This is a genomic window from Microbulbifer variabilis (assembly GCF_056232115.1).
In genome coordinates, this window is sequence record NZ_CP174325.1 from 601,544 (window position 1) to 659,214 (window position 57,671).

A 57,671-nucleotide genomic window follows, 5' to 3' on the forward strand; every position below is an offset into this window, starting at 1 on the left:
ACAACTAAGCCACTTTTTAGCAAGCATTAAAAAAGAATGCCCGCCAAAGGCGGGCATTCCAGGGTCTTAGCGACGCAGGCCGAGCTTGGCGATCAGCTGTGCGTAACGGTTCAGATCCTTGCGCTTCAGGTAATCCAGCAGCTTGCGACGCTGGTTTACCATGCGGATCAGACCACGGCGAGAGTGGTGATCCTGCTTGTGCGCAGAGAAGTGACCCTGCAGTTTGTTGATATTGGCGGTCAGCAGGGCTACCTGGACTTCCGGGGAACCGGTATCGCCTTCGGATTGGCCGTGCTCTTTCAGGATGGCTGCTTTTTCAACTGCAGTCAGTGCCATAACGAATTACCTCGTCGTAATATGCTTTAAAAGATCCGGCTGGCCCGTGCATATTTACAGACCAGCTAATCGCTATTGTGGGCGCAACCGCCCGGCACTTTCACTCACACCGCTTAATTAGTTATCACCAATATAGCGGCTTGTGCTCAGGTGCCACTTACCAGACGCCGAGGCGCTACGCACCCGTCGTCAGTAATTTCTCCCACACCCAGAAAATCACCATTTTCCAGGAAGAGGCGCACCATATCACCTTCCGCACCGATACGATAGACCTGTAAATCCATTACTGGCTGCCCTTGTCGCACATAGTAACCAGAGTCATCTGGCAGTATGAGTTTGGCCAATGAGGAGGCAGGGGAGTCCACTGGTAACAGATGGTGGTCCAGCTCTTCCGCCCGACCCTCACCACGCTCTTCGGTGAGTTCATCCAGGGTCACTGAATCCGCTTCGTCGTAGGGGCCGGCGGCGCTGCGATGCAACTCTTCCACATAGGCACCGACACCCAGGGCCTGGCCCAGGTCTTCGGCAATACTGCGAATGTAAGTGCCCTTGGAGCAGTGCACCTCAACTTCCGCACGGGGCTGGGCGCCCGCTGTAAAGCTCAGCAGTTCAAATTCAAAAATCTCCACTTCCCGCGCCTCGCGCTCCACTTCCAAACCCTGGCGAGCCAACTTATACAGCGGCTGCCCCTTGTGCTTGAGGGCCGAGTACATGGACGGCACCTGCTTGATGCGACCGCGGAAAGCCTCCATCGCTTTCAGCACGGCTTCTTCGGTCAAACCGGAAGCATCTTTGGTTTCCAGTACATCGCCATCAGCATCGCCACTGGCAGTGGTCATGCCGAAAACAAAAGTACTGCGATAACGCTTGTCCGCATCGAGCAGGTACTGGGAGAACTTGGTCGCCTCGCCGAAACAGATCGGCAATACACCGGTTGCCAGGGGGTCCAGCGCTCCAGTATGACCGGCGCGATTGGCGAAAAAGAGTCGTTTGGCTTTTTGCAGGGCGTCGTTGGCGGTAATCCCGGCGGGCTTGTTCAATAACAGCACGCCGTGAACCGGCCGGCCCCATTTTGGTCTGCGGCCCATGGATCAATCTTCGTTAGAGTCGCTATCGTCGTCTTGGTGCTTGCGATCTTCTTTAACCGCCTTGTCGATCAGGGCAGACAGCGCCTGGCCACGCACCGAGGTTTCGTCGTAGCGGAAGTGCAAACGGGGAATAGTGCGAATCTGGATCGCGCGCGCGAGCTGCGTACGCAGAAAGCCTGCGGCTTTGTTCAGCACTTCCACGGAAGTATTAATTTTGCTGCGGTCGTCCTCACCCACAAAGGTGACAAATACTTTAGCAACGGTCAGATCGCGGCTGACTTCAACATCGTTGACGTTGACCATACCCAGGCGGGGGTCACGTATCTCGTGCTGAATCAACTGGGCCAGCTCGCGGCGCATGGCATCGGCAACGCGATCTGCGCGGTGGAATTCTCTTGCCATTGTTTACCTATTGAGAATGGCGGTTTAAAGACAGGAAAACCCGCACGGCCAAGCCGCGCGGGTTTCTCTTTCATCCGGTCCGGAACGCTTTACAGTTCGCGGGCTACCTTGACGATATCGTAAACTTCGATCTGGTCGCCAGGTTTCACATCGTTGTAGTCCTTCACCCCGATACCACACTCCATACCGTTGCGCACTTCTTGCACATCGTCCTTGAAACGACGCAGGGATTCCAACTCACCCTGATAGATTACAACGTTGTCACGCAGTACGCGGATCGGCTTGTTACGGTAGACGGTACCCTCGGTCACCATACAACCGGCAATCGCACCAAACTTCGGCGAGCGGAATACGTCGCGCACCTCGGCAATACCAACAATCTCTTCGCGAACTTCCGGGTCCAGCATGCCGGACAGGGCCTGCTTCACTTCATCGAGCAGGTTGTAGATTACGCTGTAGTAGCGAACCTCAACCCCTTCGGTTTCGGCAGTCTTGCGTGCGGCTGCATCGGCACGGGTATTGAAGCCCAATACAATAGCGCCGGAGGTCAGGGCCAGGTTGATATCATTTTCGGCAATACCACCTACACCGCTGGATACAACGTTTACGGAAACTTCTTCGTTGCCGATATCCGCCAGGGCACCCAGGATGGCTTCCAGGGAGCCGCGCACGTCAGCCTTGATAACAACCGGCAGAACCTTGCGCTCGCCAGCTTCCATATCTGCAAACATGTTTTCCAGCTTCGCAGCCTGCTGACGTTGCATACGCTCACTGCGCTCTTTTTCAGCGCGCTGCTCGGCAACTTCACGGGCCTTACGCTCATCCGCGACAACCATGAATTCATCACCGGCATTTGGAGTGGAGTCCAGACCCAGTAGCTCTACCGGGGTAGACGGGCCAGCTTCCTTAACCTGCTTGCCGTGTTCGTTAGTCATGGCGCGCACGCGGCCATAGCTCTGGCCGGCCAGAATAATATCGCCGCGCTTCAGCTCACCATTCTGTACTAACAGGGTGGCAACCACACCGCGACCTTTTTCCAGGCGGGATTCAATTACAACACCGGTGGCCGGCACATTTACCTTGGCCTTCAGCTCGAGCATTTCCGCCTGTAGGGAAACTGCCTCCAGCAAGTCATCAATACCCTGGCCAGTATGCGCGGATACGTTGATGAACTGGGTATCGCCGCCCCAGTCTTCCGGGATTACGTCTTTCGCAGCCAGCTCATTTTTCACACGATCGGGGTCGGCGGCTTCTTTATCGCACTTGTTCACGGCGACAACCAGCGGTACACCAGCAGCACGAGCGTGGTTTACAGCCTCTTCAGTCTGCGGCATTACACCATCATCGGCAGCGACCACCAGGATTACCACATCGGTAGCCTGGGCTCCACGAGCACGCATTGCAGTAAAGGCGGCATGTCCCGGGGTATCCAGGAAGGCGACCTCGCCCTGGCTGGTTTTCACTCGATAGGCACCAATATGCTGGGTAATACCGCCAGCCTCACCGGAAGCCACTTTGGTTTTGCGGATATAGTCGAGCAGAGAAGTTTTGCCGTGGTCAACGTGGCCCATAACAGTCACTACCGGCGCGCGGGTAACCTCTGTGCCCTCCTGAGCCTGGGCTTGCGCTACCAAGCTATCTTCCAGCTCAGTCTCGGAGCGGTATACCACCTTGTGCCCCATCTCTTCAGCGATCAACTGAGCAGTTTCACGGTCCAGGCTCTGGTTGATAGTGACCATCTCACCCATTTTCATCAGGCGCTTGATCAATTCACCGGCCTTCACATTCATCTGCTTGGCGAGTTCGCCAACAGTAATCGTTTCGCCCAACTGAACTTCGTACACCTGCTTCTCCGTAGGCCGTTTAAAGCCGTGAGTTGGCTTCATTTTCACGCTCGCACGGGACAGGGAGCGCGTACTGCGCTTACTGGCTTCGTCTTCTTCAAATACTTCCAAGGCCTGCTCGTACAGCGCTGTTTTGCTGGACTTCTTCGGCCCGGACTTGGAGCGACGCCCGCGGCGTTTACGCGGCTCATCCTCGGATCGATCGGCCTCAGCCGGAGCAGCAGCCTCGAGCTTGCGACGTAAAGAAGGCTTAACTTCTTCAGTTTTCTCAGCTGCTTTCGCGGGCTTCACCTTGGCGGCCTGTGCAGCTTTTTCCTTCTTCTCTTGGGCCGCACGTCGGTCGGCCTCTACCTTGGCTTTTTTCTCTTCGAGTTCGCGCTTCTCCTGCTCCGCCTGCTGCTTGCGACGTTCCATCGCGGCAATACGCATAGCCTCGATATCGTCTACATAGCTTGAACGGATTGGAGCTGCGGGCTCCGCTTTCTGCGCGGGCTTGCTCTCAGCTTTCTGGGTCACATCTGCCTCTTTTGCAGCCTTCTCTTCGGCTGCGGCCTTCGCTTCTGCCTCTGCGGCAGCCTTGGCTTCCGCTTCGGCTTTCAAGCGAGCTTCTTCTTCCTCAGCGGCGCGACGAGCGGCCTCTGCTGCTTCTGCTGCGGCCTTGGCTTCCGCCTCGGCAGCTGCTCTGGCTTCCGCCTCGGCTTGCAGTCGAGCCTCTTCGGCCTCTGCAGCTGAAACGCTTTCCACGGTTTCCGCGGTGTTTGCTCCCGCTTCAAGTTCAGCCTGCGGGCGCTTTACATAAGTACGCTTCTTGCGAACTTCCACGTTCACAGTCTTGCGGCCTGTGCCAGAGCCGGTTTTCAGTGTGGTCGTGGTCTTGCGCTTTAAGGTGATCTTGCGCGGGCTCGCGCCCTGCTCCCCGTGACTACTTTTCAGGAAACTGAGCAGGACCTGCTTCTCCTCATCTGACACCACCGCAGTCGCAGAGGTGTGAGGCAAACCCGCTTCTTTCATCTGCTTGAGCAGACGGTCTTCGGTGGCACCAACCGATTTGGCGAGTTCGCTAACTGTTACTTCGGCCATTCTCTCTCCTAAAAGTCACTTGGTCGGAGGGGGTTATTTATACGTATGTCTTGTGTCGTTATGTTTAAGCCTGTTCGCCGCTGTCATCAGCGAACCAGGGCTCACGCGCCTTCATAATCAGCGCTGCGGCACGTTCTTGGTCGAGACCTTCGATATCGAGTAGGTCATCAACCGCCTGCTCTGCCAGATCCTCCATGGTAGCGATACCACGACTGGCAAGCTGGAAGGCCAGGTGACGCTCCATACCTTCCATGTTGAGCAGATCTTCCTGCGGCTCCGAGGCATCCAGCTTCTCTTCAGAGGCCAGTGCCTGTGTCAGCAGGGAGTCTTTGGCCCGGGCACGCAGCTCTTCGGCGATATCTTCGTCGAAGCCCTCGATCGCGAGCATTTCCTCAATGGGGACATAGGCCACCTCCTCGAGAGAGGTGAAGCCTTCGTCAACCAATACAGCAGCCACATCTTCATCGATATCCAGGCGGTCAATAAACACCTGCATAATGGAGCTGGACTCTGCTTCCTGTTTATTTTGCCACTCGTCTGTGCTCATGACATTGATCTGCCACTGGGTAAGCTCAGAAGCGAGACGAACATTCTGTCCACTGCGACCAATAGCCATAGCGAGGTTTTCCTCGGCCACAGCCACATCCATGGACCCGGTATCTTCATCCACAACAATGGATTCAATTTCCGCAGGCGCCATAGCGTTGATTACGAACTGAGCGGGGTTCTCGTCCCACAGTACGATATCGACACGCTCACCAGACAGCTCGTTGGAAACCGCCTGCACACGCGCACCACGCATGCCCACACAAGCTCCAACTGGATCGATACGGCCATCATTGGTGTTCACGGCGATCTTGGCGCGCAGGCCGGGATCGCGGGCGGCACCTTTAATTTCAATAACCTGTTCAGAGATTTCCGGTACCTCGATACGGAACAGCTCAATAATCATTTCCGGGCAGGAACGGCTCAACATCAATTGAGGGCCGCGGGCTTCCGGTTGGATCTCCAGCAGGATTGCGCGCACACGATCACCTAGGCGGAAAATCTCGCGTCCAACCAGCTGATCACGAGGCAGGCGCGCTTCAGCGTTATTACCCAAGTCCACAGCAATAAAATCGCGGGTCACTTTTTTAACTGTACCGCTGACCATTTCGCCAACCCGATCGCGGTATTCGTCTACGACCTTGGCACGCTCGGCTTCACGCACCTTCTGCACGATTACCTGCTTGGCAGTCTGCGCGGCGATGCGGCCGAATTCAACATTCTCTACTTGCTCGCGGTAGATATCACCTGCTTTCAGCTCAGTATCTTTCTCGTGAGCTTCTTCCAGGGTGAACTGGGTGCCCAGTTCCGCCAGAGTTTCATCATCAACCACTTCCCAACTGCGGAAAGTTTCATAGTCGCCACTACGGCGATCAATGATAACCTCAATGGTTGAATCCTCGTCGTAGCGTTTCTTCGTGGCCGTTGCCAATGCCGCTTCGATGGCCTGGAAAATAATCTCCTGGTCAACGCCCTTCTCGTTGGATACCGCCTCGGCTACCAGCAAGATCTCTTTGTTCATGCAACTGTGCCTCAAAATCGCCTGAGCTCAGGCTCCTACAGGTTATTTGGTAAATTGGGGAATAATGCTTGCCTTCTCGATGCTGTCGATTGGCAACAGGTATTCATTTTCGCTGTCCACGCGCAAAACTACTTCATCGCCCTCTACGCCGGCCAGCAGGCCTCGCCATTTACGCTGCCCATCCAGCGGCATGCGCAGGCGAACTTCAATCTGGGCACCGGTAAAGCGCTCGTACTGCTCCAGTTTATAAAGAGGACGATCGAGCCCCGGGGAAGAGACCTCTAGTGTGTACTTACCACTGATTGGGTCTTCCACATCCAGTACTGCACTGGACTGACGACTCACTTTCTCGCAATCCTCAACCGAAATACCGTTTTCAGAATCGATATAGATGCGCAGCAGCGCGTTACGACCGTGAGTTTGATATTCAATACCCCACAGTTCGCATCCCAGCGATGCCACCACCGGCGCCAGAAGCTCTTCCAGCAATTCGCGTTTGCTCGCCATTTACGTCACCACATACAAAAAATGGGCCTGCGGCCCACTTCGAAAAATATCCGCAACTTTTCTTGCAGATACGAAAAAGCCCCTGACGGGGCTTTGACCGCACATTTACGCAGCCAGTATGCGTAAATGCAAAATTTGGTAGCGGGGGCAGGATTTGAACCTACGACCTTCGGGTTATGAGCCCGACGAGCTACCAGGCTGCTCCACCCCGCAACAACGAAAGCGCATCAAAGCCTTTACCTTTAGATAAAGGCGAGATTGGTAGCGGGGGCAGGATTTGAACCTACGACCTTCGGGTTATGAGCCCGACGAGCTACCAGGCTGCTCCACCCCGCAACAACAAATGCGCAATCAAAAGTATTTGCTTAAAAGCAAATTTGGTAGCGGGGGCAGGATTTGAACCTACGACCTTCGGGTTATGAGCCCGACGAGCTACCAGGCTGCTCCACCCCGCAACAACTCCAAGAAACAAAGCCTGGTTGACCTTCGTTTCCCTGCGGCGGGACTAACCCAACCACTCAAGAGGCTGCGCATTCTATGTATACAGCCCTGGTGAGTCAAGCTGTAATTGGCATTTGTTTTCGCCTAACGCGTAAAACCCCCTACCTTTTTCTGGCCCAAGCGCCTCCCGAAGATACTTTTATGCTCCGGGTATGCTCCGGGCTTTACTGGCCGCATAGAGATCACTGTAAAACTCCCCTGCGTAGAATCACCTAAAGGGCCACTTAGGGCCATTCGTTGCATATGACAGACAACCCTAAAGGAGGGCATAGTACGAACGACTATTGCGGCTTTGGGAACAAGTGCGAGTTGAACATCGAGCACTACTTCTTTATCCCTGCAATCTCCACTGTCGTCATTCCCACACCCAAAGCGAAAAGCGACAGCTTCACAACAACTAGGTAAACACTCGGGCCAGCAGGTCGGTATCCAGGTACGCAGTGATCTCTACGATTTTCGCATCGCGCATCACCATCGCCCAACAGTAAACCTGCTTGTATTCTACGCCATTTAATGCATGGCCGGTGCTTTCAAAGCGCAAAAATACCTTCTCTCCCTCTGCTGCAAGGTCGACAAAAGTTGTCTTGAGACCATCCTCCAGGTGATCTAATAGCGGGCCGAAAGCATCATCAATTAAAGCCTGCTTGGAGTGAAAGATCCCCGAAGCGCATGTAGTGCCTATCACTGTCCACAACACGTCCTCAGCGATCAGGTCAAAAAGGGGGCCACTGTCACCCGCCTCCCACGGGCGGAACGCTTCGCGAACCAAGTGCTTGTTGGCTTCAGCGATGTTCATGCGCACAGCCCACTCTTTACCAAACGCTAGCCGGAATATAGCTCACTTCGGAAGCTGCAAATCAGACAAAGCCCGGGAAATGGAAATATCTGCCGTGAGCATACGGCTGGGCCGACCATATAGGAGTAATTGCCACTGACATTATTGTCTGGCGCACCTCCATGCCTTACCCCATGCCAGTCGCTCTGTAATTGGTTGCCTTATCAGGCTTTTTGGCGATGAAAATACCGTTTTTTAACTAGCCGAAAGAGTACTAATCGCAAATGATACTTTTTGCTCCCCACAACCACCTGCAAATACATTCGTCTCAACCAACAGGTTGTCGATATCACTTTCGATTACAGTCAACGCGGTGGTGTTCAGATAACCAAGTGCCTCCCAAAGTACCTCCACCGCAAGCTCTGCAGATTAAACCGCATAGAAATAGGCTACCTGCCTGGCCGAGAATCGGCTTCCATGCCCTATTCCTTTCTCGCTCGCAACCTACTCCCGTAGGCACGTATTTCACTATTTCGCACAGGCCTTCGGTCAGTGACGGGTAAGCTGGTGCACTATGGCTCGCCGCACCGGCGGAAAATGTTCGCTAACACGCAATACCGCCTTGCGCAGTAGTTTGGCCGGCAAGTGATCATTGGTGAACAGATCAACCACCCGATTTGTACCCGAGTAAATAGGCTGAGATTCAAGGCGATGTTGAATCTGGTAACGAGACAGCGCTCGAGCTAACTTCGCAGGCTGATACAAACGAGCCACAGTTTCTAATTGGCGACTCAGCGAGTCCGTGCCAGCAAGTCCCAGGTTAAAACCATGTGCTGTCACCGGATGCATCCCCACAGCTGCATCCCCGACCAAAGCAAAGCGCTCCGCATAGAATTGATGCGCATAAACCCCCACCAGCGGATACTTGTGGCGCTTACCACAAGGCTCCACTGAGCCAAGTATTGCAGTGCTCTCACGCTGCACATGAGCAGCAAACTCAGCATCACTTAGCTGCATAATTTCTTCGGCCCGGCTGGCCGAAATTGTCACAACTGCAGAGGAAGTCTTGGGCTCAGATAATGGCAGAAGCGCTAGCGTGGAACCGTAGCGAAAACATTCCCGTGCAATCCCCTGATGAACGCGCTCCGTCCGTACCCGGCCTACAACTGCCACACGGCCAAAATCCCGCATGTCAGCCCCAATCCCAGCCATGCGCCGTACCTCAGAGAAACGACTATCAGCCGCTATTAATAACGCAACAGCCAGATCGTCAGCCCCCTCAATATTCAAGACTCGGCAGTTATCTTCCAAGTGCATACCGGTAACGGCACTGTTGCAACGCAACTGAATATTCGCTTCCTCGCCAGCAACCTCATACAGCGTGCGGCGTATTGCTGAATTGGGTACAATAAACCCTAAGGGACCTCGCCCACGGCTATCAAAATTCAGGCTGGAAGTCGAGTTGCCATCTACCACCGTTGCTGCTTGTAAGACACCGACTTCATCATCCCGCAGGCGTTGCCAGACCCCGAGGCTCTCTAAAATTCTGACCGACTTATGGGTTAGGGCTATTTCTCGTCCATCATCATCAGGATTCCCCAAGGTCTCCTCGCCCTGGCGCTCCAAAAGCGTTACCCTAATGTCGCGCCGGGCCAACATCACAGCCAGGGCGAGTCCTGCGGGACCAGCCCCTACGATAGCAATATCTGTTTGCAACATTCCAACCCCCTAGAGCAAGCCCTTTTCCACAACAATTTTGATATCCGGCAACACTGAAAAGAAGTACCGATTTTACTTCTGGCGAAATGCCCAGCACCGGCCAAAGTGACGCAGACTGTAAAGTGGAAATACCGTTGAAATACTGATACAGATCAGGATCAAGGGGCTATTTAGGGGGTGATTGAAAAATCATTAGTGGTATCGGGCATCCCGCCCATCTTTATCATAGCTGTTTCTTCAGCTGAGCATTTCAATTATTGAAGGGAACTCTAGAATGGAACTAGAAATTAATATAGTCGACGCCTTCACCGAAACTCAATTTGGCGGCAATGCTGCAGCAGTCATAATTACAAAAAGCTGGCTTAGCGAAATGCAAATGCAAGCTATTGCGGCAGAAAATAACCTTTCTGAAACCGCATTCCTGCTCAAACAATCTGAAAGTGAATACCAGATTCGCTGGTTCTCCCCAATAACCGAAGTGGATTTCTGTGGTCATGCAACCCTGGCCTCCGCCTTTGTGGTCTTCTCAAAACACCCCCAACTGGATACCCTAAATTTTTCTGCGCAAGCAGTAGGGAAAATGCAAATTACCCAAAATAGGGAGGGCGAAATCTTTATGGACTTCCCCAACAGAAATCCGGAACGTGTAGAGCATACCCCAGAAGATTTGATCGATGGATTATCCAGCCCTCCCAAACAAGTTCTGCGTAACCAGCAAGCCTACTTTGCCATCTATGACAGCGAAGATACTATTTATCAACTGGAACAAGATGCAGAAAAATTAAAAAAGCTTGCACCTTATGATGTAGTAGTTACGGCTCGATCGAAGGAATTTGATTTTATTTCAAGATACTTCTGGCCATCCAATGGCGGGGCTGAAGATCCGGTAACTGGCTCTATTCACGCGGGGCTTGCTCCCTACTGGGCCGCTAAGCTGGATAAATCGCGACTCACAGCCTTCCAAGCCTCAAAAAGAGGGGGGGTGCTCAACTGCCAAATCAAGGGGGACAGGGTTATTGTCTCCGGCAAGGCGATTCAGTACCTAAAGGGAGTTATTCAAATTTAATATATTTATTTCACTTCTAATTATTTTGAAAATATAGGTATACCCTCAATAGGACTAAAAGATAATAAACCCAATCTATCTACTTATAGAAATAACGGTTCACAATCAACTGTTAAGGAGCAGCTATGAATAAATCAGGATCCTGCCTCTGCGGAGATATCCATTTCGAAGTCGACGGTGACTTTGAAAATTTTTTTCTTTGCCACTGCAACCACTGTCGTAAGGACACGGGCTCTGCCCACGCAGCCAGCCTGTTTTCAACATCGGCTAAATTAAACTGGATCTCTGGGAAACAACAGGTAAAAGTATTCAAGCTGCCAGCCACACGCCATGTAAAAAGTTTCTGTAATAATTGTGGCTCGGCACTACCTTTTGAAGATAAAGAAGGTGGTTACCTGGCAGTGCCTGCTGGCAGCCTGGACTGTGAGGTTTCCATGGAACCCACCGCACATATTTTTATGGCCAGTAAAGCGGACTGGGACCAGAATCTGGACAAGGCGCTCAAGTTCGACGCCTTCCCCCAAATGGATAATATTGAGAATAATTAGTGACAGCTGTCTGACAGGAGCGGCGCTCGCTAGTCGCTAGCCAGCGTCGCTATACTGAATATCCAGGTGCTTACCCCGGATGCCCATCTACACGAGGCTGAAAAAGAACCGGGGTGTAATACAGTAAGAAGAGAGAATAGCCTACAATCCAAGCAATAATCGCTGCAAGAAAACCGCTGGGAGCTGGGGCCCAGAAGATACGAGCCAACGCGGACAATGCCAGTGCAGCAAATGCCAAGGGCATCAAGCGCGGTGCTTTCAACATACGCCCTGTGTGACCAAGGCTGACTCGACTGGTCATAGCCAGAATCAAACCGCCAATACCACCTACAGCAAATGCATGTAATGCGGGACTCTGCCAACCGGGCGCTAAACCGCTCCAGGAAAGCGCTGCAAGAAAGCACCCCAATACCACCAGCCAGTAACTCAAATGTAGTGACCAAACCATAGGCTCACTCCAAATCTTAGTCGGGTGCCAGCGCAGTACGCGCACCAGTTGTAACACACCAAGCACCAGTGCTAACAAGGCCCAAACCATACGGGGTAGATCAATCACTACACTCAACAGAAGCAGCACAGCAGCTATGTGGGTACCCCACTCGATAACCGGTAGCTTATCGCGCTGACTTAGCTGAAAGCGCCTTGCAGTAAAGAAGGGAATCACCCGGCCACCAATCACCAGAATAATTGCTGTAACCAGTAACAGAGCCACGAGAGCTACCCTGCTCTGCGCGCTGGGCAGCAACCAATGACAGGCTGAAAGCCCGGCAAAAGCCAACATAGCAGGCAATACAAACAGATTGCGCCATTGCCGGGTGCGTAATACCCGTGCACCGAGTAAAAAGGCTGCCAATAGGAAAAATGTCACTTCAGCACAAACCGGCATCCACAGTGGTACTGCCGCTATGAGATAGCCCAAGCGAGCCAATAGCCACAGCCCCGCCAGGCCCATTAACTGCCCCCCTTTAGGTGAGGGAATTCCGGTCCATGTCTGCATGGCTGTGCCGAGGAAGCCAACTATCACCGCCGCAGCAAATCCAAATAACATCTCATGGGAATGCCAGGCTACGCCGGCACGTAAAGCTGGAAGCTGCCAGCCAGAAAGCTGCATTTGCCAGATTAGCAGGGCAATCATGCTCCAGAGTGCCCCACCCCAGAAAAATGGGCGGAACGGCATCCGCCAGAAGGGCGCTATGGATTCCGCGCTAACGCGGTCAACGATGGGTATCACAATCTGTTCTCCTTACCTAAAGGGAGGCTATTTCTCCCGAGACAATTAACCCAGCGATCGCAAGGGCTATCCAACCTAAAGGGCTCTCTCGGAGTGATTCACCTTGCTGTTGGCCAGGAACCAAATTCCTGATTTCGCTTTTTCCCATAAAAGCTATGGGGAATAAGCCACCGCAAGACAAATTAACACCTGAGATTCCATTCCGAGGATTAAATGAGAGGATTATTTTTACCTAATTAACAGGATTAGTTAATAGGAAAATGCCGGGGATTTTCAGCCTATAACCACACAAAAAAATAGGTTTTTCATCAAACCGAATAGTCACAAAAAAAATGAAGTGAGTAAAACCACATAAAATACAGCATTAAATAAAACTTAGCGCCTCAAATAAGTTGAAGTTGCACTTTAACCTATTTGGGGTTCTCCCGAAGCTAAAAAAAAGCAAGCCTCTTTCATTATTAGCGTTCAGCCAGAGAAAAACCTCAGTGAAGAAAGAGTCATCGAAGATATGCGGGACAAAGCCTGGTATCTGTCCAGCCTTGTGCCCACATAGACAGATCAGCCTGAGGCGACAGGCCCTCTTTTTGCAGGCTTGCCTTTTACGAACAAAATGCAGACAAGAAGTGCAGCCAAGGCAAGGTATGCATTGACACTGAAAGCCCGGTCAATACCTTCTGCAAGACTTGGAGCCAGGGCCACAATTGTTGTGTTCATTGCCAACCCGATAGCACCACCAATAATTTGGAACATAAATATGAGCGCTGCAGCAAGGCTGGAACGGCTAGACCCTACAGCGGTGACTGCCGCCGTGGTAATTGTGGGGAAAAATAAGCCTAACCCCATTCCGAGGAAAATCATACCGGGCACCAGATGCAAATATCGACTTTGCTCGAGTAAGCCGGACAATAGAAACATTCCCAAGCCCAGAAAAATAGCGGCTGCAGACAGAATTACTTTGGCTCCCATAATCTCAAATAATCTGCCAGCGATATAGGAAACAATTCCGTAAGTCACCATCACCGGTAACAGGCCAACCCCGGACCAGACTGCGGAGAAACCAAGCTCTTTAATTAAAAACTGGGGAATATACAACAACATAGAAACAAAAATTACGGAAAGCAGTAGAGTAGTCATTCCCACTGTAAAAAATCGCCAGTTAGTCGCTACATCCGCTGGTATTAGCGGATCGCTCCTGGTGTTTGATTCAATCCAGGCAAAAGTTGTAAAGAGCAAAACTGAGACCACAAATAGGCCAATTATCAACGGGTTTCTAATACCAGCATCAGTAACAAAATCTAGTGCCAATAACAAAGTCAATAAACATAGCGATAGGGAAACTATACCCCCATAATCCACCCTGCCTTCAATACCCTCTGGCCGATCATCTTCTATTACCCGCCAACTGACAAGCATTGCAATCAGTGCAATCGGGAAGTTGATAAAGAAGATCCAACGCCAACTGAGAAAGTCAGTAAAGAACCCGCCAAGTAGAGGCCCAACTGAATTAGCAAACCCACATACGGTCATAATCAGGCCACCTGCCTGCCCCGCCCGATCCTCCGGCATCAATTGATAAGTCATACCCAGGATTGCCGGCCACATCAAAGCACCTCCCACCCCCATTAAGGCTCGACTTCCCAGCAACATCCAGTCATCGACTGCCAGCCCACCCAAAACAGAGAAAAATATAAAAATGCTGGTACCGATAAAGAAGAGCCTGCGACGGCCAAACATATCCGCTAATCGTCCACCAGTGACAATTAGCACTCCAAAAACTAATGCATAGCCGTTTATCACCCACTGGACAGTAGAAATATCGGAATTGAAATGCTTCTCTATAGCGGGAATTGCCACAGAGAAGGCAGTAAAGTCATTGGCGATCAGGAAAATAGCAAAAGTTAGCGCCGTAAGGCCAATAATTTGTTGTCGGGATAACGGTGTTTTAGGGACAGACATCAGTTATTCATCTTACAGCGCACTTTTTGCATTGGATATTAACCCTTTTAGTCTGGACCAAAAAGAAAAGCACTGCTTAACATCACCTAAGCTTCTTCCCCCCTCTGTTTCAGCAAGTGTTTCTGTCATCTAATAGGTCAACTAAAATCCTACTATTAACAATGCACCCTAAAAATTAAACATATTAAAAACAATCTTTTTTCACCTACGATTATTGGAAGGGAACGCCAGTTCTCTTTAGTTAAGGAAGTAGTGGGCATGCTTAAACGTAAATTTGTATAAGAGGTATTTAATTCTTTACGTACTGATCCAAAATCATTCTTGGAATACATTACCAATAATGTGCACTGGATTATTAGTGGCGCCCACGATATGGCCAGGAAGTACACATCCAAGAGACAACAGAGCATTTAAAGAGATTGGCGAGGTACTTCAGGAGGAAAGGCGACGATGAAGGTAAAACGGACACTAATTGATGGACGTTACGCTGCAACTGAAATGAAGAACACCTGCACCACTTTAAATGGCAGGCGCTACAATAATACCTACTGCTGAATTGTAAAAGTTAAAAATAATCTTATTACCGAAGGTACTGTTTATGTTGACTCGGCACTATTATAGAAAATTTGAGTGAAAATTTATAACTGGCAGCATTTTTACTGCTGAACTTACTTCCCAGCGTATCCCAAATGAAGCCGATGACCCTTCCAAAAAACCCGGCAATAAAACTATTACCGGGCTCGCTGATTGAGTAAAGCCGCTATTTAAACTGCCTCTTATTGTTAGTTCTGGTAGTCAATCGTCATATCAAAGTTGCCTTCCACACACTTTGCATAGTCGCCTTCATTGAGCGCAGAATAGGCTGTTTGATAGTTCACTAATTGACAGGAGAAGCTCTCATTACTGGGGTTATCCGCTGACCATCCCCAATTTTTATCCCAGTAGATATTCAGGGATGCCGCACCACCAGTCTGGAACTGGCCCATATTGGCACATCCTAGCTCTTCATCCGCCGGAATATCCACTCCCAAGTACTCGGTAAAGCTCCGGTAATAATCCATACGGTATTGCGAGCGGTAGTCTTCACTGCCTTTACTACATTCGATAGCGCCATTAACGATATTAGTCGTAACTCCAAAACCTGGAGTTAGATTATTGGCCAGATCAATACTGTTTGGCTCCCAGGTGCCATCAACAACATGCAACATGCTCGGTTTGGGTGGCTGCGGGTATACAAAGAAGAATATGGCACTCGCCAAGTTCAGCCAGGTATCTGCTACCAGCTCTGGGTTCTCCAGCAAAGTGTAAATGTCGCCATACATTGCCTGAGAGAACGGGCCATAATTATAATTCCAGCTCAGCTGTTTGGCGCCTCGGCCAAAGTAACTCTTGTACCCACCATCGGCATTGATTGCACAGGGCCATACCTCTGCAGCCCAGCTACTACCAGAATCACAGGCACCGTACCCTCCGGAAGTTTCCTCTGTCCAACCAATTTCTCGAATCCAGTACAAGCCCTGACGCCATTCCGGTTCATCCCAGGCAGCCGCATGAGCACCGGTTTCCTGGCCAAAATGAGCAAACATAACCGACAGTACCTTGCGGCAAATGGCATCTGAATCGCGGCCATCGGTATATTCTCCGCAAAACGCTGGAAACTTAGCCACCGCTCGCAGAAAGTTGGTATAGGTATACTCATCGGCCCGAACAGGGAATAGGTAATCCCAGGTATCCTCGGAAATAATACTCTCTACGCGCAGCACATTTTCCGGATTGGTATTACGACCTGGTTGAACCGCTTCTACAATCGCGTTATTACGGGTTTCAACTGTATCTTTCACTTCTTGCAGGAGTGAATTATTGGCAAGGGTATTTTCTGCCGCTTCCAATTCATTCTGGCCCATCACATGGCCCGCTGCAGGTGCACAACCCGCCTGGCTGATGGTAACCTCATCAACATCACTAGCAGCAGAGGTGTCGGTTGCGGTCAACTGGAAAGTATAGGTTGTATCACTGTAAACCTCAGATAGCACAGCCTGGGTAGAACTACCTACATAGCTGGACAGTTTTACAGGGGGGCCACTGGTCTGGCTCCAGATATAGCTCATACTGCCGCCGCCAGTGGATTGAGAACCATCCAGAGTGATGGTTCCGCTACAACCAATGCTATTTTCAGAAGTAGAGATAATTGCTGTTACTGAACCATCGGAACCGTCATTCTCTTCGGGCCCACCAGTGTCATCCCCAGCCGCTAAATTCTGTATCGTTAGCTGCGCTTCTTCAGTGCTTTCTCCATCGCTGACAATCAGGCTAAAGACATAACTGATATCATAAGCCGCGGCCGGTAAAGTCACTGAAGTTACAGCGCCGGTGGCGGTAGAAATACTTGCCTCTGGCGAACTGGGGGAAAGCTGGGCCCAGCTATAGCTCAGTGTGTCGTCTCCTCCAGAAGCAGTTGCACTAAGCTGGACTGTGCCACCACCAGTGATCTGGGACTGGGAGGATGAAACACTCAGGGAAATAGGAGTGGAGTCAGTGCCCTCACTATTATCGCCACCGGTATCACCACCATTGCCGTTGCTGCCAGTACAGCCATCAGTTTCTTTTAAAATCCAAGGGGAGTCCCAGGTGTTTTGCGCGGTCAGAGCATCAGAGGGAAGCTGATCTCCATTTGCCCACCATTGGGCAACAAAAATATCAGCGGCATAGCAAACCTCACTTCCCTTTCGGTAATTCTGTCCGGGCTGATAAGTCGCTATTGAGCTGGAGCCATCACCGGGATCCGGGTTGCCATCATCTGTACCACCGTTATCCGAGGCATCGTCACTATTGGAATCATCACTTTCACCACCGGTATCATTATCATCGCTGTTACTGCCCGAGCTATTACAGGCTCCCGCCCCCTCCAGAATCCAGGGAGAATCCCAAGTATTTTGCGCTGTCAGGGCATCGGAGGGTTTCTGATCAGGTGTAGCCCACCACTGCGCTTTAAACAGGTCTCCGGCATAACAAACCTGGCTACCACCGCGATAATGCTCACCGGCAACATAGTCATCGGCTGGCTGAGAGGCCGCCGCACCCTGAGCGCCAATCATCAGTGCCGAAGCTATAGCTGTGCGAATAAAAAGAGGGGTCATAGAGTCTCCGGTTATCTTTTTTAGGGCTTTATTACAAACACCGCAGTACTCGATAGGGACACCCAGCAGAGATCATATGTTATTGCAGTAAAAAATCTTATAAGAGTTTTCGTGAATAATGTGTAACGGCAAATGGATTTGGATAGCTAAAAGTGTGAAACCGCCTTGTTCTTTCCTAGAGAGGCTAAATACAGTGGAGCCACACCTAAATTACCAGTATTAGATTTTTATACATCACTGAGAGTGAGGACACCCTACCCCATTTTACTCTTACCCGTTCTACTCTTATTAGTTCAGAAAATTGAACTCTTAATATTTTCACAAAAACTTAAAATTTTTCTGCGCTCTGCCGATAACACCCCACACAAGCACAGCTGATTCGATAAAGAAGGCAGGAATTGGTTCCCGATTCGCAATACAGCTTTACCTGAAGCAACCACCAGCAAAAAATAATGTTCTACTATAGACACATTAAATAAAACATAAACCCAGAGAGGGAAGATCCAGCAGAGTCACATCAATCATCAAAAGACATTAAAATGAAATTACATTTTTATTTGTTTTTTCTTCTAAAGAAAGAGAGCAGCAAAATCTAACCTGGAAAAGTCAAAAATAAAAACTTACACATTTCTTCCTTATTTATAAATCGTGATCAAAAAACCATAAGACATAACCCAAGCACGATATACTTTTTTCTATACAAGAAAATGCACCACTTTACAGATGAAAACCCGCTCTTCATATCCAAACACTATCGGCCCACATTAACACCTGTCTAAGTCAAGCTTTCTATCTAATAAACCCATACTTACATAAGAGAAGGAGAGCCTAGCACGGCCCTCATCAAGTGAGCTTGTCCAATAAATAACTGCCCCCAACTATAATTCTGCAAATTGTTGTAGCCTGCCTTGCCGCTTTTCCTCAGAGAAATCACAACTGGTTAAACGAAACATCAGGGAATAATCAGATAAGCAACGAGTATCATGAATATCGCCTGGGAGGAATGCACTACAATCACCTGGATGCATAGTATAAGAACCCCGACTTACAAGCTGCTCTTCGCCTTTTACAGTTCTCACCAGTCCATAAGTAGACATTTCAACCTCTCCATGCTGAAGTGCATAAAAAACCCAGCCATTGCCATGATTATGTGGATTACGATATAAACCTTGAGTCTCCACATGTGCCAATAATATAAAGCCAAGTTCTGAGTCCCTATATAGCTCAGTCGTTGCCTCTCGATTTTGGTGTAACTTTGCAAGCCATCCCTCGGAATTTGAGGAGCTTGCCAACTTAGCCAGCACTGCTCGACAGTGAACCACGGTATCCGAGTTCAAACCCATCCAGTATTTACGTAATTCTGCAATATGGCGCTCCAAAGAATTACTTACCATAACTTATCTCCAGTCAAATTTAGGTTTAGCTGGTGAGATCTATCGGAAAATAGATTCCGGTAACGTAAATCTGCAATCGATATTTTGTATATTGCGTACTCTCACCAAACAGGGATAAGTTACAACTTCAAGCTCACTTTAGGTCAATAGGTAAATCACTTATAATTCAGCCAAAAGCCTTAACCCCAAAAAAAACCAACAGGTACCCTATTAGCTGTTGAGAGGGCAAATATAAAGTAATGACTAATCCACAAATTCATAATTTACGACTGACCAGGATAGATACCGTCTGAGCAATAAAGGCTATGACAAGAAACAGTAAAGCCAGCAGGTACACTTGATTAAGGCCGGAAACTACCAGCCCTGAATCAAAAGAACTCAAATATGACAAGTGTGAGGTTTTTGCAAAAACCACACTCATCAACGACGCCCCTGTAAGTAGCCCTAGATTTCTCGATAGATTTAGGAGGCCTGAAATACTGCCTTTTACTTTTCTACTAGCACCGTTCATTGTAAAAGTATTGTTAGAAGACAAGTAGATCCCGTACCCTATGGCCATTGCTATTGAGCAGACTAAATAGCCAGCTACACCATAGACCTGTTGCAAATTAGCCATCCCCAGAGAACCCAGTACCAGGAAGAACAAACCAATAATCACTATGCTTCGCGATCTGAATCGGTCAACCAAACGTCCAGCAATATTTGAACAAACGGCAACGACGAAAGACCCCGTAGACATCACCAGGCCTGTCTGAGAGAAACTCAATCCTAATGCCAAAGTCAGATAAAATGGCCCAACAACCAGAGAACTCATTACCGAAGCAGCTACCAAAAGATTAGTAGCTAGGTTCGTATACAAAACATAACCGCCCAGCGCGGGCCCAGGATCGCTGCCTCTGCTCAGGTATAAACCCAGTACACCGATGGCAGACAATAAAAAAGTCAATATATTGATAATTCCATAATTATCATTCAGGGGCTTTATCGACAGGGTATAAAAAAGAATTGCTGAAAAGATACAGAATGCGGCAAGAATATTACGTGGATGACGAGCTTGTTCGAGAGCTATGTACCTGGCATCCTCGGGAAGATATTTCTGAGCCAGCCAGTATACGATTACACCCAGGGGCACTTTGACCAGAAAGATTGCTTGCCAGCTGGAAACTTCCAGTAGTAGTCCACCCAATACGGGCCCCGAGCCAGTGCCCACCGCCGAGATACTTCCCAGGAGACCCACTACCGTGCCCACCCGAGCTCTGGAATAGACGTCACTGGCAATTGCCATAGAAACAGCGGTAAACATTGCCGCTCCGATACCTTGCAATGCTCGGAAGAGAACCAATACCCAGATATTTGGCGATAGAGCACAGAGTAAAGTCGATACACTAAAAAGCAGCATGCCGTGAACAAAAATTTTCTTGCGCCCCACTTTGTCGCTGGCGCGTCCGGCAATTGCCAGAGCCGCAGTTAGAAAAATCATAAAAGCGACAATGATCCACTGCGTCCGCGCGTAGGTGGTTCCAAGGTCTGCAACTAACTCCGGAAGCGCAATATTAACACTGCTAACCGCCAATGCATTGAGCAGGGTTGCCAGGCATAAAGCGGTCAGGATTCCCCGACTGGAGAGGTTGCTGGTGGCACCTTTGCTGAATGGTTTCAGAAGTCTTTTAACTGCAAGCATAAAATCCCAAGTGTGGTTAGCCAGACACCGATAAAAAATTAGTGTGCTCAGAAAATACGGAGAATCATGAAAAAAATACTATTTGCTCACCTCGTTAACGGATATACCACTTTTTGCTCCGATATAACTGTGGATAAGCTAAGTGTATATAGCGAGTAACTGGTATACATTCCATCCTTCCCTGCACACTCCTTAGCCCCTGACTCCCTGAGTTATTTGTCTTTCTTTTTGATTTAAGACTTGCCAGGGACCACAGTGAAAACTAGGATACAACTTCAAGTCAGCTTGAGGTCAATAGAGATGGATGATCATCGGGAAATAGATATTCGGGAAGTCTCCAAACGTACGGGACTACCCTCCTCAACACTGCGATATTATGAGGAGAAAGGCCTAATTAAGTCTATCAGCAGGCGTGGTATCACCAGGGTGTTTCCCGGCAGCGTAGTGGAACAACTGTCATTGATATCCTTAGCGCGCTATGCCGGGTTTTCTCTCAATGAAATCGCCTCTTTGTTCACCTATGGCAGCAAACCCAATATCGACCGTGAACAATTACTTGATAAAGCTGATGAATTGGACAAAAACATTCGCCGGCTCAAGGCTATGCGCGATGGTTTGCGACATGTGGCTAATTGTCCAGAGGAGAACCAGCTGGAATGCCCCAATTTCCAGGGGCTGATCAAGAAGGCGATGAAACTGCAGCACAAGGAAGACCGTAAAGTAAAATCCACCAAACCTAGTAGACGAAATTAGCTACAGAGAATATCTAAAGGTATAGTGCTTGTACTCAAGAAACACTGAATTCCGTCATCATGCCTGAATCTTCATGTTCCAATACATGGCAGTGGACCATATAAGGCATATCTGGCATCGCTTCCCGTGGAAAACGTACATATATCTCTGCACTGCCGCCACCTGAGATAGGTACCGTATCCTTCCATCCACACATATATGCTGGCGGTAACGCCCCATTAAATTTAACGACTCGGAACTGACAGCCGTGAATATGTACTGGGTGCAGCATCAAATCACTGCCTTCTGAAATACGCCAGTGAAGATCTCTATTGATTGGCACCTTGAATCCTGGCTCGGTAAATGCAAAGGAGACCCCATTTACTGCATTGGCGGTGAGCTGTGCCTTTAACGGCATTGCCGGAGCCTGGGTAACTAATTGCAATACCTTGTCTACTACTGCTGGATCTGTCCGCCCTGTGGCGATCATCTGTGGCAAACCTGTAGCGTTAATCAGTTTATTGGCCTGAGCCTGCCGGTTCATTTGCATCACCAGACGCTGAGAGATAGGCGGCAATGTTTGTGGTATTTGAGGCAACGGTACCAACTGTTCTGGTAAGGTGCCCCTTCCCTCTGCTCCTGCAGGTATCACTCTCAGAAATGCCACAGGGCCATCAAACGGGGGTAAACGCATTACCGGCTGCGGCACAGGCAGGGTGATCAAATCAAAAGGCTTACCATCGCGCGCATCGATCATCAGCTCATAACGTTCGCCCGCCGCAATAGGCAGAATATCCACCTGTACCGGTTCGTGTAAGAAGCCTCCATCACTGGCAATCACATACATTGGGCGTTTATCACTAGTACTCAAGCGATAATTGCGCCCATTTGATCCATCCAGAATACGAAAGCGCAGCCAACCCCGGTGAGTTTTCACCTCTGGATTAACGGCCCCGTTAGTCAATAGGCAATCACCACAATAACCTGCAGCTACGGTTATCTCATTGAAGCGATGAAAGAAACTACCATCTTTGTTAAAGCGGCGATCCTGAATAATCACTGGAATATCATCAACGCCCCATTCTTTTGGCAGAGGCAAAGTATCACTATTTTCATCATCAATAATAATCAGGCCGGCCAATCCCTTAAGCACCAGCTCGGCTGTAGTAGGGTAGAGGTGAGGATGAAACCAGAGCGTAGCTGCCGGCTGGATAATCGGCAGCCTTGCATGCCAGGTCTGCCCAGGCACGATCGGCATATAGGGGCCGCCATCCTCATAGCCTGGGACAATCAGGCCATGCCAGTGGGCTGTCACATTCTGCGTCAACTGATTATTGACACTCACTGTAACTGTCTGCCCTTTGCGTAAGCGTATGGCTGGGCCGAGGAAAGGCCCGTTAAATCCATAGGTAGGTGTGGTTAAACCCTGAATAAAACTCTGTTGATCCGGTTTTACCACTAGATGTATATTCCCCGCTGAATCAGCTCTCAACTCCTTTGGGATAGGCAGTGCCAAACGTTTGCCCCCATTAGGAAGAGAAGACTCCTGAGCCCTTACTTCTGTACCAGTGAATAGCGATGCCGCCATAGCACCAGTACCAAGACAAAACTCCCGACGCGTTAGACGAGACATCCTCCCTCCTTTGGAACCAAGCACATAGATAGCTCTATCCACAAATAGTAGAAAAGCAGGTGCTGTTGGGTATTGAATTGCAGGATAAACTGCCAAGCGTCATTTCAGATTAGAACAAGTAAAAGTATGCCAATTTAAGCGCCCCAGTAAGAACGTATACAAATACAGACAAGAGCAAATCAGTCTTAGAACTCCCATGATTCTGATTGTGGAACAATGACACCTGTCAGACAGCCGGCATACTTAGTCTTGGCTTAGCGAAGCCGCTCGTTTACCCTACCCCCCTTTTGTGCAGTTCCTGGCAAAAGCAGTAGCTGTGTAGTCCTCTAAGCCGGATAAATGTCTTCCCAATATGCCGTTTTTAGTTCTCTCCATCCTGATACAAGTCGCTTTTGTTATTCACGTACTGAAGACCGGGCGCAATACCACCTGGATATGGATCCTGGTCATGCTGCCTTTGGCGGGACTTATTGCCTATCTGATTTTAGAAATATTGCCAGAAATGAATAATTCCCGAAACGGACAAAAAGCTCGTAGAAAAGTCCAGAAACTGATGAATCCAAATCAAGATATCAATCAGGCAGCACAAAATCTAGCCAAATCCAGTAGCATAAAAAACTATATAAAAATGGCGGAGGAGTGCCTTGAGAAGGGGTTGAACCAGGAAGCCAAGGACTTATATCAAAAGAGCTTGCAAGGCCCCTTTAAGGATGACCCTCAGATTTTGTTCGGATTAGCTCGATGTCTATTTTTGCTCAAAGAATTTAACAACTGTAAGGAAACCCTGGATTTTTTGATAGACAAGAGTCCAGAGTTTAAAGATCAGGATGCCCATCTACTCTATGCTCGCACCCTGGATGCCTTACAGATGATTGCCGAGGCTGAACATGAATACGAGACACTGTACAGCTATTATAGTGGGCCCGCCGCAGGTCTTTACTATGCAATCTTTTTAAAAAGGCTTCAACAAGGAGATAAAGCTATGAATATACTGCAAAGAATCCTAAAAAATGCAGATGAAACAAACAGTTTTTACCGCAGCATCCATAAGGATATTCTTAAGCAGGCTAAAGCAGAACTGTCAGGATAAGGCATAAAGCAGGAAATATTCTTACTCCTAAATACTTTGTTCTAAAGAAAGTAATTCTTTTCTAATACTGGAGCTTGGTAAGTGATCCGGGCTGTTGATGTAAACTATCTGGAGCAGCTACCCCGTAAAGAACAGACACGAAAATAAAAAAACAACCAAGCACAAACGAGGACTACTTTGCATTTTAGCTCTAATCAAGGAAAACCAACTACAATCGCAATTTATTGTGATTGATAACTATGTCACACTGGGTTCAGAGCTGCAGCCCGACCTAAGGACCTATCTATACCAAGTGCTAACATATAAAGTCCCAATTATCGGATCCGCCAAAAAACGATATAAAGGGACTCCAGGCAAAGCTGACACTCTACGAGGTAATAGCATCAAGCCATTATATATAAGTAGTTTTGGTGTTGGCCTTACAACCTAAAAACCTCATATCCTACAAGGTATGGCCAATACAGAATACCCTCACTTTTGAAACTGGTAGATAGAGAATGCAAGCACTATCCGGTTAGCTGGTCCAAGGAAAGGATGCCCTAAAAAGTAGTGGCCAGCAGCCGAACATCGACTGCTGGCCATTGCACTCGTACAGCACAAACCCCATCCCCGGCAAACACTCTAGCAGATAACATCATTCCCCAGAGTTTGTTCAACCCTGCACAGGCAGGGAAACATCCACACTCCGACTAACGATTTCTCCATCGTCGGTTCATCCCCGTGGGCACAGGGAAAGTTCAAACTTTGAAGATTTAGTAATCAGCTAATTATTTACGTCGCCAGAAATAGGCGCGATAACTTACCACTAGAATTATGAAAGTGCATTACCCCTAAATAGGTAATTCAACACAAGGAGGGAAATTATTAAAGCCTTAGTCGAGTTTTATCAACTGCCTCCAGACCATTGAGAAGCTCACGCCTTAGGCTAAGCTATTGCTCCCACAGTAAACTGACCCCGCATAGCGGGGAACATATTGGCCTTCATCTGTATTTTAAAAATACTATCGGCTAAACCCCACCCATGTGGGGAACACACCTGGAGAAAATCAATCGGGATTGATTTTATCGGTAAAGCCCTGCCTGAGCTGGGAAATTGACAATACTTGTTTCATACTCGAGAAAGTGTCTAATATATACGCCCTCATCAAAAAAACTCAGCCTGCAAATACTCCACTCTTCTAAAAGTCAAATGCGGCGTATCAGCATCAAACCACAACCAAATGCCTTGGCCGGACCAATACCCGTACAAATCTTCTGTAAGAATAACTCTGGATCAGTCACCAGCAGTTCTCCACGATAATCTACTGAGCAGAAACCAGCACCGCGTCCTTTTTTCGGCAGAAGGTTCCAGCGATAGCCATTACTGTGAAGTTTTGGAGGGTAAATATCAAAACCCATGCGCGAGCCCCTATCAATCAGCCAGTGACGAGAAGCTACCACGGATACCTCCTGGAGCCGGGATTCTATTTGCCCACCTGCATAGAAACCTGGTTTTGCATCCAGTAGGCGCTGTTTCAACTCTCCCTTTCTTCCGCTTTGCAAAAGTGAATGAGTTTTACATTGATCACGTAACCAATGATATTGGGCATCCATCAAAATATCATGACGCTTACCTCGGCCAGCCACAGCCGACTTTCGTGAAATAGTAGGGTTGGCTCGCAGGCGAAACGCCAGCCGATCCCCGGCCTGTAACCGAGGTATAAAAGCTTTACTCTCTACACTAAACAGCGACCCATCTCTAATCGGCTTCTTCCGAGAAAGCAGGTAAAATACTGGCAGACTTCGCTCACTCAGGAGCTGCTCACAGGCTGATTCCTCACGAAACAGAAAACGCTCGCTACCATTGAATAACTCCCATAACATCTGATGGATACCGTAGCTGTTATTTTTCAACAGGGTCGCCAATTGCGCTTGTATGGCTAAACTGGAGGACACTTGAATTCTGGATAAGTACATAGCCACTTCCTTATGAACGCCAGTGATATTCCATACGCGGCTGGAACTGCCAGCGCTTGCGAGATAGAGGTTCGTCCAGGCGACTCAATTGCTGCACAGCTCCCAAGGAAAACTGTTCATCTTCCTGTGAAAAATCCTCTATATCACCCTCCCAGTAGTATTGGCTAGGCAAATCATCAGGTCGCCAGCGCTCCTGCCTTGCCCATGTAAGTTGATACTGCAAGACGTCAGTCAATGGGTACAGATCAAGTGCATGCCGAAAATTCTCAGCCTCTATTAAATGAGCAGCAGTGGGTACCGACAAAGGAAAAGCCTTACGCCCCAGATACAGATGAAACTTGGGGCGAGCCAGTGCCCCAGCCAGATCTTTCAGCGACCAATGCGCGCTCTCTGTTGCTTTAAGAGCGACCAATACTTGAGCATCGGCTAAGTATTCGCGTTGAGACAAGATAGTGCCCAGCCGGCTGCAGCCCACTACCAATTCGTCCCTACGTGTGCGATAACGGAATTTACCGGCACTGTCTGGAGCTTGTATTGTATGAAAGTCTCTTTGCAGAACTCCCGAGTTAACTATTTTTATTGCCTGACAATACCCTCTCGCCAACTCCAACTGCTGTGTTTCCTCTGATCTCTTAATACCCAATGCTGCACCAAGCAAACCTGCAATAGCTGACTTGCTGGGATAACAAGCACTGTGCCTGATTCCACCAACTGCAACCTCTCCCCAGGATGCCATGGCGCCATAAAGGCAAAATACCAAGTGTTCCATAAAGCCACCTATTCGCTAACGAATGCCAGCAACTCTCGCAGGCTACCCTGCCCATTTACGGCATTGAGAATATAGCGGCTGTCAGCACACTGGCCATATACCTTGTCGAAATTATGCAGTTGTCCTTGCAGCGCATCAATCGCCTCCTGAGCGTAATCCTCGCTATAGCGATCCACGGGTTTTAAATAGGCTACGGAAAGTGATCGCGGCTGCTGATCGCCGACTTCAGCGAGCACATAAGAGGCATATGCACGGCTGGCATAACTGTTTTGTTTTCCGGCAGGAGCAATTTTGAGAATTGTTTCAGTCAAGGCTGCAAGTGTACGATCGGCAAGTGATTTATCTTCACCAAGGTTATCAATCAGCTGCTCTTTGTTGATACAAATATAAGAGTAGAAAAGTCCTGCGGCAAAACCGGCTTCTCCGAGGTGAGCTGCACCATTATCCTTACCATGATTATTGAGGTCGTCCACTGCGGTAAAATAATCATCCTCAATGACTACAGAATGTACTGATAGTGCATGAGCCACTTGACAAGCGGCTTCGATATTATAAGCAGGCTTGGAGGCGAGCATTCTACCAAACAGGGCGATATCTACCGCCATATTTTCTCTACGCAGTAAGTCCAGCTCAGATTTTTCCGGCTCACGACCTTCTGCTGCAAGTTTGTGTAACAGATCCTCAATACCCTTTTGCTCAGCCAAACTCAGGTGCACCAGCTGCTCAATTTCGAGATCCGCACTTGGATTATCTTTTTCCGACTTTTTTAGTTTGCCAAATTGTTCCGCTATCCTCTGAGCCCATAGTTTTGCTTTCTTCTCTGCTACTCCCAGCCTAAGTAACTTTTCAAAAACCAAAACACCTTGTCGCTTACTGCGCGTTCCAACTAAGCCATTTTCTGCCTCTCTCCCTAAGGCACGCTGGAATAAATCTGAAGTGCGCCAGTGACGTTTTAGACTCTGTGAGGATATGCGAAGTCGATCATACCCCCCCATTTTGGCAGTTTTTGGTCTCCCTAAATCATCCCGGTTCAGATTAGCTGGTGGATAGGCAGTCAAAACATGTAATTGGATAAACCGACTCACTACTCTCTCCTTGTTTTGAGACGATTGTTCGCTCAAAAGCACTCACGCCAGCTTTGATACCGATAAGAACTCTAAAGGAAGTTCATAATTTGAAAATCAACTCGCTGACTATAAAATATTAAACTTGAGACTAACTAATAATCTAACAGCCTTGCGTAATAGTCCGTTGCCCAACGAACAGCCAATCGCTCCCTTACATTTCGCACCGGTGCCACTCGCCTTTCATGCTGCCAATGCAACAAATCATTAGCTAGACTGGCGATATCTGCTTTTCCACTAAGTAATCTTAGAGCCCTGACCAGACGTCGATAAAATTCAGGAGTGTCTCTACTCCGTTGCAGTTGGGAAAAGCGCATCTCACTCATCACCGGCCGTCCATTTCCTTCATCAACAGTAGCTAGAGAATGAGCAATTGTTTTCGCCACATCTCTAGGAGTATCACTGCTAACGTGAGCAGCCAAAGTCGCTACAAGTGCAGCATCCTCCAGACGAATATCTTCGTTGTTTTGCCAACGGTCGGGCATTGCCTTCAAAAAACGAATGAATGCTGAAGTAACCAAAGCGTCCATTGGTTCTACAGCACGCCGTAGCCGCGCACGGTCTGCGCGTCCCTCTAACGTATTGAGCCAGGTATGCCATGCACGCAGTTTCGAAACATCTTCACTTTTGAGAAATTGATAACTCGCCATCACGCTCTCTCCTTGCTCAAATTCAGCGTCACTATCCAGTAAATTCACTCTGGCCATACGACTTAACTTGGCTTGTAGACCCTCCCTAGCTCCAAAAACTCTTTTCTGATTTAAATCTTCTACAAAATTGTCAAGTATCCACCGATCAAAACTTTCTTCTGCAACAGTTTTAAGAGTCCTGTACCAGCTTGCTATCATATTTTGTGACACAGATTTTAGTTCTTGAGAGTGTGTGGAGAGGATGCTCAGCATTTTGTAAAATTCCGGCTCAGTAATTCTCCAGAAATTTCGATCAATAAATAAAAGATTGCCTTTAGCTTCTTTATATTGAGGAAACCACACAGATTTGATATAAAAGCGCAGTGCCTTTAACACATCTCTTGCCATCTTTATTAGCAAACTTACTTGCTCAACAAAATGCACTTGTTCGTGCTGCTTTACTAAAATTACAGGCATTTGGTATTCGGACCAATAGCGGGCCTTCATGTTGTCCATGTCATATCCAAAGCACCACAAACTCAGATGATTACCACCAGTCTGTTCATTAATTAATTCACCATACTCCTTATTAAAATAATGCACAGTTGCACTGGCACGATCACCTAGAGTATCGTCATGCCATAACAGGCCAAGCCAGCGTTGATAACCGATTGCATCCCGCTGCCCCTTTAAACTGATTGGTGGGCTCTTTTTCTTTGGATTAAATCGATAGGGTGTTAACGGATGAAGCCAAGCACCATCGTAATTGACACCATAGTTCTTGGATATAAAATGACTAAGTAAAGAAGAAGAGTGCTCGCCGCATAAGTCGCATGAGCCAATATGTAATGTCGCCAGATCCAGGCGAATCCTTCGAGGCATGGACCAGTACATTTGCAAAGGGTGTGTATCTTCGGGGTAAGTAGGCATCCCGTTGGTATTGGAAAGTCGTGTAGGAGCCAGCCAAGGAAAAACACTGGTATCCTTATTACTCGGCCTAGTGGGTATTTCCTCCATTGGTAATACATTCAGCCAGAGCTTTTGCCAGAGACTACTTTCATCTGAAGACGACATTAGCAGCGTGGTTAAAGGGCCCCCGCCACGCAGGCTGGTTCTATGCCCCAGCCCACCTGAAGGGGCATTAATCTGCAAGGTTAAAAGAGCAGTGGCAACACAGCTAGGACACATACCTTGAACCTGGTTACACTTAATAAAGTGATCCAAATTTGCCTTACAGGTTTTATTACCGGGCGCTTCAATCAATAAGGAGACAACCGGCTTGGACTCACCAGTAACCAAACCCAGATCCTGCATAAAAGCTGGCTCGGTCCAAGCCATTAACTCAAACACATTTTCATAGTATGAAAAAACAGCTTTGAGTGACTCTGGTGAAGGGGATTCCTGATATAGCCTCCCCCAAGAATTCACATTTCTCGGTGCAAAAGTAGTCTGTAGCAGGCCAATCAGAAACTGATACAAAGCCCCGCGAAAATCTGCACGTACTGTCACAATATCAAGGATCGCATTATCCCGATCCGTAATCTGCCAAGGGGTGACTTTAACTCTTGCTCCATCCTGACGAATTACCGGTATCCATGAGTCACTAATAAGATTCACTTTGATCCTCCCTGATCAAATACTATCCAGTTTTATTGCAGCAATATTACCAATCCTTTTCATAAGGACCAGAAATTACATTCACCTTGATACTTGGAGGTCTCGCTATAAATATTTGATGGCCTATCGGCTCTCACTAATAGACATTCTAAATTTAATTGATTCTTCTCCCAATAAAATGATCTATCTCAATTAATAGGTATTTTTTTCGTTTATTGACCAGGGCTCTTCATTAATTTAGCAGTAGAGTAACTGTCCAGTTCATTAATATTGCCCTCCTATAGAGACCGAAGTCATTATGGTTATTGGATATTGAACTCACGCCCCTTAAAGTGATGCTATTATTTTCACTAGCTCATCGAGGATTTTGGCTGGTTGGATTTATAAGGCTTATATTAAAAGTTTTAAGCTTCTATCAACGGCCAATGTAAACACCCCTTAAATCTTAAAGAATCTCATTAATCATGGCTTCAACAAACAGGCTTAATAAAAATAAATAATTCTAAAACAGGACCAAGTGGCAACCTTAAGAGATTTTTGAAAACGCTCTTAACTTTTATAAACTACGATATACAGACGATCTATCTAAGACATGTGGTTAAGACATTGCCCCCCAGCAAGCAACACCACAAAATTAAGAAAAATAAAATTTATTCATATAATTGCATTATGCAACTATCAGGGAGTAGTGGCGCTCGAGCGCATTGAAAATAGCAGCTTTATTAAGCTCATGTTCTTATTAAGTGCCAAGCTAATTTGAGATACAACTAAAACCCAAGCTCTACAACTCCATACCAAATATTAAGTAATTACTCAAAGATAGGGGGTCTCATCCTTTTCTCAATACAAGGTAATTTTAGATCCTCAAAGGGTTTAACTTGGGTCTTATAATAAGTCCACAATCAGTAACGGATATTACATTGAAACAGAGTCCGACTATAGGATAGCCGGTATTTCTACCGGCACTATCAATCTACGAACTAAAATACCTCGTAAATATAAACTTCTAAATCTACATCTTGGATCACGTCCATATCACCCTGAATATCGACTGTTAAATTATCGCACTTGCCTTCTGTAATTAAGGTATTATCGATAGTTAAGATTACCTCTTTACGCAAATCTGAAATAGGTACGTTGGTGTAGATATTCTTGTTGTCCCTATCAGCTCCTATTGCAATTTTGCTACCATCCTCAGCAATACAGCTAGCTGTCATCCTGATGTCATAAACAAAATCATAGATCTTGGGACGATCCATGGTATAACAATTTTCTCTGGCGTATGAAGAGCGACAAATGACGTCTGGTTTAATTTCTCCTAGACCTGATACGACTGCGGTAATATCAAAGGTAATTTCCTGTCCACTGTCACCGAAGATTTCAATATTTGCAATGCGCCGGGTATCTGAACTATGGGAAAAATCTGTAACACTATGCTTAACACCAGCAATTGCAACCACTTCCGCAAACAATGGGCTGGAGAGCAAAAAAGCCAACACCAATAACATAACTTTAAAACACTTCATTTTTTATCCTTAAAAAATTAACATACGCAGCGGCAGTATAAATACCCTTTTATTTACTAACAAGTAAATATCGAACTCAGTCAGCTCAATTACATTGACGCACTATAAATCAAAGGATTTCAGTTCAATTATCATTTATGGCGCTGGCAATTAAACGCTGAACTTCACCCCTACTTTACTCTTAATAGAATGTACCGCGGTGCCATTTAGAAATAATCAGACTGGGGAGCTAATTTTACTTAGCTAAACAGAAGAGTTCGGGTTGCTCTCACTCCGAAGAGCACATTAAAGTTTGATTCTATCTGCTGACTTGTAAGAAGCCCCAAGTGCGAACCCTGCAAGTCCCTGGCATAGCTACATAATGAATAACGGCCTCACTTCTTGCAGGGAAAATTTACCTATCTATCATTGGGTGCTAGATAGCCACATACTGTTCGCTAAAGCCTGCCGTCAAACTAAATTATTGACTTACGGATTCTTGAAGTGAAAGTACAGTAACTAGTTTCCCAGCTATATTTAGCTCCGCCAAGACAATTGTGGAACTATGAGCAAGTTTGCCAAACTGAACGGCATAGCAACAAATTCAGCGAATATCCCGCAAAACCCGTAGAGCAACATGCATTACATCCCGCTCCTCAATATGACGGACAACAGAAATTTCATCTTGGGAATGCAGGTAGGTGTTAGGCCTTTGCCCAATTTGAAAGAAGGTATTATTTCTTAACCTGGCTCGCACATGATCGGCGATCCCTTCTGCCTAAATCCCTTTTTGATAATTTCATCACTCTTCCACAGCGGCAGAAAAATTTCAGTCTATTCAAATCTCACCTGGTGTTTTTCAATGTGCTTTCTACCAAAAGAGGCACGCCTCCTGCGAATAGCAAATTTATTCCCGCAACTTTTACTACTTCTGCTATAGGCAATCCCGGAGCCAGCGTTCATTGCTTTGCCTGGAATCGGCATCCACGCGGCCAATACTTTACTCCAGTAGATTTGAGCACAAGCACAACCCCTGGCCATCTGTTAGCCACTGGTCCTTGTCGCTTGGTTTGACCTGCTTGGTTTGGGCATTCAGAGCCATAGTGGTGTTACCAGTTTCTAAATTGAACCAGGTAGCACCAAATATAGCACCGGATGACAACGAACAAGAGCGGGGGGCTGTACCCTCCAGATAGCAAAAAGCCCGGATTTACCGGGCTTTCTGGATGATTCCGAACTTCTTCGGATCTTGATGTGGTGCCCAGGGCGGGACTTGAACCCGCACGAGCATAGCTCACTACCCCCTCAAGATAGCGTGTCTACCAATTCCACCACCTGGGCTTAAAATTTACTGCTGTTCCTCATTTTCCTGATCAGCTTCAGACTCTGTGGAGTCACTGTCAGTGGGAGCCTGGGGAACATCACCAGATTCCAAATCTGCTTCGAGTTGCGGGATATCACTTTCGATTTCGGGCAACTCTGTAGCAGGGGCGCCCTGCTCTATTACAGCAGGTATTTGCGGCAGGTCTGCATCGACATTAGCATCGGCGTTCTGACGAGCCAAAAAGGCCAGCCCCAAACTGGTGACGAAGAATACCGTCGCAAAAATTGCTGTCAAGCGAGAAAAGAAATTTCCGCTACCCTGACTACCAAAAACTGTCTGTGATGCACCCGCACCAAAAGAGGCACCTGCTTCCGCGCCTTTACCTTGTTGCAGCAAAATCAAACCGATAATGCTCAACGCTGTCAGAACGTGTACGACTAATACCAATTTTTCCATTTTCTGGAAACTCTCTGCCGGGGTTGAACCAACCCGTTTTCAGTATTCCCTAACCCACCCGCTGTAATCTAGATTGCAGCGTGGCAAATTGCAGCGAACTCTTTCGCATCAAGCGAGGCTCCACCAACAAGGGCACCGTCAATATCAGCCTGCGCAAACAGCGCGCCGGCATTAGCGGATTTTACACTACCGCCATATAAAATCTGCACTTCAGCACCAATATTACCGAGCTGAGCACGGATAAACTGATGCACACTCTGTGCTTCCTCTGGAGTCGCAGTTTTTCCTGTGCCTATGGCCCAAATTGGCTCATAAGCAACAACAGCGTCTTTCCAGGCGTTTGTATCAATAAGATCACTTATCGCCGCAATTTGTGCAGTAACAACCTCTAGAGTACGCCCCTCTTCCCTCTCTTCAAGGGTTTCTCCCACACACAAAATGGGAATAAGACCAGCCCGCTGAGCAGCAACAAATTTCTTCGCTACCAGCTCATTGGTTTCTGCGTAGAGGCTACGGCGCTCAGAATGACCGACAATTACATATCGGGCATTCCAGTCGAGCAACATGTTTGCAGAAACTTCACCAGTAAAAGCCCCTACGGGCTCCTGGCTCATATTCTGCCCGCCGACCCAAATGCTGCCTTTATCCTTCGCTACCTGAGCAACCAAGGGGAGGTAAGGGAATGGCGGACATACAACAACGTCGGAAGTCACTCCCTCCAGATCGAGGTCTGCAAAAAAATGCTCGGCAAACTCTCGGCTGCCATTCATTTTCCAGTTAGCTGCTACCAGCGGTGTTCGCATGTGTGCTCCTTCAAGGGGCGCAAATCTTAGCGACATTGCCGCCAACATACAACCAAAAATATACGACTTTACCGTATACCCGGCTCAGTCCAGCTTACCAAGCTTTCTTCAATTCGGAATCAGCTATTCCCTATCCGCTCAACCACGGAGGAAATCTGTTTTGCCAATTGTTCAACCAGTGCACTGTCGCGTCCTTCTACCATTACCCGAATCAGTGGCTCAGTGCCTGATGGGCGCAAGAGTACACGTCCACTATCGGCAAGCTGGCCCTCTGCATCGCTAACGGCCGCTCTCACGTCCCGGTGCTCAATTACACCATCTCTATGCCCCAGTCGCACATTAATCATGTGCTGGGGTAGCATTCTCATACGCGATTTGAGCTGATGCAAGGGCTCATTAAATTCACGCAAAGCACGAAGTACCTGAAGTGCAGCAACAATACCATCACCGGTGGTGGAGGCATCAGCACAGATAATATGGCCCGAAGATTCACCACCCAGCATCCAACCATTTGCAGACATTTTCTCCAGGACATAACGATCCCCGACTTTTGCCCGCTCAAATGGGATATTGCGCTCTCGCAAGGCCAGCTCGAACCCATAGTTACTCATTAGGGTGCCGACCACCCCTTTACACCCACCAAGGAACTCTTGCTGGTGCAAGCCGATAATAAAAAGCAACTGGTCGCCATCGACGAGTTCACCGTTACGATCCACAAATAGTACTCGGTCACCATCGCCATCGAATGCAATTCCCAAATCCGCTCCCTGTTCCAGCACTGCCTTCTGGAGCTGCTGGGGTTGGGTCGAGCCGCACTCAAGGTTGATATTCATTCCATCAGGACTGACACCCAAGGCTGTGACCTCGGCTCCAAGCTCACGGAATACTTTCGGGGCAATATGGTATGTCGCTCCATTGGCGCAATCCAATACGATCTTGAGCCCATCGAGGGAGAAGTTCCAGGGAGTAGATGCCTTGCTGAACTCGATATAGCGAGCAGCAGCATCATCAATTCGGTGGGCCTTGCCGAGATCCTTTGCGGTCTCCATAGGCAGGCTCAGCGCCGCCTCAATTTCCATCTCTATCTGATCTGGTAACTTGCTACCCTCAGCACTAAAGAACTTAATACCGTTATCATGGTAAGGGTTGTGAGAGGCACTGATCACAATACCTGCGCGCGCATGGAAAGTCCGGGTTAAGTAGGCGATTGCAGGCGTTGGCATTGGCCCAAGCAATCCCACATCCACGCCGGCATTTATCAAGCCAGCCTCCAGTGCGGCCTCAAACATATAACCGGAAACCCGTGTATCCTTGCCAATCAAAATACAGGGTCTGCCCGGACGCTTCTCGCCAGCCATTTTTCCCAGCACCTTACCGGCAGCATATCCCAATCGCAGCATAAAATCCGGGGTAATCGCGCCTTCACCCACTCGCCCACGGATACCATCAGTGCCAAAAAATTTTCTTTCCATAACTCTTCTCAGTAACGTCAAATACCGCTTTTTTATTTTGCGGAAAATACAGAAATTTCCCAGCGGCTCGGTTTAACTTTGTCAGTGGAACGGGTTAGCCTTCGCGGTCAACCATTTGTTGTAAGCGCAACACATCCACGGTCTCTGCGACGTCATGGACCCGCAGGATCTTAGCTCCTCGCTGCGCAGCCATCATGGCGAGAGCCAGACTTCCAGGCAGCCTTTCATCCACTTCACGTTTTAGCAGCCGCCCGATCATTGACTTGCGAGATAACCCGGCAAGGATAGGAATATTGGAGGGGGCCAGCTGAGATAAACCACGTAATAGTGCTAGGTTATGCGCATCAGTTTTTCCAAAGCCGAAACCCGGATCAATGATAAGCCGCTCGCGTACTATTCCCCGGCTTTCACATATCGCGATTCTCTGCTCCAGATAAGCGGCAACTTCCTCCACTACATTTCCATAGGAAGGCGCCGCCTGCATGCTACCTGGCTGTCCCTGCATATGCATCAGGCAAATTGGTAATCCAGTTTGCGCCGCAGCTTCTAAGGCCCCAGGCCGCTCCAAAGCACGAACATCATTAATTAAGCCTGCCCCAACTTCGGCAGCGGCCTGCATCACCGCAGGAGTACTGCTATCGACAGAAATTACAATTTCAAAGTTCGAGCTAATAGCCTCAACAACTGGAATAACCCGATCTAACTCCTCTTGTTCCGAAACCGGGCTTGCTCCTGGGCGGGTGGACTCACCACCCACATCCAGGATGGCAGCTCCTGCCATCAGCATCTGTTCAGCTCGACACAGAACCAGAGACAGGTCCAGGCTTCCGCCAGCATAGTAGCTGCCGCCGTCAGAGAAAGAGTCCGGTGTTGTATTCAGGACCCCCATAACAACAGGCTGGGATAAGTCCAGCGCATGTTTTCCACAAATAATTTTCATGTCAAAGATAAAAAAACGGAATGCCAGAGCGGAATAGGCATACGCCTTATCTCCGATCGGGCATTCCGTTAGTTATGTCCTTGTAATTCTGTTTGGAGCTCAATGCTCGTTCAGCGGGCCGCCCACGGTATTACTTTTATCGGCTTCGGTAGAAGCTTCATGAGTCTCAGTATCCGCTTCGCCGGTAGAGCTGTTACCGCCAGAACCAAAATTATTGTCCTGCCAGTCCCGCGGCTGGCGTACCTTACGGCGAGCCATCAAATCATCAACTTGCTCTGCATCCAGGGTTTCATATTCCATCAACGCATCTTTCATCGCTTCAAGAATATCCCTGTTTTCCTCGAGCAGTTTACTCGCTCGTTCGTAGCAGCTATCAATAATACGGCGTACTTCCTCATCAATTTCATTGGAGGTCTTACCGGAAACAGGGTTGCCCTGCCCTGGCTGTCCACTGTCATCCTCACCGTAGTGCAGCGGACCCAGTTTCTCGGAAAGCCCCCACTTGGTCACCATATTGCGCGCCAAATCAGTGGCTCGCTCGATATCGTTGGAGGCCCCAGTCGTTACGCCATCGATACCCAAAGTCATTTCCTCAGCGATACGCCCACCAAACAGAGAGCACAACTGCGATTCAATCGCACGCTTGGAAAGGCTGTACTTATCTTCTTCTGGTAGGAACTGGGTGACTCCAAGCGCGCGGCCACGAGGAATAATGGTTACCTTATGTACAGGGTCATGCTCCGGCACCAGGCGGCCAATAATAGCGTGACCAGCTTCATGGTAAGCAGTATTCACTTTTTCCTTTTCATTCATAACCATGGACTTACGCTCGGCACCCATCATGATCTTGTCACGGGCACGTTCGAACTCTTCCATAGTCACAGTGCGCTTGTTTGCACGAGCAGCAAACAAGGCTGCCTCATTTACCAGGTTGGCCAAATCAGCACCGGAAAAGCCGGGAGTCCCACGAGCAATAGTCTGGGCATTGACCTTGTCATCCAGAGGCACCTTGCGCATGTGCACTTTAAGGATCTGCTCACGTCCACGGATATCAGGCAGACCCACAAATACTTGACGATCAAAACGGCCGGGGCGCAAAAGGGCATGGTCAAGCACATCAGGGCGGTTAGTTGCGGCAATAACAATCACCCCTTCACTACCCTCAAAACCATCCATCTCCACTAGCAACTGGTTCAGTGTCTGCTCGCGCTCATCGTGGCCACCGCCCACACCGGCACCACGGTGGCGACCAACAGCATCAATCTCATCGATAAAGATGATACAGGGGGCCTGCTTCTTGGCCTGTTCAAACATATCGCGTACGCGGGAAGCACCCACACCGACAAACATCTCTACAAAGTCGGAACCTGAAATAGAGAAAAATGGTACTTTGGCCTCACCGGCAATAGCCTTAGCCAGCAGAGTCTTACCAGTACCAGGAGGACCGCACATCAAGACCCCACGTGGAATGTTGCCGCCCAAGCGCTGGAACTTGGTCGGGTCACGCAGGAACTCAACTAACTCCTGCACTTCCTCTTTTGCTTCATCCACACCCGCAACGTCGGCAAAGGTGGTTTTGATTTGATCTTCGCCCAACAAACGCGCCTTGCTCTTGCCAAAGGCCATTGGGCCAGAGCGCCCACCGGCACCGCCCTGCATCTGGCGCATAAAGAACATAAATACAGCGATGATGATTAGAATCGGGAAACTGGCAACCAACAGCTGCTGCCAGATGCTGGGGGACTCCGGCTCACGACCGACGAACTGCACATTGCTGCGCACTAGCTCATTAGTGAGTTCATCATCAATGATTTGTGGCTGGATAGTCTTAAAGCGGTTGCCATCCGCCTTCTCCCCGGTGATCACCAGGCCATCTACAACCACACTTTTTATCTGGCCCGACTGCACATCCTGAACAAAGTCGGAATAGCTGAGAGCCTCATCCCGTGACTGCGGTTTAAAGTTCTGAAATACCATCAGCAGCACCGCCGCGATGATCAACCACAGTACAAGGTTCTTTGCCATATCATTCAAAGGGATAGCCCTCTCGCTTTCGCACTCAAAATCCGTTCATCCGGCAACGCCGGTCACATCGACACTGATTCAAACCAGTATAGGTGCGGGGGTCAACAGCCCTGCCCCCGATCTTGGTATCGCTTATACCATATCGGGCGCCCAGACCAGAAATACACCGCTCGCCTCAACCGCCCTTAAAACCACGCGCTACCAAGTAGACTTCGCGGGAGCGGGGCCTGGAAGCACCGGGCTTACGGGTCACAACACTGTTGTAGCTGCCGCGTAGATCGCGAATCAGCTCGTCAAAACCCTCGCCCTGGAACACCTTGGCAACGAAGGCCCCGCCGGGTTTCAGAACCTGGCGAGCCATATCCACAGCCAATTCCACCAAATACATGGAGGCGGGCTGATCCACGTCGCGTATCCCACTCATATTGGGGGCCATATCGGAAATCACAAGGTCTGCCAGATCATCACCTAAGTGTTGCAGCAGCTCATTGAGCACTGACTCCTCGGTAAAGTCGCCTTGTACAAAGTCCACTCCCGCCAGAGGGTCCATAGGCAATATGTCAGACGCCAAAACCCGGCCTTTGTGCCCCACCAGCTCCATTGCGACCTGGGACCAGCCACCCGGCGCCGCTCCCAGGTCGACAACCGTCATGCCCGGTTTGAACAAGCGGTCCTTATTGTGCAGCTCCTGCAGCTTGTAGCTGGCACGGGAGCGGTAGCCCTCTTTTTGGGACTGCTTGACGTACTGGTCATTAAAATGTTCACGCAACCAACGGTGGCTGCTCTTAGATCGGCCCATCAGGTACAATGCCTACAATCACTACAGCTTAATTATAAGAGCGGCCACAGACCGCGCATGTCCCAAACGTCTGCTGGTGACAATCGAGGTCTGTGGCTGCTTCCACATCGATATCCACAAAGTGGTAATGGAGTATTGTATGCCTTTAACCGCCGACCGCAAAAAAGCTCTTCGCTCTCTCGGTCACAACCTGAAACCCGTGGTGACTGTAGCCGGCAATGGGCTCAGCGATGGCGTGATGGAAGAACTGGAGCGTGCGCTTGAAGATCACGAGCTGATCAAGGTCAAATTAATGATTGCCGACCGTGAAGTTCGCCACCAGATCGTGGGCGACCTCTGTGCGAAATCCTCCTCGGAACTGGTGCAAGAGATTGGCAAGATTGCATTGATTTACCGTGCGGCGCAGAAGCCGGATGTTAAGAAATCCAACTTATTGCGTTAATTTTTTGGAGCGGCAAATGCCGCTCCAAAAAATCACCTCGAAGCTATCAATACCCTGCTAAACCAGCGAAATTATTGCCTTTCCCTTCCAGGCTCCAGAACTCAACTAATATCCTACTCTGCCGGTGAAGGATCTGTATTATCAGGGATATTATCCCCATCAGTGTCAGGATTAATGGGGTTTGTACCCAGCTCAAATTCCAGGGCATTCGTCAGGCCATCGCCATCGGGGTCTTCACCACGATCCTCTGGGCGACTGGCATCCAGGCCGTATTGGTTCTCCCAAAATGTAGGAAGGCCATCTCCATCAAAATCATGGCGATACTGCGAGTTGGTTGGGAAGCGATCTTCGCCATCCTCTACCCAGTCACCATCGCTATCACGCTCTTGCGGGTTAGTGCCCAGCTGGTATTCCTGCAGGTTGCTGAGACCATCGTAATCTTCATCAAAAATAGCATCAGTGGGATCATCACTACGGAGGCCATGTTCCTGTTCCCATTCGTCCGCCATGCCATCGCCGTCTTCATCACGACTGTAGCGGGCATCGGTTGGCAATAAGTCCTGGCCATCTGCAACACCATCATGATCGCTGTCTGGATCACGCGGGTCGGTGCCGGCTTGGTACTCTTGTAAATTCGTCAGGCCGTCACTGTCGGTATCTTCCACTGCATCACCGGCATCACCATCATTAAAGTGATGCTCCTGTTCCCACAATTCCGGCAGGCCATCGCCGTCATGATCAAAACGATAAGCGGCATTTAGCGGTGCGATATCTTCGCCATCTTTAATACCATCAAAGTCACTGTCACTAAGATCTATTCGGGTGCCTGCTTGGTATTCCTGCAAATTGGTGAGACCATCAAAATCATTATCCTGAGTTGCATCTTGAGCATCGTCATCATTCAAACCACGGCTGACTTCCCAGGAGGCGGGGATGCCGTCACCGTCATGATCCCAGTTCTTATTTGGGTCTAGTGGCCACCAGTCTTCACTATCACGGGCGCTGTCCCCATCAGTGTCAGGATTAATGGGGTTTGTACCCAGCTCAAATTCCAGGGCATTCGTCAGGCCATCGCCATCGGGGTCTTCACCACGATCCTCTGGGCGACTGGCATCCAGGCCGTATTGGTTCTCCCAAAATGTAGGAAGGCCATCTCCATCAAAATCATGGCGATACTGCGAGTTGGTTGGGAAGCGATCTTCGCCATCCTCTACCCAGTCACCATCGCTATCACGCTCTTGCGGGTTAGTGCCCAGCTGGTATTCCTGCAGGTTGCTGAGACCATCGTAATCTTCATCAAAAATAGCATCAGTGGGATCATCGCTACGGAGGCCATGTTCCTGTTCCCATTCGTCCGCCATGCCATCGCCGTCTTCATCACGACTGTAGCGGGCATCGGTTGGCAATAAGTCCTGGCCATCTGCAACACCATCATGATCGCTGTCTGGATCACGCGGGTCGGTGCCGGCTTGGTACTCTTGTAAATTCGTCAGGCCGTCACTGTCGGTATCTTCCGCTGCATCACCGGCATCGCCATCATTAAAGTGATGCTCCTGTTCCCACAATTCCGGCAGGCCATCGCCGTCATGATCAAAACGATAAGCGGCATTTAGCGGTGCGATATCTTCGCCATCTTTAATACCATCAAAGTCACTGTCACTAAGATCTATTCGGGTGCCTGCTTGGTATTCCTGCAAATTGGTGAGACCATCAAAATCATTATCCTGAGTTGCATCTTGAGCATCGTCATCATTCAAACCACGGCTGACTTCCCAGGAGGCGGGGATGCCGTCACCGTCATGATCCCAGTTCTTATTTGGGTCTAGTGGCCACCAGTCTTCACTATCACGGGCGCTGTCCCCATCAGTGTCAGGATTAATGGGGTTTGTACCCAGCTCAAATTCCAGGGCATTCGTCAGGCCATCGCCATCGGGGTCTTCACCACGATCCTCTGGGCGACTGGCATCCAGGCCGTATTGGTTCTCCCAAAATGTAGGAAGGCCATCTCCATCAAAATCATGGCGATACTGCGAGTTGGTTGGGAAGCGATCTTCGCCATCCTCTACCCAGTCACCATCGCTATCACGCTCTTGCGGGTTAGTGCCCAGCTGGTATTCCTGCAGGTTGCTGAGACCATCGTAATCTTCATCAAAAATAGCATCAGTGGGATCATCGCTACGGAGGCCATGTTCCTGTTCCCATTCGTCCGCCATGCCATCGCCGTCTTCCTCACGACTGTAGCGAGCATCGGTTGGCAATAAGTCCTGGCCATCTGCAACACCATCATGATCGCTGTCTGGATCACGCGGGTCGGTGCCAGATTGGTACTCTTGTAAATTCGTCAGGCCGTCACTGTCGGTATCTTCCGCTGCATCACCGGCATCGCCATCATTAAAGTGATGCTCCTGTTCCCACAATTCCGGCAGGCCATCACCGTCATGATCAAAACGATAAGCGGCATTTAGCGGTGCGATATCTTCGCCATCTTTAATACCGTCAAAGTCACTGTCACTAAGATCTATTCGGGTGCCTGCTTGGTATTCCTGCAAATTGGTGAGGCCATCAAAATCATTATCCTGAGTTGCATCTTGAGCATCGTCATCATTCAAACCACGGCTGACTTCCCAGGAGGCGGGGATGCCGTCACCGTCATGATCCCAGTTCTTATTTGGGTCTAGTGGCCATAAATCCAAACCATCTGGCACACCATCAAAATCGGTGTCTTCTTTTCTTGGGTTGGTCCTAAGTTGGAACTCAGCCAAATTGGAGAGCGTATCCATATCCAAACTAGTAAGGGCATCATCTGCTGAGTAAATATTCAACCCATAAGCGCTCTCCCAGTAATCAGGCATGCCATCCATATCAGAGTCAAAACTATCGGCATAAGACCAACTACTGAAGACTGACGCAGTGAAAAGTAAAGAAAAGGAACAAGATACAGAGAATGGTACAAAACGATTCAGATCGCGACGGCGCATGGCTTCCAGCCCCCGATTATTTAAGCCTTATTTCACCTAGCAATTCCCAACAGGTGAACATCCAGATTGAAGTTTGGCGCCAATATATCTCAATCCAAAATATAAAAATACCATTTAGCTTGCACAAAATAAAATCAAATTAATAGATTTATACCAATTTGAAAGAAAAATCCTAGAATTTCAATAACTGTAGGGCAGAAAATAAGAGGCAAATTGTTAAGCGCCCCAAGAATTCAAACCAGTTGCTTTCTTATAAAAATAGCGAAAGAAAGGAAAACGGAAAAGAAAATATATTTTCAGAGGAGTAGAAAAGCACTATTGATTACTGGGTGCACAGTATAGAAAAATGAGAAGGCTATACCTCATTGCCTTCTTCATTTACAGCTATTGAATATTACTTTTTAACTTACAAGAAACTTGTAATTCCCATAGCTTTCCATCAGTAAGACGCTCCAGCAAGCAACTATCTCCATCAGAAACAAGCTGAAATTTAGTTGGCCGGCTATACTCACGACCAATACTTCTCATTTGCTTACGGCCAGGCTCAACAACCAGCAAGCTTTCATAAGTAAGCGCCTCAACTCCAACAGTTACCTGTATACCTCCCATAGCCTGAGAAACAACTCGCTGTAGTTCACTGTGCGCTTGTGGACTCATCTCATCAATCAGAGCGGGTTGAAGGCTTTCAGATACCCGCTGAACTCCACAACCTAAGCATACTAGAGCGATTAATAGTAACTTTGTTGTAATCAAGGCTTTCACTTTTACCTCACCATAATACGGTTACTGCGAGAAATCTCTTTTGGTACACTTACATTTGATTCAAGTAATCGATTGCTTGTACCAAATTCAGAGAACGCTTTCACCGCAACATCACCGCAGTCACCGCCCTCAATATAATTAAGCGCTGCAGCAAATCGCGCCTCATTCACATCCCCCAATAAATGATCAAAATCGTCGTCCACCTCACAACCTGGTAAATCTGCTTCAGTACCAAATGGGCCATTAGGAACAAATCCATCCGAATATTCACCAAATCCCTTGGCATTGGCACCAGAAAACTGGATTGTGAAATAAGTAGTGCCACAATTATCTAGGGGATAAAAACCGTAAGGCTTACCACAGGTGGTCTCACCGATCTGGATTACTTCCACATCCACTCCCCGCAATCCATTAATAATGGCTTCACTGGCTGAACATGTATTACCACTAGTCAAAACAAATAATCGCGGGAGATTCAGGGTCGGGAGCGGATATCCTTTTAAGGAATCATCAGCAAGTCCCAAAGCAGAAGTATGAAATGGAGTTGGATCAAGAGGTGCCCCAGTAACCGGGTTTATTTCTGGGTGTTGATCATTGAACTGCATATGTTCAAATGATTGCCCAACACTATTATCGCCAGCAATCATATAGGCTAATTCAGCCGCAATATCCAGGTAGCCTCCACCGTTGTAGCGAAGATCCAAAATCAGATCATCAATACCTTCAGATTCAAGCTCAGTAATCGCATCAATCAATTCTCCCTCTGCCTTGGCAATATGGTCATTAAACAGCATATAACCCACTTTACGATCAGAGTCAGTGGTTTCCACCTTCACATGCTGCACGGGATCTGACTCAACCTCGGCCGATACTAAAGTAACTGTCACAGGGTCAGAGGCACCCAAAGGTAGTATTTTAAACTCGTGAGACTCACCTGATTTAGCGGGCCACATGCCTTCATTCAATGTATCGACATCGCTACCATTAGCCAGGTCAACGCCGTCAACACTAATAACTTCAGCGCCGCGAGTAATGGCATCCGGCAGGCTGCTATCTTCCTGATCAAGGTAAGCAACTAGCGCTTTGCGTGGCGGTTCGCTCGATATCAATGCCCATTGCACACCATAGCCAATATATATCCCGGACTCGCTTTGAGATAGCCATTCATCCGTCGGCTCAGTGAAGTGAAAACGATCTTTTTCTCGGCCAGAGGGGGTTAAAGCGAATGTTCGCAACTCCTCAAAATAAGTCAGAGAGCTATCAAATCTCGCAGGATCCTTATCTTCGATTTCGTCATACCAAAGATAGAGTTCATTACTCATTGAACGCAGCCAGTTATTTTCATCCTGGCGTGTGCCCAATACATCAGCATAAGCAGATCCGGTTATAGGATCAGTGCCACTACGCGGTGAAACACAACGGTCGGTGAAAGTTGAGACTGGCAGAAAATTACCCTTTTCCCAGGAGCCACCAACAGGAGTAGGGTTCTCCACGCCAGTAGCCCCCCCTTCCGAGTCACTACTCCCACTTCCACAAGCCGCAAGCCCAAAGGCTCCAAGGGCAATAGCTCCCACCAAGGCCAATTTATGCAAATGGATCCCCATCCCCAGACTCCCACTTATTATTTTTCGTGAAGATATGCAAAGGACTGGAGGTTATCATTAATCAGTAAGCCGAGCGATAGCCTAATTATTACTGAAAATAAATAGCTTTCCGTGAGAAAAGAGGCTTGGAGGTACTGTAGTCCCTGGACACCAGTCCTCCAAGCCGGAGGGATTTTTTACGCTTTCCTAAAGCCGGCCAACAACGAATCAGGATTAGTCACTGACCCTGCCTAGCACGCCTTGAAGACTGTCTTTCGCATCCCCAAAAAGCATTCGTGCGTTTTCTTTATAAAAGAGTGGATTGGCAACCCCCGCATACCCGGATGCCATAGAGCGTTTTAGTACAACAACTCTGTGAGCTTTCCATACTTCTAGCACCGGCATACCGGCTATGGGAGAACCCGGCTTTTCTACCGCATCTGGGTTTACGGTGTCGTTAGCACCTATAACCAGTACCAGATCAGTACTGGGGAAATCCGGATTGATCTCATCCATTTCCAGCACTATGTCATAGGGCACATTGGCCTCAGCGAGAAGAACATTCATATGGCCAGGCAGGCGTCCCGCGACAGGGTGAATACCAAAGCGTACCATTTTACCCATGCCGCGCAGGCGATCGGTCAAGTCACTGACTGCTTGTTGCGCATGGGCAACAGCCATTCCGAACCCAGGCACGATGATAATATTATCAGCGGCCTTGAGTTCCTCGGCAAGCTCTTGCTGGTCAATCGCAATAACCTCACCATCAACCTCCTCATCGGAAACTTCACCACCATCTGAACCAAATCCACCGAGAATCACACTGATAAAGGAGCGGTTCATACCACGACACATAATATAGCTGAGTATCGCACCGGAAGAGCCAACCAGAGCCCCCACTACAATCAGCAGGTCATTGCCCAACATGAACCCGGTCGCAGCTGCGGCCCACCCTGAGTAGCTGTTCAGCATGGAAATAACCACTGGCATGTCGGCACCGCCAATCGCCGCCACAAGGTGAATGCCCAATAGCAACGCAATAGCAGTCATCAGGAGGAGATTTATAACCGTCCCCGCATGTACATCTGCAGGTACAAATAAAACCCCCAATACAATACAGGCCAGGATTGCAATTAAGTTCAACCAGTGACGAGCTGGCAGCATTAATGGCTTGCCGGAAACTAATCCCTGCAACTTACAGAAGGCAACCAAAGAACCAGTGAGAGTTATCGCACCGATAAAAACACCGAGATAAATTTCAGTGCTGTGTACAACATGAGCAGCACCGTGCAGAGTAATTCGAGGATCAAGGAAGCCCCCCCAACCAATCAACACTGCAGCGAGGCCAACAAAGCTATGCAGCAATGCCACCATTTGCGGCATTTGAGTCATGGCGACACGCCTGGCCAAGAAGAGCCCTATCACAGCACCTACAACCATTGCGATAGCCACCATCCAATAAGCTCCGGTAGCCACGCCTGAGATTGTGGCAATTATGGCAACTGCCATGCCCACCATGCCATAAATATTTCCGCGACGAGCTGTCTCATGGCTTGACAAGCCTCCGAGACTTAAAATAAACATCACCGCAGAGAAGAGATAAGCCATTGCAATCATACCGTTCATTACACTCTCCCTCCCTTACCGGCGAAACATTTTCAGCATACGGTAGGTCACAAAGAATCCACCGAATATATTAATACTGGCAACCAGTACACCAATAAATGCGAGCAAAGTTACCAAACCAGAACCAGTAACTCCGAGCTGTACCAGCGCCCCGACAATTACGATTCCAGAAATTGCATTGGTCACACTCATCAGAGGCGTATGTAATGCATGAGTGACATTCCAGATTACTTGCCAACCGACAAAAACTGCCAGTACAAAAACAGTAAAGTGGGAAACAAAATCAGGTGGAGCAACCCGCCCCAACCAAAGGAGTAAAACAGCGGCAACGGCCCAAAAAATAAAGATAGACAGAGGCGACCTTCGTTTTTCAGCCTTCTCCTCAGTAATCACCTTCACTTGTTCAGCAGCTTTACTGGCTGCTTTTGGCTGTGCAGAAATTTTAGGTGCAGGAGGTGGCCAGGTAATTTCTCCAGACTTAACCACTGTTGCACCACGGATAACTTCATCATCAAAATTTAGGTTTATGGTCCCGTCTTTCTCTGGAGTCAATTCTCCAATCAGGTGAGCAAGGTTGGTTGAATACAATCTGGAGGACTGAGCTGCGGCACGACTAGGCAAATTGGTATACCCAATAATAGTGACACCACTCCTCTCAATCTTTTCATGCGGCACTGTATAATCACAATTTCCACCCATTTCCGCTGCCAAATCCACTACCACCGATCCTTTCGACATACTGTCAACCATATCGGCAAGCCATAGTTTCGGCGCTGGCTTACCAGGTATCAAAGCAGTGGTAATAACAATGTCCACATCCTTGGCCTGCTCCCGAAATAGAGCCATTTCAGCCTCGATAAACTCCTTGGACATTTCCTTGGCATATCCGCCAGAGCCAGAACCTTCCTCCTCTATTTCAACAGTCAGGAACTCCGCTCCCATAGACTCAACCTGCTCACGCACTTCTGCACGGGTATCGAAAGCACGCACTATCGCTCCCATACTTTTTGCTGTTCCAATAGCAGAGAGACCAGCAACTCCGGCTCCAATAACGAGTACTTTTGCAGGGGGGATTTTTCCCGCAGCGGTAATCTGCCCGGTAAAGAAGCGTCCGAAGTTATGTGCGGCTTCGATGACCGCTCGATAACCGGCAATATTGGCCATGGAGCTAAGAGCATCCATCTTTTGTGCGCGGGAGATTCTTGGGACTGATTCAATGGCCAGGGCGTTAATATTTCGTTCAGAAAGTTTCTGCAGAAGCTCAGCATTTTGCGCTGGCTTCAGAAAGGCAATCAATGTAGCCCCCTCGGGAATAAGAGCCAGCTCAGCATCACTAGGTGCTTGTACCTTTAAAACTACTCCGGCACCTGCCAGACACTGTTGCATATCCTCGCGAATTTCTGCACCGGCTTCAGCATAAGCTTCATCAGTAAAGCTGGCCTTTTCGCCGGACCCCTTCTCCACCGCTATAGAAAATCCCATATCGCGCAAACGCTTTACGCTATCAGGAGTTGCCGCAACACGAGTTTCCCCCTCTGCGGTCTCTCTAGGTATGGCTATTATCACCGCCGTGCCCCTCTTAGTTAGTATTATGAACTTACAGCTACATCTACCTCAAAAAGTATTGGACTGCCCAATTTATAAACAACTCGAGTGTAAACCTCGCAACAAGGGATGAAAAGAGGAATAGTCTGATAGCGGTAATTGGCGAAATTTATAAGACTATTAATTGGAATGGCCTTGTGAAAGAGATAACCACTAAACAATAAACCGTCTCAACTGAAACTGTATTTAATCAACGGCAACTCCCAGGCTCCCCTTGGGACAATCTACTTAGTTTTGTGTGGATAAAAAATAACCCATATGCACATCAAAATTTCCTTCCCTTATTCAGATCCTGGCTATGAAGCCCTAAGATGGCTTTTGCAATGACCGTCCTTAAGACAAATTAGACTTTAGCGACTATTTAAAATAGAAAAATTTACAATTCAAAACTATAAGAATTAGCCGATTTTTATCTGTATGCCATCTAATACTGGGACGGATATCCTTGTAAATATGCATGGAGGTTACAGAAAACCAATAATAAGAAAATTTTAGAATATAACTTTCAGCCATCGAAACTAATCACGGTTTTATGCAGGCTATTTCGAATAAAGCCCCCCACTTGTGCAAGAAATGCAATATACGCAGAATATCGCACCAGGAAATAGCAGTAACAGCCACTCTAACTTCATGGAAATAGAAGAAGATATTTTGTTTATCCCTCCTTGCACGCTTGGCATAACTATTGATTGACACTTGGATAAGTGTATAGAAATCATTTAACGAGTGCCGCAGTAATACAGTGACTAACGCAAGCCCCGCCATCATGCTGGTCGATGACCATTCCGAGCGTGCTCACCTTGTTTGTGAGCGATTACGCGCAGCCGGGTACACTGTTGTTGCCCAGATTAATAGTGCTGAGGGATTACTTTTCCAGGTAGAGAAATATCGCCCCGATGTAGTGCTGATCGATATTGAATCCCCAGACAGGGACATTCTTGAAAGCCTGGCAATTGTCAATCGTGAAGCGCCGACCCCCGTAGCCATGTTCTCCAGTAGTGGCAATGCCGAGTTCATCAGTCGTGCCGTCGAGTCCGGAGTGAGCGCTTATATGGCCGAGGGCATTACGGCAGAGAAGGTAACACCAGCCATAGAAATAGCCATGGCGCAATTTAGAAACTTCCAGCAACTGCGCCAATCCCTGGAGCGAACCCAACAACAGCTAACAGAGAGAAAAACCATTGAGCGGGCCAAGGGATTATTGATGGCCAAGAAAAAACTCAGCGAGGAAGACGCACATAAAACGCTGCGCAATCTTGCTATGAGCAGTAACTCCACCATGCGTGCAGTTGCCGAACAAATTATCCACTATTTCCAGAGCGAGCATTAACTTACCGATGTCACTATCTCTGCGCCCGGAAAAGACTTCAATAAAATTGTTATACCTGCGCCTGACCGACAGTGCGCCCTTAATTATCGCCAAGGAGAAGGGCTACTTTCATCAGCTTGGCCTGGATGTGCAGCTACACAGGGAAACCTCCTGGGCAACCCTGCGTGACAAGCTGATCGGACGTAAAGCAGACGCTGCTGCTATGCTAGCGCCGATGCCGCTGGCACTGAAGCAGGCTCTGCCAAACTGTCGGGAACAGCTCTTAAGCGGGCTTATCCTTAGCTGTAACGGCAATGCCATTACCTTATCGGAAGACCTTTTCCATCGCTTGCAAAACTATTTCAGCGGCAGTTCACAAGCTGATATCGCCGCGGCACTCAAGCGGTACCTACTGGATAATGCAGGCTCCACCCCGGTGAGGCTCGCTACGGTATACCCTTTTTCCAGTCACAGTTTACAGTTGCGACACTGGCTGCGCTCAGCAAATATTGACCCAGACAGGGAAATACAGTTGGTAGTGCTGCCCCCGGAGCAGATGCTGCAGAACCTTCATAGTGGTGTTATCGATGGCTATTGTGTGGGTGAGCCCTGGAATACCCTCGCCGCTCACAAAGGAGCCGGTGCAATCATCACAGCCTGTAACAGCCTACTGCCAGCTATGCCGGAAAAAGTCCTGGCAGTTACTAAAAGCTGGCATGAAGCTCATCCCGCCACACACCTGGCTTTACGCGCTGCATTACTTCAAGCCTGCACTTGGCTTGCCGCACGGGGAAACCGTCGTATAGCTGCAGGTCTGCTATCACAGAAACAGTATCTTGACTTACCCGAAACACTAATTCAGCTCTCACTCAGTGATCAAATCCTGTTCCGCAGGGATGCAGCGATCATTGCCAATCCAGGCTGGCACCTCTTCGCACACAAGGACAATGTTAGTGGCCGACCTTGCGCAGACAAGGCAAGTCAGCTGTTGGAGATGTGCAAGGGCTTTAGTGAAGTATCCCCCCAGGCAGAGAAGGCCTTTAGAGCCGACCTCTACCGGCAAACCGTGGACTTTCTACTCTCAAAAAAATAGTGGCACATTAATTGAATGGAAATATTTCGATGATGCAATTGCCTTCCCTCTGGCGCATCAGCACGGTGAAGTGGTTATTCGCCGAAAATCACGGGCAACGAAGTCCATCGACTACAGTCTACCGGCTGTGGCTATGGGCTTTTTTTTGTGCCTGCGGAATTAGCAAATAAAGGAAATGCGCATGTCCAGTGATACACTCAATCTATTCTCGTTCCGCGGGAAGATAAAAATCCTTCACCTTACCTGGGTGGCTTTTTTTATCACCTTCTTTGCCTGGTTTAACCATGCTCCCCTATTAATGGCAATTGCCAAGAGCTTATCGCTTAGTCCGGATCAAGTTAAAACCCTACTGATCCTAAATGTGGCTCTGACTATTCCTGCTCGCATCGTAATAGGAATGCTGACAGATAAATATGGTCCACGGCTCACCTACTCTCTCCTGCTGGCGATTGGTAGCGTGCCTTGTTTTATTTTTGCCCTGGCAGACAATTTTGTGCAGGCGGCAATAGGCCGCTTCCTGCTCGGGTTTATTGGTGCGGGGTTCGTGGTCGGCATTCGCATGGTATCGGAGTGGTTCCCAGCCCGCCAACTGGGAACTGCCGAAGGCATTTATGGGGGCTGGGGTAACTTTGGCTCCGCTGCCGCAGCTATGTCCCTACCAACCATTGCACTGTTTTTTGGAGGCGATGATGGTTGGCGCTACGCCATTGGCCTTACAGGAGTGATTGCGCTTGTATACAGCGTGATTTACTACTTCTCGGTTACCGACACCCCCAAGGGGTCTACCTATTTTAAACCAAAGAAAATTGGTGCAATGGAAGTTACCAGCACTGGGGATTTTGTCCTCTTGTTGGTGATGAAAGTACCTATGTATGCAGCTCTGGCACTGCTCACCTGGAAACTATCCAGCGGAGTCAACTTAATATCCAGCCTCACTGCAAATCTGATTTATTGCGGACTGGTAGTACTTTATCTATTGGACGCACGAAAAACCTACAGTATTAATCGGGAGGTACTCAGTAACCCTCCTGCACCTGTGCACCGTTATAAATTCAAGCAGGTCGCTGTTTTGAACCTACTCTACTTTGCAACATTCGGTTCTGAGCTGGCCGTGGTCTCCATGTTACCCCTGTTCTTCTCCGAGACTTTTACCCTGGATCCGGTAAAGGCTGGCTTATTGGCTTCCGCCTACGCTTTTATGAACCTGATGTCGCGCCCAGCGGGAGGACTGATCAGTGATCGCTGGGGACGTAAGCCGACTCTGCTGATACTGACTGCAGGCCTCGCTTTGGGTTACTTCGCCATGAGTTTGATCGATGCAGAATGGCCACTGTACCTGGCCGTTGCGGCTGCTATGGCCTGTTCCTTCTTCGTACAGGCTGGTGAAGGGGCCGTATTCGCTGTTGTTCCTCTAATCAAGCGTCGACTTACCGGACAGATCGCCGGAATGACAGGGGCTTATGGCAATGTGGGAGCAGTGTTCTACCTTACAGTGCTAAGCATGGTGTCCTACCAGACTTTCTTCCTGGTCATCTGCGCCACGGCAGTACTCGGTTTTACTGCCCTGTTAATGCTGGAAGAACCAGAAGGACAAATGGCGGAAGTACTTCCCGATGGCAGCGTATCCATGATCGATGTCGCATGACAGCGGTATAAAAATAACTGCGGGACTGAAAGGTGACAGTCCCGCTACCACAAACTGTGGGCAGGGCAATTACTATGGTGCCTTGCAGCTGTTTAGTGCCTCCTGTGCCGGTCTTCGGCAGCATAATGATGACGCCTGCGCGGTCAGGCTTCCGGAAGGAGCCGAGCTACAGCGCCACGGCAGCCTCGCAGCGCTCGCTGATGGAGTTGCCAATGCAGAGGCTGGCGGCGAGGCAGCTCGAGCCGCTATCAATGGTTTTTTTTCTGACTACTACAGTACTCCGGAAACCTGGTCGACCAAACACGCCGTCGCACGTGTATTACATTCCCTCAACAGCTGGCTTTTCCGTCAGAGTGGCGGCAGCACTGAAATCCAGCGAGGATGGCTGACTACTTTCTCCGCCGTTATATTCAAAGGTACCAGCGCTCACCTGGTACATATTGGAGACTCTAGAATTTATCGTCTGCGAAATAGCAGACTGGAATACCTTAGCCGTGATCACAGCCATACCCTTGGCCCGGGGCGTACCTTTCTAAGTCGCGCATTGGGTATGGATGCGCATATTGACGTGGACTACCGCTGTGAAGCTTTACAAGCAGGTGATGTTTTCCTGCTCAGTAGTGATGGTATCCACGATTTCCTACAGGAAGATACTATTAAGGCGCTGCTGCAGAATTTCTGTGCCTACACTCCGCAACAGCTAATTGATACAGCCTTACAAGCAGGATCCACAGACAACTTAAGCGCAATAGTTTGCAGGGTAAACTCCGTTGGCCTACCCGAGTGTGATGAATTGGCAATGCGCAATCGAGAATTGCCATTTGCGCCGGACCTGCGCCCGGGACAGAAACTCGATAACTTTCAAATTCTACAGGAACTGCACGCCAGCAATCGCAGCCACCTGTATTTGGCACGAGACCAGGACACAGACAAGCTCCGAGTAATTAAAACCCCCTCGGTCAATTTTTGTGATGATCCCCTATATATCGAGCGTTTTGTTGCCGAGGAATGGACCGGACGACGAATAACTCACCCTGGAATTATTAAAGTTTTCGCTCCCAACAAAGAGCGGCGTTGCCTTTACCATATTCTCGAATATATTGAAGGCCAGACTTTACGGCAGTGGATGCAATTAAACCCACAACCACAAATCCCCCAGGTACGGGATATCCTCGGGCAACTGGTCAGTGCTCTGCGAAGCCTGCAGCGCATGGAAATCGTTCACGGCGATCTCAAACCAGAAAATATTATGATGCGCAATGACGGGCGCCTCGTAATTATTGATCTGGGTGGTGCTGATGGTCCCGGACTCAGAGAACAATTACACTTATCCGGCGAATGTGCCCCCGGTAGCAAGAATTACACAGCACCGGAGTTCTTTTTTGGTGATAGCGCCAGTCACCGCTCAGATATATTTTCCCTCGGAGTAATCACCTATGAACTTCTCACTGGTAAATATCCCTATCCAGAGCGTCTCGGCAATTATCACTACCATCTGAAAAGTTACAGCCAGATGCAATTTACCAGGGCTTCCCGGTATCGGGACGATATTCCGCACTGGATAGATGGAGCTTTACACAAAGCCTGTGCGGCAGATCCAAAGAAACGCTACATCGCACTATCGGAATTTATCCAGGATTTGCAGGTTCCAAATCCAGAATTCAAGTTGCCAAATAAGCGCCCACTCCTGGAACGCAATCCTCTGCTGTGTTGGCAGTTACTGGCTCTATTATTACTGCTCTCACATCTGCTCTATTTCTTCTGGCTCTAGCTCACAGGATTTGAATAAGCACTTTCAATGCGCAAGAAAATTCCCGCATGCACTAATTTGTCGCAGACATCGTAGACAATCGAGCCAAAACGCCACCATTTCTATAAATAAAGTTGGCATGGAGATTGAATGTATTTAATTACCAACAAAATACTCCCCTATTTCGAGGCAACGGCGCCTGTACTCTTCGGCAGAAGAGGAGGCGCCCTTGCTGCTTTTCCTGGGCCTGCCCCTGCCGAACAAACAAATTGAGACGGCAGGAATGTAAATGAGAGTAAATACAGAGAAACAAAAGCTGATCGTGATTGGCAACGGTATGGTAGGACACCATTTCCTTGAACAGCTGGCCAATCATCAAAAATCCACAAGTTTTGAAATTTCCATTTTCTGTGCAGAACCAAGGCCAGCCTATGATCGGGTTCATCTGTCTGAATATTTTTCTGGTCTCAGTACAGAAGACCTGGCTATGGGTAAAACTGAGCAATACCAGCAATGGGGATTTGAGCTTCTGCTCAACGACCGGGTTGAGGAGATTGATAGAAAAAATAAAATGGTCACCGCTGCCAGCGGCATCACTCGTTCCTACGACCAGCTAATACTCGCCACCGGCTCCTATCCATTTGTGCCGCCAATTCCGGGCCATCAGCACGAGCGCTGTTTCGTCTACCGGACCATCGAAGACTTGGATGCAATCCGCTCTGCTGCCGTGAATGCCAAAACAGGTGTTGTAGTTGGCGGCGGCCTGCTCGGCCTTGAGGCTGCCAATGCATTAAAGACTCTGGGGCTCGAAGCTCATGTAGTGGAGTTTGCACCGGGGTTAATGGCCACCCAGCTCGATGACGGCGGTTCAACACTGTTACGCAATAAAATTGAAGACCTGGGGGTCCAGGTGCATACCAGTACAGCCACCGAACTCATTGAAGAAGTGGATGGTCGCCTATGTATGCAATTTAAAGGGGATAGGAAACTTATCACCGATATGATTGTATTCTCCGCCGGTATTCGCCCCCAAGACTCACTCGCAAAATCTTCGGGCCTACAAACCGGAGAGCGAGGCGGCATAGTTATTGACAGCAGTTGCCGAACCTCGGACCCGGATATTTTTGCTATCGGTGAATGCGCCCTGTACGAAAATCAAATATTTGGTCTAGTCGCGCCGGGATATAGTATGGCGCGTACAGCTGTTGCCCAGCTGGTTGGAGAAGAGGAAAATTTCACCGGCGCCGATATGAGTACCAAACTCAAGCTTCTCGGGGTTCAGGTAGGTTCTATTGGTGACGCCCATGGACGTAGTGACGGTGCTGCCGCTATCACTTTCGTCGATGAGCAGAGCGGCATCTATAAACGCATGATTACCGATAGCACCGGGAAACAATTACTCGGCGCCGTAATGGTTGGCGATACCAGTGAATATGATAGCCTGCTGCAATATCACCTGAATAATATCGAGTTGCCCGAACACCCGGAGCAACTAATTTTACCTGCAGCAGAAGGTGCAACTCCTACCCTGGGTGCAGCAGCCCTTCCAGCAACCGCTACAGTGTGTTCCTGTCATAATGTGAGTAAGGGCCAGATCGTCGATGTTATTGCCGGAGGTTGCCACTCCCTAGCTGAAGTCAAGGAAGTAACCAAGGCTTCCACTGGTTGTGGTGGCTGCACCGCCTTGCTGAAGGATATTGTTGACGACGAGCTGGCCGCACTGGGCATGGAAGTAAACAATCATCTCTGCGCTCACTTCCCCTTCTCACGCCAGGAGTTATTTCACATTATTCAGGTGGAGGAAATTAAAACCTTTGCCGGACTGCTGGAAAGACATGGCAACGGTCATGGCTGTGAGGTCTGTAAACCCACCGTAGCCTCCATACTCGCCTCTTTATGGAATGAGCATATTCTCGAGCAGTCCCATGTCGGACTGCAGGATACCAATGACACTTTTATGGCGAATATGCAGAAAAATGGCAGCTACTCAGTAGTGCCTCGTATTCCCGGTGGTGAAATTACGCCGGAAAAGTTGATTGTTATTGGTGAAGTCGCTAAACGCTATAACCTCTATACAAAAATTACCGGTGGTCAGCGTATCGATCTATTTGGTGCGAGGCTGGAGCAACTACCGGAAATCTGGAGCGAACTGATTGACGCAGGCTTTGAAACCGGCCATGCCTACGGAAAGTCTCTGCGTACAGTCAAATCCTGTGTCGGCAGTACCTGGTGTCGCTTCGGAGTGCAAGACAGTGTTTCCATGGCTCTGCTTGTGGAAAATCGCTATAAGGGCCTTCGCTCACCACACAAAATTAAAATGGCGGTATCGGGTTGCACCCGTGAATGTGCTGAAGCGCAGAGCAAAGATGTGGGAGTAATCGCCACCGAAAAAGGTTGGAACCTTTTTGTCTGTGGGAATGGAGGCATGCGCCCTCGCCATGCAGATTTATTTGCCACCGATCTGGATAGCGAAACCCTGATCCGTTATATCGACCGATTTTTAATGTTTTACGTACGTACTGCCGATAAATTACAGCGCACATCAGTATGGCTCGAAAATCTCGACGGCGGTCTCGATTACCTGCGTGAAGTCATTATTGATGACAAGCTGGATATCTGTGTGGAGCTGGAGGCGCAGATGAAACGTGTAGTCAATACCTACCAGTGTGAATGGAAAACTGCGGTCAACGATCCCGAAAAGCTCAAACGTTTTCGCCAGTTTGTCAATAGTGACCAATCAGATGAAAAAATAATTTTTGTCAAAGAGCGTGGTCAGCCACGACCGGCAACTGTGGAAGAAATTGTGGAAACCGCAGAGTCCGCATGACACCAACCCGGCAGCTTAACCCACCGGCCCGCAAATGATGAAGACTTCACTTTTTAACCTCTTAAAGTCTTGAAAGGAAATTATTATGAGCTTAGCCGCACTGCAACAAAGCAACACAAATTCAATTGCCATAACCCACCCCCAATGGTTACCAATCTGTCAGCGATCAGATCTGGTGAATAACTCAGGGGTGTGTGCCCTTTGGGGTGATACCTCTGTATATCCTACGGAGATGTTCAGTAGAGCCAATAAAATTATTGAACAGAGAAGTATCGCCCTATTTTTTTTACCCGATCAGGAGCAACAGCTTTATGCCGTTGACAACTGGGACCCGATCGCACAAGC

The 57,671-nt window shown here is 48.6% G+C and carries 42 protein-coding genes and 4 tRNA genes (1 of these 46 cut by a window edge); 11 read left to right on the forward strand and 35 right to left on the reverse strand.

Annotation, left to right across the window (positions count from 1 at the left end; translation table 11 throughout):
• Positions 1–66 precede the first annotated feature (66 nt).
• From rpsO to ubiM, 12 genes are all read right to left on the reverse strand, one after another.
• Complete coding sequence (rpsO, locus tag ACJJI7_RS02615) at positions 67–336, reverse strand: 30S ribosomal protein S15 (protein ID WP_020412406.1); 270 nt, start codon at positions 334–336, stop codon at positions 67–69.
• Between the two features lie 146 nt (positions 337–482).
• Positions 483–1,424 carry a tRNA pseudouridine(55) synthase TruB gene (truB, locus tag ACJJI7_RS02620; protein ID WP_020412405.1) on the reverse strand — a complete coding sequence of 314 codons (942 nt, stop codon included), beginning with the start codon at positions 1,422–1,424 and terminating at the stop codon, positions 483–485.
• A gap of 3 nt (positions 1,425–1,427) precedes the next feature.
• A complete protein-coding gene (gene rbfA / locus ACJJI7_RS02625) occupies positions 1,428–1,826 on the reverse strand; it encodes a 30S ribosome-binding factor RbfA (RefSeq protein ID WP_020412404.1) in 399 nt (132 codons plus the stop codon).
• A gap of 89 nt (positions 1,827–1,915) precedes the next feature.
• Positions 1,916–4,750, reverse strand: coding sequence for a translation initiation factor IF-2 (infB, locus tag ACJJI7_RS02630; RefSeq protein WP_282952522.1), 2,835 nt, complete (start codon positions 4,748–4,750; stop codon positions 1,916–1,918).
• Positions 4,751–4,814: 64 nt separating this feature from the next.
• A complete protein-coding gene (gene nusA, locus ACJJI7_RS02635; RefSeq protein ID WP_020412402.1) occupies positions 4,815–6,317 on the reverse strand; it encodes a transcription termination factor NusA in 1,503 nt (500 codons plus the stop codon).
• 42 nt (positions 6,318–6,359) lie between these two features.
• Positions 6,360–6,824 carry a ribosome maturation factor RimP gene (gene rimP, locus ACJJI7_RS02640; RefSeq protein ID WP_020412401.1) on the reverse strand — a complete coding sequence of 155 codons (465 nt, stop codon included), beginning with the start codon at positions 6,822–6,824 and terminating at the stop codon, positions 6,360–6,362.
• Positions 6,825–6,960: 136 nt separating this feature from the next.
• A tRNA-Met gene (locus tag ACJJI7_RS02645) sits at positions 6,961–7,037 on the reverse strand.
• Between the two features lie 46 nt (positions 7,038–7,083).
• Positions 7,084–7,160: transfer RNA gene (locus ACJJI7_RS02650), tRNA-Met, on the reverse strand.
• A 42-nt stretch (positions 7,161–7,202) separates the two neighbouring features.
• A tRNA-Met gene (locus ACJJI7_RS02655) sits at positions 7,203–7,279 on the reverse strand.
• A 443-nt stretch (positions 7,280–7,722) separates the two neighbouring features.
• Positions 7,723–8,121, reverse strand: a complete 399-nt coding sequence (locus tag ACJJI7_RS02660) for a nuclear transport factor 2 family protein (protein WP_282953548.1) — start codon at positions 8,119–8,121, stop codon at positions 7,723–7,725.
• 234 nt (positions 8,122–8,355) lie between these two features.
• Positions 8,356–8,514, reverse strand: a complete 159-nt coding sequence (locus tag ACJJI7_RS02665; protein WP_282952521.1) for a hypothetical protein — start codon at positions 8,512–8,514, stop codon at positions 8,356–8,358.
• Positions 8,515–8,649: 135 nt separating this feature from the next.
• Positions 8,650–9,819 (reverse strand): 5-demethoxyubiquinol-8 5-hydroxylase UbiM, encoded by a 1,170-nt coding sequence (ubiM, locus tag ACJJI7_RS02670; RefSeq protein WP_020412397.1) that lies wholly within the window; start codon positions 9,817–9,819, stop codon positions 8,650–8,652.
• 274 nt (positions 9,820–10,093) lie between these two features.
• Between ubiM and ACJJI7_RS02675 the strand changes: the two genes are divergently transcribed.
• Together ACJJI7_RS02675 and ACJJI7_RS02680 are read left to right on the forward strand one after the other, a co-directional pair.
• Entirely contained in the window at positions 10,094–10,885 is a 792-nt protein-coding gene (locus tag ACJJI7_RS02675; RefSeq protein WP_444901014.1) for a PhzF family protein, read from the forward strand.
• Between the two features lie 125 nt (positions 10,886–11,010).
• On the forward strand, positions 11,011–11,433 hold the full coding sequence (locus tag ACJJI7_RS02680; protein WP_020412395.1) for a GFA family protein: 423 nt from the start codon (positions 11,011–11,013) through the stop codon (positions 11,431–11,433).
• Between the two features lie 70 nt (positions 11,434–11,503).
• On the opposite strand, the gene ACJJI7_RS02685 is transcribed toward ACJJI7_RS02680, so the two are convergent.
• The 5 genes from ACJJI7_RS02685 to ACJJI7_RS02705 all read right to left on the reverse strand — a co-directional run bounded on the left by ACJJI7_RS02685 (position 11,504) and on the right by ACJJI7_RS02705 (position 20,832).
• A complete protein-coding gene (locus tag ACJJI7_RS02685) occupies positions 11,504–12,664 on the reverse strand; it encodes an NnrS family protein (RefSeq protein WP_282952518.1) in 1,161 nt (386 codons plus the stop codon).
• A gap of 558 nt (positions 12,665–13,222) precedes the next feature.
• Positions 13,223–14,620 carry an MFS transporter gene (locus ACJJI7_RS02690; RefSeq protein WP_353375950.1) on the reverse strand — a complete coding sequence of 466 codons (1,398 nt, stop codon included), beginning with the start codon at positions 14,618–14,620 and terminating at the stop codon, positions 13,223–13,225.
• A 782-nt stretch (positions 14,621–15,402) separates the two neighbouring features.
• Complete coding sequence (locus ACJJI7_RS02695) at positions 15,403–17,757, reverse strand: chitinase (protein ID WP_444901013.1); 2,355 nt, start codon at positions 17,755–17,757, stop codon at positions 15,403–15,405.
• 878 nt (positions 17,758–18,635) lie between these two features.
• Positions 18,636–19,151: a cupin domain-containing protein gene (locus ACJJI7_RS02700; RefSeq protein ID WP_020412391.1), complete on the reverse strand. Its 516-nt coding sequence runs from the start codon at positions 19,149–19,151 to the stop codon at positions 18,636–18,638.
• 256 nt (positions 19,152–19,407) lie between these two features.
• Entirely contained in the window at positions 19,408–20,832 is a 1,425-nt protein-coding gene (locus ACJJI7_RS02705) for an MFS transporter (RefSeq protein WP_444901012.1), read from the reverse strand.
• 255 nt (positions 20,833–21,087) lie between these two features.
• Here ACJJI7_RS02705 and ACJJI7_RS02710 point away from each other — a divergent pair, with 255 nt between their 5' ends.
• Positions 21,088–21,585 (forward strand): helix-turn-helix domain-containing protein, encoded by a 498-nt coding sequence (locus ACJJI7_RS02710; protein WP_245556666.1) that lies wholly within the window; start codon positions 21,088–21,090, stop codon positions 21,583–21,585.
• 34 nt (positions 21,586–21,619) lie between these two features.
• On the opposite strand, the gene cueO is transcribed toward ACJJI7_RS02710, so the two are convergent.
• On the reverse strand, positions 21,620–23,197 hold the full coding sequence (gene cueO, locus ACJJI7_RS02715; RefSeq protein WP_444901011.1) for a multicopper oxidase CueO: 1,578 nt from the start codon (positions 23,195–23,197) through the stop codon (positions 21,620–21,622).
• Positions 23,198–23,549: 352 nt separating this feature from the next.
• Between cueO and ACJJI7_RS02720 the strand changes: the two genes are divergently transcribed.
• Positions 23,550–24,287: a PLDc N-terminal domain-containing protein gene (locus ACJJI7_RS02720; RefSeq protein WP_020412387.1), complete on the forward strand. Its 738-nt coding sequence runs from the start codon at positions 23,550–23,552 to the stop codon at positions 24,285–24,287.
• A gap of 1,185 nt (positions 24,288–25,472) precedes the next feature.
• Here ACJJI7_RS02720 and cas6e read toward each other — a convergent pair.
• The 12 genes from cas6e to rlmE form a co-directional block, all read right to left on the reverse strand.
• Entirely contained in the window at positions 25,473–26,243 is a 771-nt protein-coding gene (gene cas6e / locus ACJJI7_RS02725; protein ID WP_282952511.1) for a type I-E CRISPR-associated protein Cas6/Cse3/CasE, read from the reverse strand.
• Positions 26,244–26,253: 10 nt separating this feature from the next.
• Positions 26,254–27,012 (reverse strand): type I-E CRISPR-associated protein Cas5/CasD, encoded by a 759-nt coding sequence (gene cas5e, locus ACJJI7_RS02730; protein ID WP_282952510.1) that lies wholly within the window; start codon positions 27,010–27,012, stop codon positions 26,254–26,256.
• Positions 27,013–27,020: 8 nt separating this feature from the next.
• Positions 27,021–28,097 carry a type I-E CRISPR-associated protein Cas7/Cse4/CasC gene (gene cas7e, locus ACJJI7_RS02735; protein ID WP_020412384.1) on the reverse strand — a complete coding sequence of 359 codons (1,077 nt, stop codon included), beginning with the start codon at positions 28,095–28,097 and terminating at the stop codon, positions 27,021–27,023.
• Positions 28,098–28,231: 134 nt separating this feature from the next.
• Complete coding sequence (gene casA / locus ACJJI7_RS02740) at positions 28,232–30,382, reverse strand: type I-E CRISPR-associated protein Cse1/CasA (RefSeq protein ID WP_282952509.1); 2,151 nt, start codon at positions 30,380–30,382, stop codon at positions 28,232–28,234.
• Between the two features lie 980 nt (positions 30,383–31,362).
• Complete coding sequence (locus ACJJI7_RS02745; RefSeq protein ID WP_282952508.1) at positions 31,363–31,908, reverse strand: hypothetical protein; 546 nt, start codon at positions 31,906–31,908, stop codon at positions 31,363–31,365.
• Between the two features lie 1,234 nt (positions 31,909–33,142).
• Positions 33,143–33,228 (reverse strand) — tRNA-Leu (locus ACJJI7_RS02750).
• A 7-nt stretch (positions 33,229–33,235) separates the two neighbouring features.
• Entirely contained in the window at positions 33,236–33,667 is a 432-nt protein-coding gene (gene secG, locus ACJJI7_RS02755; protein ID WP_020412380.1) for a preprotein translocase subunit SecG, read from the reverse strand.
• A gap of 68 nt (positions 33,668–33,735) precedes the next feature.
• Positions 33,736–34,470 carry a triose-phosphate isomerase gene (gene tpiA / locus ACJJI7_RS02760; RefSeq protein WP_020412379.1) on the reverse strand — a complete coding sequence of 245 codons (735 nt, stop codon included), beginning with the start codon at positions 34,468–34,470 and terminating at the stop codon, positions 33,736–33,738.
• Positions 34,471–34,589: 119 nt separating this feature from the next.
• Positions 34,590–35,942: a phosphoglucosamine mutase gene (glmM, locus tag ACJJI7_RS02765; RefSeq protein ID WP_020412378.1), complete on the reverse strand. Its 1,353-nt coding sequence runs from the start codon at positions 35,940–35,942 to the stop codon at positions 34,590–34,592.
• Positions 35,943–36,036: 94 nt separating this feature from the next.
• Positions 36,037–36,882, reverse strand: coding sequence for a dihydropteroate synthase (folP, locus tag ACJJI7_RS02770; protein ID WP_020412377.1), 846 nt, complete (start codon positions 36,880–36,882; stop codon positions 36,037–36,039).
• A 99-nt stretch (positions 36,883–36,981) separates the two neighbouring features.
• Positions 36,982–38,907, reverse strand: coding sequence for an ATP-dependent zinc metalloprotease FtsH (gene ftsH, locus ACJJI7_RS02775; RefSeq protein WP_020412376.1), 1,926 nt, complete (start codon positions 38,905–38,907; stop codon positions 36,982–36,984).
• A 175-nt stretch (positions 38,908–39,082) separates the two neighbouring features.
• Positions 39,083–39,706 (reverse strand): 23S rRNA (uridine(2552)-2'-O)-methyltransferase RlmE, encoded by a 624-nt coding sequence (gene rlmE / locus ACJJI7_RS02780; protein WP_020412375.1) that lies wholly within the window; start codon positions 39,704–39,706, stop codon positions 39,083–39,085.
• A gap of 139 nt (positions 39,707–39,845) precedes the next feature.
• Here rlmE and yhbY point away from each other — a divergent pair, with 139 nt between their 5' ends.
• Positions 39,846–40,148, forward strand: coding sequence for a ribosome assembly RNA-binding protein YhbY (yhbY, locus tag ACJJI7_RS02785; RefSeq protein WP_020412374.1), 303 nt, complete (start codon positions 39,846–39,848; stop codon positions 40,146–40,148).
• Positions 40,149–40,261: 113 nt separating this feature from the next.
• Here yhbY and ACJJI7_RS02790 read toward each other — a convergent pair whose 3' ends face one another.
• The 5 genes from ACJJI7_RS02790 to ACJJI7_RS02810 form a co-directional block, all read right to left on the reverse strand.
• Entirely contained in the window at positions 40,262–43,126 is a 2,865-nt protein-coding gene (locus ACJJI7_RS02790) for a hypothetical protein (protein ID WP_444901010.1), read from the reverse strand.
• A gap of 384 nt (positions 43,127–43,510) precedes the next feature.
• Positions 43,511–43,888 carry a hypothetical protein gene (locus ACJJI7_RS02795; RefSeq protein WP_444901009.1) on the reverse strand — a complete coding sequence of 126 codons (378 nt, stop codon included), beginning with the start codon at positions 43,886–43,888 and terminating at the stop codon, positions 43,511–43,513.
• A gap of 2 nt (positions 43,889–43,890) precedes the next feature.
• Positions 43,891–45,492, reverse strand: coding sequence for a S41 family peptidase (locus ACJJI7_RS02800; RefSeq protein ID WP_353375723.1), 1,602 nt, complete (start codon positions 45,490–45,492; stop codon positions 43,891–43,893).
• Positions 45,493–45,705: 213 nt separating this feature from the next.
• Complete coding sequence (gene pntB / locus ACJJI7_RS02805) at positions 45,706–47,097, reverse strand: Re/Si-specific NAD(P)(+) transhydrogenase subunit beta (protein WP_444901008.1); 1,392 nt, start codon at positions 47,095–47,097, stop codon at positions 45,706–45,708.
• A 15-nt stretch (positions 47,098–47,112) separates the two neighbouring features.
• Complete coding sequence (locus ACJJI7_RS02810) at positions 47,113–48,663, reverse strand: Re/Si-specific NAD(P)(+) transhydrogenase subunit alpha (protein WP_444901007.1); 1,551 nt, start codon at positions 48,661–48,663, stop codon at positions 47,113–47,115.
• 781 nt (positions 48,664–49,444) lie between these two features.
• Between ACJJI7_RS02810 and ACJJI7_RS02815 the strand changes: the two genes are divergently transcribed.
• The 6 genes from ACJJI7_RS02815 to nirD all read left to right on the forward strand — a co-directional run.
• Complete coding sequence (locus ACJJI7_RS02815; RefSeq protein WP_353375721.1) at positions 49,445–50,032, forward strand: ANTAR domain-containing response regulator; 588 nt, start codon at positions 49,445–49,447, stop codon at positions 50,030–50,032.
• 7 nt (positions 50,033–50,039) lie between these two features.
• Positions 50,040–51,104, forward strand: coding sequence for a CmpA/NrtA family ABC transporter substrate-binding protein (locus tag ACJJI7_RS02820; protein ID WP_444901006.1), 1,065 nt, complete (start codon positions 50,040–50,042; stop codon positions 51,102–51,104).
• Between the two features lie 181 nt (positions 51,105–51,285).
• A complete protein-coding gene (locus ACJJI7_RS02825; RefSeq protein WP_020414670.1) occupies positions 51,286–52,749 on the forward strand; it encodes a NarK family nitrate/nitrite MFS transporter in 1,464 nt (487 codons plus the stop codon).
• Positions 52,739–54,520, forward strand: coding sequence for a bifunctional protein-serine/threonine kinase/phosphatase (locus ACJJI7_RS02830; RefSeq protein WP_444901005.1), 1,782 nt, complete (start codon positions 52,739–52,741; stop codon positions 54,518–54,520). The genes ACJJI7_RS02825 and ACJJI7_RS02830 overlap by 11 nt, the downstream gene beginning before the upstream one ends.
• A 268-nt stretch (positions 54,521–54,788) precedes the next feature.
• Positions 54,789–57,326 carry a nitrite reductase large subunit NirB gene (nirB, locus tag ACJJI7_RS02835; protein ID WP_444901004.1) on the forward strand — a complete coding sequence of 846 codons (2,538 nt, stop codon included), beginning with the start codon at positions 54,789–54,791 and terminating at the stop codon, positions 57,324–57,326.
• A gap of 85 nt (positions 57,327–57,411) precedes the next feature.
• Positions 57,412–57,671, forward strand: the 5' portion of a protein-coding gene (nirD, locus tag ACJJI7_RS02840) for a nitrite reductase small subunit NirD (protein WP_020414666.1). The gene runs 187 nt beyond the window's last position; only the first 260 of its 447 coding nucleotides appear in the window; the start codon lies at positions 57,412–57,414; the stop codon falls past the right edge of the window.

What these genes read in the sequence shown, in the direction of transcription:
- rpsO (WP_020412406.1), bottom strand. Translation starts at nt 336, where the DNA reads ATGGCACTGACTGCAGTTGAAAAAGCAGCCATCCTGAAAGAGCACGGC.
- truB (WP_020412405.1), bottom strand. Translation starts at nt 1,424, where the DNA reads ATGGGCCGCAGACCAAAATGGGGCCGGCCGGTTCACGGCGTGCTGTTA.
- rbfA (WP_020412404.1), bottom strand. Translation starts at nt 1,826, where the DNA reads ATGGCAAGAGAATTCCACCGCGCAGATCGCGTTGCCGATGCCATGCGC.
- infB (WP_282952522.1), bottom strand. Translation starts at nt 4,750, where the DNA reads ATGGCCGAAGTAACAGTTAGCGAACTCGCCAAATCGGTTGGTGCCACC.
- nusA (WP_020412402.1), bottom strand. Translation starts at nt 6,317, where the DNA reads ATGAACAAAGAGATCTTGCTGGTAGCCGAGGCGGTATCCAACGAGAAG.
- rimP (WP_020412401.1), bottom strand. Translation starts at nt 6,824, where the DNA reads ATGGCGAGCAAACGCGAATTGCTGGAAGAGCTTCTGGCGCCGGTGGTG.
- ACJJI7_RS02660 (WP_282953548.1), bottom strand. Translation starts at nt 8,121, where the DNA reads ATGAACATCGCTGAAGCCAACAAGCACTTGGTTCGCGAAGCGTTCCGC.
- ubiM (WP_020412397.1), bottom strand. Translation starts at nt 9,819, where the DNA reads ATGTTGCAAACAGATATTGCTATCGTAGGGGCTGGTCCCGCAGGACTC.
- ACJJI7_RS02675 (WP_444901014.1), top strand. Translation starts at nt 10,094, where the DNA reads ATGGAACTAGAAATTAATATAGTCGACGCCTTCACCGAAACTCAATTT.
- ACJJI7_RS02680 (WP_020412395.1), top strand. Translation starts at nt 11,011, where the DNA reads ATGAATAAATCAGGATCCTGCCTCTGCGGAGATATCCATTTCGAAGTC.
- ACJJI7_RS02690 (WP_353375950.1), bottom strand. Translation starts at nt 14,620, where the DNA reads ATGTCTGTCCCTAAAACACCGTTATCCCGACAACAAATTATTGGCCTT.
- ACJJI7_RS02695 (WP_444901013.1), bottom strand. Translation starts at nt 17,757, where the DNA reads ATGACCCCTCTTTTTATTCGCACAGCTATAGCTTCGGCACTGATGATT.
- ACJJI7_RS02700 (WP_020412391.1), bottom strand. Translation starts at nt 19,151, where the DNA reads ATGGTAAGTAATTCTTTGGAGCGCCATATTGCAGAATTACGTAAATAC.
- ACJJI7_RS02705 (WP_444901012.1), bottom strand. Translation starts at nt 20,832, where the DNA reads ATGCTTGCAGTTAAAAGACTTCTGAAACCATTCAGCAAAGGTGCCACC.
- cueO (WP_444901011.1), bottom strand. Translation starts at nt 23,197, where the DNA reads ATGTCTCGTCTAACGCGTCGGGAGTTTTGTCTTGGTACTGGTGCTATG.
- ACJJI7_RS02720 (WP_020412387.1), top strand. Translation starts at nt 23,550, where the DNA reads ATGCCGTTTTTAGTTCTCTCCATCCTGATACAAGTCGCTTTTGTTATT.
- cas6e (WP_282952511.1), bottom strand. Translation starts at nt 26,243, where the DNA reads ATGTACTTATCCAGAATTCAAGTGTCCTCCAGTTTAGCCATACAAGCG.
- cas5e (WP_282952510.1), bottom strand. Translation starts at nt 27,012, where the DNA reads ATGGAACACTTGGTATTTTGCCTTTATGGCGCCATGGCATCCTGGGGA.
- ACJJI7_RS02745 (WP_282952508.1), bottom strand. Translation starts at nt 31,908, where the DNA reads ATGAAGTGTTTTAAAGTTATGTTATTGGTGTTGGCTTTTTTGCTCTCC.
- secG (WP_020412380.1), bottom strand. Translation starts at nt 33,667, where the DNA reads ATGGAAAAATTGGTATTAGTCGTACACGTTCTGACAGCGTTGAGCATT.
- tpiA (WP_020412379.1), bottom strand. Translation starts at nt 34,470, where the DNA reads ATGCGAACACCGCTGGTAGCAGCTAACTGGAAAATGAATGGCAGCCGA.
- glmM (WP_020412378.1), bottom strand. Translation starts at nt 35,942, where the DNA reads ATGGAAAGAAAATTTTTTGGCACTGATGGTATCCGTGGGCGAGTGGGT.
- folP (WP_020412377.1), bottom strand. Translation starts at nt 36,882, where the DNA reads ATGAAAATTATTTGTGGAAAACATGCGCTGGACTTATCCCAGCCTGTT.
- ftsH (WP_020412376.1), bottom strand. Translation starts at nt 38,907, where the DNA reads ATGGCAAAGAACCTTGTACTGTGGTTGATCATCGCGGCGGTGCTGCTG.
- rlmE (WP_020412375.1), bottom strand. Translation starts at nt 39,706, where the DNA reads ATGGGCCGATCTAAGAGCAGCCACCGTTGGTTGCGTGAACATTTTAAT.
- yhbY (WP_020412374.1), top strand. Translation starts at nt 39,846, where the DNA reads ATGCCTTTAACCGCCGACCGCAAAAAAGCTCTTCGCTCTCTCGGTCAC.
- ACJJI7_RS02790 (WP_444901010.1), bottom strand. Translation starts at nt 43,126, where the DNA reads ATGCGCCGTCGCGATCTGAATCGTTTTGTACCATTCTCTGTATCTTGT.
- ACJJI7_RS02800 (WP_353375723.1), bottom strand. Translation starts at nt 45,492, where the DNA reads ATGGGGATCCATTTGCATAAATTGGCCTTGGTGGGAGCTATTGCCCTT.
- pntB (WP_444901008.1), bottom strand. Translation starts at nt 47,097, where the DNA reads ATGAACGGTATGATTGCAATGGCTTATCTCTTCTCTGCGGTGATGTTT.
- ACJJI7_RS02820 (WP_444901006.1), top strand. Translation starts at nt 50,040, where the DNA reads ATGTCACTATCTCTGCGCCCGGAAAAGACTTCAATAAAATTGTTATAC.
- ACJJI7_RS02825 (WP_020414670.1), top strand. Translation starts at nt 51,286, where the DNA reads ATGTCCAGTGATACACTCAATCTATTCTCGTTCCGCGGGAAGATAAAA.
- ACJJI7_RS02830 (WP_444901005.1), top strand. Translation starts at nt 52,739, where the DNA reads ATGTCGCATGACAGCGGTATAAAAATAACTGCGGGACTGAAAGGTGAC.
- nirB (WP_444901004.1), top strand. Translation starts at nt 54,789, where the DNA reads ATGAGAGTAAATACAGAGAAACAAAAGCTGATCGTGATTGGCAACGGT.